The organism is Nocardia higoensis (assembly GCF_015477835.1).
GTDB classification, from domain to species: domain Bacteria; phylum Actinomycetota; class Actinomycetes; order Mycobacteriales; family Mycobacteriaceae; genus Nocardia; species Nocardia higoensis_A.
The window spans coordinates 1895850-1952440 of sequence record NZ_JADLQN010000001.1; the positions used below are offsets into that span (position 1 = coordinate 1895850).

The following is a 56591-nucleotide window of genomic DNA, read 5'->3' on the forward strand; positions in this document are numbered from 1 at the left end:
GCGCTCGTCATGATCGCGCTCAACAGCACGCTGACCTTCGTCGCGACCGCGGTGGAGCGGCGGTTGCGTTCAGGGAAGCGGGCCAAGGGCGGCGCGGTGCTGGCCGCCGATTCCGTCATCACCGACGCCGCACCCGGGATGGACTTGGAGAAGAGATGAACGTGGCGACCGCCGCCGGGCGGCCCATCGTCCGGCGGCGTCACGGCTGGTACTTGTAGAAGCCCTCGCCGGTGGCGATGCCGAGCTTGCCCTTGTCGATGTAGTTCGCCTTCAACCAGGCGGCGAGTTGCTGGGCGTCCTCGCCGCCGTTCACCAGAATGTTGTAGGGGGTGGTGAGCCCGATGACATCGAGGATCTGGAACGGGCCCATCGGCGCGCCGGTGCCGATGCGCCAGGTCTTGTCGATCGCCTCGGGCTCGGCGTATCCACCCGCGGCGAGCGCCAACCCCGCATCGAGGAGCGGCACGAGCAGCGAGTTGAGCACGTATCCCGCCTTCTCCTTGTGCATTTCGATCGGCACCATCCCGATGGCCTCGGCGAACGCGGCCACCGCCCGGAACACCGCCGGGTCGGTATCGGTCGTGCCCATGACCTCGGCGGTGTTCATCTTCCACACCCGGTTGGCGAAGTGCAGCGCGAGGAACCGATCGGGGCGTCCGGTGAAATCCTTGATGTCGCTGGGCAGCAGCGTCGAGGAGTTGGTGGCGAAGATCGTCCGCTCGGGCGCGAGTTCACCCAGCCGCTGGTAGATGTCGCGTTTGATGTCGAGTACCTCGGGGACCGCTTCGATCACCAGGTCGGCCTCGGCAACGGCCGCAGCCAAATCGGTGGTCAGCGTGATCGCGGAGCGAGCCTGCTCGGTCGTGTCGCCGGTGGCGCCGGGCACTTCCTCTCGATAGGTGGCGGCCAGCGTCGCCAGGCGCTCCCGCGCCGTCGCCAGCGCCTCCTCACCGATGTCGTAGGCGATGACGTCGAACCCTCGGAACGAGGTCTGGAACGCGATCTGCGAGCCGAGCACACCGGTCCCCAGAACGGTCACCTTCTCGATCTCGAAGTCCATCGTGTTCTCTCCCTTCCCGCGAGACGACCCTCGCCTCGCGACACCACCGACCATCATGGTCCCGCCGGAGGAGCACTGCCCGCAGACCGTCGTCGACGATCCGCCGACTACCCGTTCCGGCGGAGACGACACCGCGGACGCGTGGCGACTCCGGCCCGGGCGCGCACACCCGGACCCGGCCTCGACCGCATCGCAGCGGAACGTGTCGACGTTCCGCTGCGCCGCCGCGGTGCGACCGACCCGGTGCTCAGGGAATTCGGTCCGGCGGCGAATCAGCGGCGTCGAGCGCCCCCAACTCCGCCTTCACCACGGTGTACGCCGTGGATTGGCTGTAGCCGCGCCGGGCCAGCATGCCGACGAGACGGCGAAGAGCCTTGTCGCGCTCCAGATCTCGCGGCATGGTGCGCAGCTTGCGCCGGACCAGGTCGGCGGCGCGGACCCGTTCGTCGTCGTCGCTGACCGCGGCGAGCGCGGCGGCCGCGTCCGAGGGGGCGACGCCCTTGCGACGAAGTTCCCGGGCCAGGGCCTGCCTGCCCTTGCCGGAGTAGGTGTGCCGCGCGTTCACCCACTGCTCGGCGAAGGCGGCGTCGTCCACGAGCCCGACCTCGGCGAGACGGTGCAGCGCGCTCTCGGCGATCTCCGGGGCGAACCCCTTCGCGGCGAGGCGCTGGCAGAGCTCGGCACGGCTGCGGGCGCGGACGGCGAGCAGGCGAAGACACGCGTCCTTCGCCTGCTCGACCGTCCCACCGTGCGGGGTGCGCCCCGGCGTCGACCGGCTCTCGCCCGCCTCCGTCTCCCGCGCATCCCACTCGGATCCGGCCGCCACCGGATCCACCCGGCGGGCCGCGCGACCCGCGCGCGCCGACCGGGAACTCTTCGGCTTCCTGTCTCGCTCCGGCTCGCCGTAGCGATCTTCCCCATGAGCTGCTTCGCCTCGGGCCGCGTCGCCTCGGACCGCGTCATCGTCGGGAAGGATGCCGGACTCGTCGGACATGCTGTGGCCGCCGCCGGATCCGCGACCACCGAGACCGTTCCCACGGGTGGCGCCTGTGTCGAAGAGCCGGCGGGTGGACCCGGTCGAGCGTGCCCGCTGCGGATCGGACTCGCTCGACCGGGTTCCCTGGTTGTCCGCGTCGGCCGAACCACCTTCGGCCGACGGGACCGGTTCTTCCCTCGCACGCCGTCGTGCCACCGCGGTGTCGGTCCCGGAGCGGTTCGCGTCGGAGAGGAGTTCGTGCAGCCGGCGGCGCATGTCGTCGACCGGATCGGACCGCTGTGCGGCGGAACGATCGGGCGCTGTACGCCCACCGGCGATCGGCTCAGAAATCGGCGGGCACCTCGGCCGCGGCCTCGGCCGTCAGGTCGGCGCCGATACCGAGCTTCTCCTTGATCTTCTTCTCGATCTCGTCGCGGACGTCGGTGTTCTCCAGCAGGAACTTGCGGGCGTTCTCCTTGCCCTGACCGAGCTGGTCGCCCTCGTAGGTGTACCAGGAGCCGGACTTGCGGATGAAGCCGTGCTCGACGCCCATGTCGATGAGCGAGCCCTCTTTGGAGATGCCGTGTCCGTAGAGAATGTCGAACTCGGCCTGCTTGAACGGCGGGGAGACCTTGTTCTTGACGACCTTGACGCGAGTCCGGTTGCCGACCGCGTCGCTGCCGTCCTTGAGGGTCTCGATGCGGCGCACGTCCAGACGCACGGAGGCGTAGAACTTCAGCGCCTTACCGCCGGTGGTGGTCTCGGGCGAGCCGAACATGACGCCGATCTTCTCGCGCAACTGGTTGATGAAGATGGCGGTGGTGCCGGAGTTGTTGAGCGCGCTGGTCATCTTGCGCAGCGCCTGGCTCATCAGGCGGGCCTGCAGGCCGACGTGACTGTCGCCCATCTCGCCCTCGATCTCGGCGCGCGGCACCAGGGCGGCCACCGAGTCGATGACGATGATGTCGATGGCGCCGGAGCGGACCAGCATGTCGGCGATCTCGAGCGCCTGCTCACCGGTATCGGGCTGGGAGACCAGCAGGGCGTCGGTATCCACGCCCAGCTTGCGGGCGTAGTCCGGGTCCAGGGCGTGCTCGGCGTCGATGAACGCCGCGACACCGCCCGCGGCCTGCGCGTTGGCCACCGCGTGCAGGGCGACAGTGGTCTTACCCGAGGACTCCGGGCCGTAGATCTCGACGACGCGACCGCGTGGCAGGCCGCCGATGCCCAGCGCCACGTCCAGCGCGATGGAACCCGTGGGGATCACCGAGATGGGCTGGCGCGCCTCCTCGCCGAGGCGCATCACCGCGCCCTTGCCGAAGCTCTTCTCGACCTGGGCGAGTGCGAGCTCGAGGGCCTTGTCGCGGTCGTAGGCCTGTGGTGCCATGTCCTGTCCCCTTTTCGACGGGTAGGTCTTGTTGTCCTGGTTGGCGCCCACAGTAGAGGGCGGCACCGACAAGTTCCGACCCCGAGCCTAGCCGAACAGATGTTCGACTCCAAGTGACTCGCCGGACCGATCGGATCACCCCCGCCGGTCCGGCGATCACCGCCTCATCGAGCCGAGACACACACCATCGAGCCAGGCAACGCAGCCCGCCCAGGCCGATCTACCACTGCGGCAATGGCGCGTCGTCCTCACCGGGGCCGCGCGAGCCGAAGATCCGCCGGTCGGCCTCGGTGATGGCGACGTCGTTGATGCTCGCCTCCCGGCGCGACATGAGACCGTCCGGTGCGAACTCCCACTGCTCGTTGCCATAGCTGCGCCACCAGCCGCCCGCCTCGTCGTGCCATTCGTACTGGAAGCGCACGGCGATGCGGTTGCCGTCGAAGGCCCACAGCTCTTTGCGCAACGCGTAGCCGTTCTCCTTCTCCCACTTTCTGGTGAGGAAGTCGACGACGGCCGCCCGGCCGACGAAATACTCGTCACGGTTTCGCCACACCGAATCCTCGGTGTAGGCGGCGGCGACCCGTTCGGGATCGCGGGTGTTCCACGCGCGCTCGGCGGCACGCACCTTCTCCGCCGCGGTCACGCGGTCGAACGGGGGCAGCGGTGGTCGCATGAGGAAGTCCTCTCGGTGGGGGTCGTGGATGCGTCGTGCGCCGGGCAGGCCCACGGGTCAGGGATTGACCGGGGACAGTTCGGCAGCGCCCCAGCGCAGCGGGCCGTCCGGCCACTCGAGCACCTCCTCGACGGTGAAATCGATCGAGCACTGCGCACCCGGCGCGAATGTCGCCGGGTCCCAGTTGAATTCGGCGGTTCCGGTCAGCTGCAACGCGCCGCCGGTGGTCCAGTCCGGGATCAGCAATCCGCAGCGCGGGTGGGCGAGGAGATTGCCGAGTGTCATGAACATCGAGTTGCCCCGGTAGTCCGGCCAACGCAGCCGGGTCGGCGACAGCACGCGCAGGAACCCGGGATTTCCGCCGCGATGCGAGGCATCGGCGTCCCCGGCGGCATCCGCGGTGGCGACGAAGAAGGTGTCCGCCGCCGCCACCGCAGCCCGCTGGGCCGGGTCGAGTTCCGCGCTCCTGCGAGGCTCGCCGGCGAGGTGATCCGCCGAATGGGCGACCACCTCACGGCGCGCGATGTACTTCGGGCAATTCGAATAGACCTGTTCGGTGGTGATCGCGAGACCTCCCTCGCGCGGCACGGACCTGCCGTTCACCCGCATCCGCCTGCGCTTGGCCGGCTGCAGCGCGATCATGCCGATGTGGGCCGGCGCGGACAGCGCCGCGGCGAGCGGATCACCGGCGGCAGGGCGGGCCGCGAGGTCGATCGAGGAGCTGTCGTCAGCCCGGCTCGGCGGGGCCACCCGAAGGAAGCCCGGCGCTCCGGTCAGCGGGCTCGCCCACAGCCTGCCGGCGCTGTCGGCGGCGGACACCACGACCATCGGCTGGGCGGCCAGGAATTCGGCGGCCACGGGTGGGACGCCGGTGCGGATGGTCCGACCGACCTTGGCCGCGACCGCGTCCTGTCCCATTCGTCGCTGGACGGCGAGTTCGCCGGGATGAAAGGGTCCCACGATCGCCACCCTCAGAAGAAGCCGCAGGTAGGTGCGGTGCCGTGGGGCGCGGGGGCGGCTTCGGCGCCCGCGGGCGCGTACACCTCCAGCCGGATGCCGTCGGGGTCGGTGAAGAAGATGCCGCCCGAGGACACCCCTTCGCCGTGCGCCACCACGCCGTCGTGCACCAGGTCGACGCCCAGTTCCCGCAGCTTCGCCTCGACCGAGCGCACCTGTTCCATGTCGTCCACCTGGAACGACAGGTGATGCAGGCCCGGCGTACTCGTGGAGAACTCACCGTCGGACTGCGCCCAGAGCGCGAGCATCAGCCTGCCCTCCAGGCCGAGGAACACGAAGCGGGTCCGGCCCTCTCCACCGCTGGTGAGCTGTTCGAAACCGAGCGCACGCCGATAGAACTCGGCGGAGCGATCGATGTCCGAGACGTTCATCCCGACATGTCCGGTCGTGAGCACGGGGGCGGCCACCGTTGTCGTCGAGCCTGTCATGACGTCCTCCTGAAATTTCTGAAATTTCCAACCGCCGTTTGCGGTTTCAACGGTTAGAACCGTATGACCGGCGAGCACACAATGTCAACCCCATAAAGTCGATTAAGTGGTTAGAAAGGTGGTGACCATGCCGCGGACAGACAACGACTCGATACCCTCGGGCATGCCCGATCCGCGCCCACACCTCGGTGAACCGCTGGCACTGGACCTGCTCAACACCCGTTGGGTGGACAACGGTCCGCGGGATCTGCTCACCGACGTGACCGGTCTGGACATATGGCTGACCTCGGCCGGGCTCACCGAACAGGCCACGGCCGACGAGCCGACGCTGGCGGCTGTCCTGGAAGCACGCGCGGCCATCTACGACGTGGTCATCTCGGGTATGCGCGAGGCACGCACCCACGCCGCACTCAACGCGGTCCTCGACCACGGGCGGATCCGGCGGGCTCTGCGGGCATCCGGCCCCGTCGCCGAACCCGACGTCGCGACGGCGGCCTGGCTGCCCGGCTGGCTGGCCGCGGAGAACCTGCTCGAGCTACTCGCCGAGGCGCCGGACCGCATCCGGCAGTGCGCCCACGACCAGTGCGTCCTGTTCTTCTACGACACCTCGAAGAACGGCACCCGGCGGTGGCATTCGATGTCCACCTGCGGCAATCGCGCCAAAGCCGCCCGGCACTACTCCAAGAAGTCCTGATCCGCCGAGAAGTACCGGCCGGGCCAGGACGCGCGAGGTCGCGGGGAAAGACTGGATCAGCAGCTCACCAGCGCGACTTGGGAACGTCGAACTCGGCGCACAGCGCCCGCCACACCTCGCGCGGATCGACGCCCGCTTCGATCGCCTGTGCTCCGGTGCGGCCGCCGAGGGCCAGAATGGTGTGGTCGGCGAGCAGGGCGTCGCCCCGCACACTGCCGAACTCGGTGTGCAACAGTTCTTGGAACTCCGTCAACCGCATCGTCCCGAAGATACTCGCGCCGGCCCGCCACCCACATCGTGCCCGGTACTCGCGGTCCGAACGACCTCGATCCTCAGCGGGCGCGCACGCGATCGAGCACCCGGCGGCACAGTTCCACCGGATCGCCGACCTCGGCAGCGCCCATCGACGCCTCCTCGGCGGCGGCGGTGTAGCGCGGATGGTCGAGCATCTCCCGCACGGCGGCGCGCACCGATTCGACGGTCGGCGGCCGGACGACGATCGAACTGCCTTGCCGCGCCGCACGATTGGCCAGTTCCCACTGATCCCCGCCGCCGGGCACGGTGATGATGGGGACTCCGGCGAGCAGGGTCTTGGCCAGCAGGCCGTGCCCGCCGCCACCGACAACCACCGCCGCGTGCCGCAACAGTTCGTCCTGCCTGCCCAAGCCGGCGGTGGCCCAGGACGGCAGCTCGGACGGCGGGGCGTCGAGCATCGAGATCGCCACCCGCACGCCCGCTCCGTCGAGCGCGCGCAGCACGGTGTCGACCATCCCCGCTACACCGGTGTGCGCGGTGGACGGTGCGACCATCACCAGTGGATCGTCGCCCGGCGGCAGCTCGAGCACATCGTCGGTCGGCTCCCACAGCAACGGCCCGACCAGATGCGCGTTGTCCGGCCAGTCCGGACGCGGCACCTCCAGCGCGGGCAACGTCGCGAGCAGACGTGCCGCCGGCCCCGGATCGGTGGCGGACAGGCCGACACTCTGTCTGGCGCGGGATCGCTGCTGCTCGCCCTTGCGTACGGCTCGGTCGGTCAAGGCGCGCAGTACAGAATCCCGCAACCGGCCGCGCACGCCCTCGCCCACCGCGAGCCCGCTCCCGATGGGCGGCAAGCCTTTCGACGGCAGATACAGCGGATGCGGCGAGAGTTCCACCCACGGCACACCGAGCCGTTCGGCAGCCATTCCCCCACCGGCGGTGAGCACATCGGAAACCACCAGCTCCGGCAGCATGGCGCCGAGATCGGGCAGGATCTCGGTGGAGATGTGGGCGGCGCGCTCGTGTATGCGCTGCCCGGCGTCGGCGTCGTCGTCGATCGTTCTGGGCGCCAAGCCTTTCAGCCTGCGCACCGGAATGCCCGCGCTCTTGGCGGTATCGAACCAGCGTGGTCCGGTGAACAGCACCGGTTCGTCGCCCGCGGCGAGGAACCGCTCGCACAGCGCGAGCGCAGGGAACGCATGGCCGGGGTCCGGACCGGCGACGACCGCAACACGCATCGGTTCAGCCTGCCACACCCCCGTCTCGACCCCAGCACACCCCTGGAGCTCCCGTGGGATTCTCACGAGAAGAGATACAGCCGAACTCCCACCGCCCGCTCGGCCGGGAAACCCTCGATCGGGGCGGTGGCCATGTCGACGACGGCGCGCGCCTGCTGCTCCACCGGTTCGGGGCTCAGCGCCTCCAGGTAGCGGCGATGCGCGGACAGCGAGATCACCGCCTGATCGACGGTCTCGGTGACATCGACCGCGTGCGTGGGGCCCGGCCCGGACACCGCCGCCCAGCGCGCACGCCACGGTTCCAGGTCGGCGATCTCGGGGAAGATCCACTCGTTGCCCGCGTCGGACACCGCGTCCAGGCCCGCGCGCCCGACCGCGCGGTGGTCGGCGCTGTTGACGTAGCCCGAGGCCCAGGTGTCGCCGAAGTTCACCAGGATCACCATCTCGGGGCGGTGCCTGCGAATGGCGGCGGCCAGATCCTGCCGCAGTGCCGGACTCGCCTCGAGGCGCCCGTCCGGATAGCCGAGGAACTCGACCTCGTTCACCCCGACGGCGGCCGCGGAGGCCAGCTGCTCGCGTTCGCGCAGCGGCCCGGATTCCGCGGGCGGCAGGCCCGCGATACCTGCCTCACCGCTGGTCACCAACACGTACCTGATGTCCTTGCCCTGCGCTGTCCAGCGGGCGACCGCGGCGGCGAGGCCGTACTCGATGTCATCGGGGTGAGCCACGATCACCAGGCCGCGCTGCCAGTCCTCGGGTAACTGCTCCATGCGCCCATTCAACACCGGCCATCGGGATTCCTTCGAAGCTTCTCGCCTGCCCGATGGACCGCCCCGGTGAGCAACTGCACAGCTCATGATGTAGACACATGCGCATGATGAAGCTCACACGTGCCGTGGCGGTCCTCGCACTGGCGCTGTTCACCGTCTTCGCGCCGGGCCCGCTGACCGCGCCGCACGCGCACGCCGACGCCTTGCCCCGGGTCTATCTCGACCTGGCCATCGGCAATGCGCCCGTCGGGCGGTTGGTGATCGAACTGCGCTCGGACGTGGCGCCGCGCACCGCCGAGAACTTCCGCGCGCTGGCCACCGGCGAGCTGGGGTTCGGCTACCGCGGCTCGTCGCTGCACCGGGTGATCCCGGGATTCATGGCCCAGGGCGGGGATTTCACCAACGGTGACGGCACCGGCGGCGCCAGTGTCTACGGCCCGTCCTTCCCGGACGAGAACTTCGAGCTGAACCACGACGGACCCGGAGTGCTCAGCATGGCCAACCGTGGCCCCGACACCAACAGCTCCCAGTTCTTCATCACCCTCGACGCCACCCCGTGGCTCGACGGCAAGCACGTGGTCTTCGGTTCGGTGGTCGAGGGCCTCGAGGTGGTCCGGACCGTCGAGCAGGTCGGCACCGAGGACGGCACGACCTTCCTGCCGGTGACGATCAGCGACAGCGGTCAGCTCTGAGCCGGAGCTCGAGGCCGAGCCGTTTCGACGACGACACGGGCCGTTCACCTTTCGCGAGGTGAACGGCCCGTGTTGTCGACGGCAGAGAGGGGATCACGGCTTTCCGACCGGCCTTCGGTCGTTACCCGACACCGCCTTGAACAGCAGATACGCGCCGAAGACGAGGACTCCGACCACCACGACCGGGAACAGCCCTTCGATCAGCGCGCCGATGATCGCCAGCGCGATCCAGACGATCGCTACGACACCGATGATCTTCCACAGCATTGCCAGCCTCCCGGAGGTCTTCTCCGATCGCCGTCCGGCGATCCGATCCCTTTCAGGCTGGCACTTCGGTCAGCGAAAATCAGCAGGTCAGGATGGATATCCGGGTGGAAATCAGGGTTCACCCCCAGTGGCGCAGGGTGGGCTGGTCGGCCATCTCGGTCAGGGCCTGCGCCCAGCCGTCGAGCCGATCCGCGGCGTCGCGCAATTCGCCGACGATGCCCGCGAACTGGTAATCGACGACGGAGTTCTCCGGGACGGCCAGCACGTGGCTCGCCGCGGCGAGAACGTGCTCGTATTCGCCGACGCCGTGGTCGAGCCGGGCCAGGGCCGCGCGTACCGTCTCGGCCAGCGACGAGGAAGCCCGCGGATTCGCCTGCCCGACGATCTCCAGCGCCTGCTCCATCTGCACGATGTCGGCGGCGAGCGCGTGCAGGGCGGCGGCGCCGGCGGCGGCGGTCTCGGCCAGTTCGGCGAGTTCGGCGGGTGGGAGCCTGCGACCGGCGGCGATCTGCGCGGTGACGCCGTGCATCACGCGCTCGGCCCGGACCAGCCGGGCGATCGACGTACGGGCCGCCGAGCGCAACGGCGGCTGCCGCCGTGGCTGGAAGCGCGGCGGCGGCAACGGAAGATCGCGCATCTGCAGGTAACGGCGGGTGTTGTACGCGGCGCCGGTGACCGCGGCCACCGCGCCGCCGCCGAGGACGACGACCGCCCAGGCGGGCGCCGAGATGATGACCAGACCGACCAGGCCGACGGAGGTGATCCCGGAGACCGTGCCCAGGCGGACACTGCGCCTGCGGGCCCGGCGGCGCTTGCGCAGTTCGCGTTCCCGCGGATCGGCCCAGCGACGCACCGCGACCAGGGCCTGCTCTCCCACGTCACGCAGGGCGTCGGGCAAAGCCACCGGCGCCGGTGCGCCGTACGGTGCGTGCGCGTTGTCGGCCGGGGTGTACCCGGCGGGAATTCGCTTGCGGCTCATGTACTTCCTCACACCTGCCACGAACTGAGCACCGTCGGCTCACCTGATCGCGGTTCTACTGCTGAGCGGTCTGCCCCTTGTTCAACTGCGGCTGGGCCTGGGCCGGATCGGTCTGGGCCGGGCTCAGCGCGGCCTCGGCGCCACCGGCGGGCAGCGCGTCGCCGCGCATGGAGGCGCGAATCTGCTCGAGCCTGCTGTGTCCGGCCATCTGCACGCTGGCCTGCTGTACTTCCATCATGCGGCCCTGCACCGAGTTCTGGGCCAGTTCGGAGGCGCCGAGCGCGTTCGCGTAGCGGCGCTCGATCTTCTCGCGCACGGCGTCCAGGCTCGGGGTGCTGCCCGGCGCGGAGAGCGTGGAGTCCATCTGCTGCAGGGAGGCCGAGACCTGCTCCTGCATCTTGGCCTGCTCGAGCTGGCTGAGCAGCTTGGTGCGCTCGGCGACCTTCTGCTGCAACAACATCGCGTTCTGCTCGACCGCCTTCTTGGCCTGAGCGGCGGCCTGCAGCGACTGGTCGTGCAGCACCTTGAGATCCTCGACGGCCTGCTCGGCGGTGACGAGCTGGGCGGCGAAGGCCTCGGCAGCATTGGTGTACTGGATGGACTTCTCGGTGTCGCCCGCCGCGGCCGCCTGGTCGGCGAGCAGGACGGCCTGCCGGGCGTTGGCGTTGAGCTTCTCGACCTCGTCGAGCTGGCGGTTGAGCTTCATCTCCAGCTGTCGCTGGTTGCCGATGACCGACGCGGCCTGCTGCGAGAGAGCCTGGTGTTGACGCTGAGCTTCCTCGATAGCCTGCTGGATCTGCACCTTGGGGTCCGCGTGCTCCTCGATCTTGGCATCGAAGAGGGCCATCAGGTATTTCCAGGCCTTGACGAACGGATTAGCCATCGATTGATCCCGCCTCCATCTGATGTACCGCTTGCTGCGGCCCGGGTGCGCGACCCTCGCGCACCCGGTTGTGCTTGTCCTCCACGACGCGGCACCTGGACCGGACCGACCCGGCCCAACCGACGCTTACTACAGAATCTAGCCGCTTTCGGCATCCTCCCCCAGCGTCGCCGGATCGTTCACCGCCGCGGCGATCGTCAGTTGCTCTTGACCAGCACCAGCATGTCCGCGGTCGGGGCGGGGATGACGATGCGGGTGTCCTCGTCGATCTGCGGGCGAACCGCCGTGGCCGACATCGCCGCGCCCGCCGGTTCGCCGTCGGGAGCCTCGCGCCCGGCGGGGGCGGGAAGAGCCGGGCCGCCGGGGTGGGGCACGGCCGCAGCGGGCGCGGGTTCGGCGTCACCGCCCGCCATCACCGCGCTGACATCCCACAGCACCCGCGACAGCGGCACATCCAACGCGTGACAGATGGCGGCGAGCAACTCACTCGACGCCTCCTTGCGGCCCCGTTCCACCTCGGACAGATAGCCCAGGCTCACGCGTGCCGAGGTGGAGACTTCACGCAGGGTTCGGTGCTGGGCGAGACGTGCACGCCGCAGACTGTCGCCGATGGCCTCTCGCAGCAGCGTCATCTCGATCTCCTTCGCTCCGATCACTGTGCGCCGCGTCGGCGACTGGCCTGGCGCGCACCGCTGTTTCTGGCACAACGTCCGGAGACGCCCGGCGGTTCCCGGGAGGTGGATTCGTCGTGCGGCGAGTCAGCCGCCCTGGACGCACCGGAGCAGTTCCCGTACCGCGGACTGTGCCGCGGTGAGTCTGATGGTCCACCTGTCGCCGGAGAGCCGCAACCGCATCACCTCGGTATGCCATGGTCCGGACAGGCCGAGGAACACTGTTCCGACCGGGTGGCCGTCCTGGACATCGGGCCCGGCGACACCGGTCAGGCCGACGCCCCAGTCCGCCACGCAGCGCGTGCGGGCACCGACCGCCAACTGTTCGGCGGCGCCGGCGGAGACCGGTCCCACCGTGGCCAACAGGTCCTCGCCGACGTCGGCGAGGGTGTGCTTGAGATCGGTGGCGTAGACCACCAGCCCGCCGCGCAGCACCGCGCTCGCGCCGGGCACCCCGGCCAGGGTGGCAGACAGCAGGCCCGCGGTGAGCGATTCCGCGGTCGCGACGGTCTGCCCGGCGACTCGCAGCGCGCGCACGAGTTCGGCGACCGGCGCCCCGGCGGTCAGCGGGTCGCTCATGCGCCGCGCAACCGGGACGAGCCGGCGAACCACACCCGCGCGGCCTGCCCCACATAGTCGAGGCCGGTGACGACGGTGAGTACCAGCGCCAGGTACATCAGAACCATGCCGAAGGTCTCGAACGCGCCCGACAGCGGCAGCAGCAGCACCGCGATCGCCACCGACTGCACCAGCGTCTTGAGTTTGCCGCCGCGACCGGCCGGGATGACGCCACGGCGGACCACGATCAGACGCAACACGGTGACACCGATCTCCCTGCCGATGATCACCAGGGTGATCCACCACGGCAGATCGCCGAGGGCGGACAGACCGATCAGCGAGGCCCCGATCAGCGCCTTGTCGGCGATCGGGTCGGCGAGCTTGCCGAAATCGGTCACCAGGCCGTATTTGCGGGCCAGCTGCCCGTCGAACCGGTCGGTGACGGCGGCGAGCCCGAACAGCGCGGCCGCACCGATCCGCCAGCCGGTCTCGTGACCGTCACCGGCGAACAACGCGAGCAGGAACAGCGGGACGATCGCGATCCGCAGCATCGTCAGCACGTTGGCGATGTTCAGCAGCGGCGCGGGCGCGTCCGAGGAGGCGGCCACGAAGTGCGGGCGTTCCGGGGCAGGCGCGGGCGCGGGTCGCGACCTCGCCGTCTCCGTGGGCGCGAGATCGCCACCATGACTGTCGATCACGCGCGGACCTCGCTCCCGCGTGGCGTCCTCACCGAGCCGTGGACCTGCGGTTGCGCTGCCCCGACGTGATGCGGTGGGCGGAACGACAGGATGTGCGGCACACGATCAGACTATCGGTAGCCCGGCCGACTACTGTGCACCCCATGACCTCTCGGGGACCGATCAGTGGTCCGACCAGCGATGCGCAGCCCGGCGCGACATCCCCCGCCCCGGGCGCCGAACCGGTCGTTCGCCGTGCCCGAACCTCCGATGTCGCCGAGATCAAACGCCTGGTCGACGTGTACGCCGGTCGCATTCTGCTGGAGAAGAGCCTGGTCACCCTCTACGAGGCGGTGCAGGAATTCTGGGTCGCCGAGCTGGACGGCCGGGTGGTCGGCTGTGGCGCATTACACGTGCTCTGGGCCGATCTCGGCGAGGTGCGCACGGTGGCCGTGGATCCGGTGGTGAAAGGCCGCGGCGTCGGCGGACTGATCGTGCGCACGCTGATCGCGGTGGCCAGGGAACTGGAATTGCGCAGGCTGTTCGTACTGACTTTCGAAGTGGAGTTCTTCGGCAGGCACGGCTTCGCCGAGATCGACGGCACGCCCGTCACCGCCGAGGTGTACGCCGAGATGTGCCGCTCCTACGACACCGGCGTCGCGGAATTCCTCGACCTCAGCTACGTGAAACCGAACACCCTCGGCAACACCAGGATGTTGCTGAATCTGTGAGCCGCGCGTCCATCCGAGCGTGCTCGGGTCCCGTTCCGATCGACCAGGAGTGACTTCCGTGCCGACCTTCGCCGTCCACTACACCTACTCCGAGGCCACCGTCCCCGCGCGTGACACCCACCGCCCCCGGCACCGCGCCTGGCTGACCGACCAGCTCGCGTGCGGGGCGCTGTTGACCAGCGGTCCCTACACCGACGGCTCGGGCGCGCTGCTGCTGTTCCGCGCCGAGGACGAGGCGAGCCTGCGCGAGCTGCTCGCGCAGGACCCCTTCGCACAGGAGCGGCTGATCGACGCGGTGCGCGTCGACGAATGGCATCCGGTGCTCGGCGCCTTCTCGGCCTGACCGGCGACCGTTCGGATTCGAGGCGTCACGAGCCCGGGCAGAGGAAGACCGCCGGGCTCGTCACGCCGGTGGGGACTGGTCGCCACCGGTGTCCGAGGTTCCCGGCGCCGCCTGCGCCATGCTCCTGCCGCGGGTCTTCACCAGACTGGCGACCGTGGCCACGGCGAGCACACCGAGGATCACGGCCAGCGAGAACGGTGTGGAGATCTCCGGCACGCTGACGTGCTCACCGCCGTTGACGAACGGCAGCGTGTTCTCGTGCAGCGCGTGCAGCACCAGCTTCACGCCGATGAAGGCCAGGATCGCGGCCAGGCCGTAGGACAGGTAGACCAGGCGGTCGAGCAGACCACCGATGAGGAAGTACAGCTGGCGCAGCCCCATCAACGCGAAGGCGTTCGCCGCGAACACCAGGTACGGCTCTTCGGTGAGGCCGTAGATCGCCGGGATCGAGTCGAGGGCGAAGAGCAGATCGGTGAAGCCGATCGCCACCAGCGCGAGCAGCAGCGGGGTGACCACGCGCTTACCGTCGATCCTGGTGATCAGCCGGTCGCCGTCGTACTCGTCGGTGGTGGGCAGGACCTTCTTGGCCAGCGCGACGATCCTGCTGTCACGTTTCTCCTCGGCCTCCACCTCGTGCCCGCTCTCCCGCAGCAGATTGACCGCGGTGTAGATCAGGAACAGGCCGAACAGGTAGAACACCCAGCTGAAGGCGTTGATCGCGGCCGCGCCGACGGCGATGAAGGCGCCGCGCATCACCAGCGCGAGCACGATACCGATCAGCAGGACCTTCTGCTGATAGATGCGCGGCACGGCGAAAGTGCTCATGATGATGAGGAAGACGAACAGGTTGTCGACCGACAGCGCCTTCTCGGTGACGAAGCCCGCGTAGTACTCCCCCGCGTAGGTGGAGCCCCATTTCCACGCGACATAGCCGCCGAAGAGCAGCGCCAGTCCGATGTAGACCGCCGACCAGAATCCGGATTCCCGGAAGCTGGGTTCGTGCGGGGTCCGGACATGGGCGAAGAAGTCGAATACGAACAGCCCGAGAACCACCGCGACGGTGATCACCCACTCGAGCGCACTCACCTGCATGCTGAACTCCGATCGCCGATCATGACCGCCATAATGCCGGATTTGTCCGTTATCGCCGATACCCGTTCCTCGCCCCCATCCTTCCATACCCCATCGTTTTCACTGGTGACAGCCCTGGCAGGGCGGAACGGACGACGGAGTCGGTCCTCGCCACGGTGAGCATGATCACCCCGAGACGGCGACGAACAGGGCCCGCGTATCTTCGGAACCGCCATGCTGACTCTGTTGCCCGCGCTCGCCGGTTTCGCCTTCCTCGATTCCCTGGATCTGTTACTGGTGGGCGTCACCGCCGCGGTGATCTACGACAGCAGACTGCGCAGGCGTTCGCCGGTGCCCGCCGGCTTGGGGTTTCTGGCGGGCGTGTTCGCCGCGACGGTGGCATTCGGCGTCTGCACCGTCCTCGGTATCGGGTGGCTCACCGACCTGTTCGATTTCCATCTCACGCCCGCGATCAGATTCCGGGGTGAACTGCTCGCCGGAACGGTGCTGCTCGTGCTGGCCGCGCTGCCCGCGACGGGTGAGCGCAGCACACCGCCCGCCTGGGCCGTCGAGTTGCGCGGCAGACCCCTCGTGCTGGCGCTGGCCGGTCTGGCGATCGGCGTCATCCAATCGAGCACCTCGGTGCCTTATCTGGCCGGTCTGGCGATGCTGTCGGCCTACCACGCGGCCGCGACGGTGTGGCCGGCGATCCTGGTCGGCTACGGCGTGATCGCGCTGCTGCCACCGATACTGCTGCTGGTGCTGGCGACCCGGCGAACGGTGAGCGCGCGGCGGGCGTACCGGCGCATCACCACAGCCGTCACCCGATTCGGACCGCCCTCGGTGCGCGTCCTGTTCGCCCTGGCGGGCATAGCGCTCGTCGGCGACGCGATCGCCCATCCGGCCGAGCTGTGGTGAGCGTGTCCCGCCCGGTCACCCCACATCCGCGCGCCGAGAGGTCCGCTATTCGGCGGACCCCTCGCCGTCTTCGGGACCGCCCCCGCGGATCGAGAACAGCAGGCCATCGAGTTCGTCGGGTTTGACCAGCACGTCGCGCGCCTTGGAGCCCTCGCTCGGACCGACGACCCCCCTGGTCTCCATGAGGTCCATCAGCCGCCCCGCCTTGGCGAAGCCGACCCGCAGTTTGCGCTGCAACATCGAGGTCGAGCCGAACTGTGAGGTCACCACCAGCTCGACCGCCTGCAACAGCAGGTCCAGATCGTCTCCGATATCCGGGTCGACATCCTTCTTCTCGCCGGCCTTGGCCGCGGTGACGCCTTCCTGATAGTCGGGTTCGGCCTGGTTCTTGGTGAAGTCGACGACGGCGTGGATCTCCTCGTCGCTGATGAACGCGCCCTGCAGGCGGGTCGGCTTACCCGCGCCCATCGGCAGGAACAGCCCGTCACCCATGCCGATCAGCTTCTCCGCGCCCGGCTGGTCGAGGATGACCCGGGAGTCGGTGAGCGAGGAGGTCGCGAACGCCAGGCGTGAAGGCACGTTCGTCTTGATCAGGCCGGTGACGACGTCGACCGAAGGTCGCTGGGTGGCCAGCACCAGGTGGATGCCAGCGGCGCGCGCCTTCTGGGTGATGCGCACGATCGCGTCCTCGACGTCGCGGGGCGCGGTCATCATCAGATCGGCGAGCTCGTCGACGATGGCGAGGATGTACGGGTAGGGCCGGTAGACCCGTTCACTGCCCAGCGGTGCGGCGATCACACCCGACTTCACCTTCTTGTTGAAGTCGTCGATGTGGCGGACCTTGTTGGCCTGCATGTCCTGGTACCGCTGCTCCATCTCCTCCACCAGCCAAGCCAGCGCGGCGGCGGCCTTCTTGGGCTGGGTGATGATGGGCGTGATCAGGTGTGGGATGCCCTCGTACGGGGTCAGCTCGACCATCTTCGGGTCGATGAGGATCATCCGCACCTCTTCGGGGGTGGCCCGCTGCAACAGCGAGACCAGCATCGAGTTCACGAAACTCGATTTGCCCGAACCGGTAGAGCCCGCGACCAGCAGGTGCGGCATCTTCGCCAGGTTGGCCGAGACGAACTCGCCCTCGATGTTCTTGCCCAGGCCGATCACCAGCGGATGGTGGTCGTTGCGGGTCGAGGGCGCCTTGAGCACATCGGCCAGGCGCACCAGTTCGCGATCGGCGTTGGGCACCTCGATGCCCACCGCGGACTTTCCGGGGATCGGGGCGAGCAGTCGCACGTTCTCGGTCGCCACCGCATAGGCGATGTTCCGGGTCAGCGCGGTGATCTTCTCGACCTTCACGCCGGGACCGAGTTCCACCTCATAGCGGGTGACCGTCGGGCCGCGCACGAATCCGGTGACCGCGGCATCGATCTTGAACTGCACCAGCACCTCGGTGATCGCCTCGATCATCGATTCGTTGGCGGCACTGCGCTTCTTGGGCGGATCACCGTCGGTGAGCAGATTCATCGGCGGCAGCGTGTAATCACCCTCGATCACCCGGTCGGCGACGAATTCCGGCTCGGGCGGCGGCGGTGGGGTCTGGTCGGCGGCTCTGGGCGCGGCCCGCTTGCGCGGTGCCGGCACCGCCTCGGCCTGCGGGGCGGCGGCGATCTGCTTGGCCTCGCGCAGCGGGGGTTCACCGGGCACGACATCGCCGAGCATCTCGGTGACGGCGTCGGATCCGGTGAACTCGTCGGTCGGGTAGTTCTCCTGCGGAGTGCGACCGCGCCGGCGGGAACGGCCGCGCGACCCGAATCCCTCGGTGTCGTAGCCGACCGGTTCGAAGTCCTCGCCGTATCCATCGGCGCCATATCGGTCCCGACCGTACTCGTCGCCGGCCGCGGCGGCGCCGAACAGCTCACGCAGCCGGTGCGGCACCTCGCGCAGGGTGGTTCCGGTGATCAGCAGCACGCCGAAGATCATGGCCAGCAACAGGATCGGCACCGCCAGCCAGGCGGTCAGGCCGTCGGCGAGCGGTCCGCCGAACACGTAGCCCACGAATCCCGCGGCGTGCGCGCGCTCGTGCGCGTCGGTCGGGGCGCCCGCGGCGAGATGCCAGATTCCCAGGGCAGGCAGCCCGACCAGCACTCCGCCGAGCACCAGTCGCGGCCGGACCTCCGGACGCGCCTCGGTGCGCATCAGCACCACCGCGATACCGGTGGCGACGAACGGCAGTGCGGCCGAGGCGGAGCCGGAGATCCAGCGGATGACGCCTTCGACCCAGCCGCCGATCGGACCGCCCGCCGAGAGCCAGACCGCGGCGGCGACGACAGCGCTGACCGCCAGCAATGCCAAAGCGATGCCGTCGCGGCGGTGTCCGTGCTCGATCTCGCCCGCCCGGCTCAGGGTCCGGGTGGTGGCGCCGACACCGCGCGCGAGCATGGTCCAGCCGCCGCTGACGCCCCGGCTGAGCACGGCGAGCGGGGCGGTGTCGGAACGGGCGCGCACGGGCTTGCGGGCAGGCGCGGTGCGGGCGCGAGGGGTTCTGTTCGTGCGCGGCGTGCTCGCACGCGCGGTGCCCGAACGCCCGGTGCTCGCGCGGGGCGCCGCCGCCTCGCGCTGCGCGCGGGTACCCGCCGCCGTGGTCCTCCCCCGGGCCGATCCCGCCCGCGCCCGACTGGTCGTGGTGCTGCGGGACTTACCTGCCATGCCCCCAGGCTAGCCGCAAACGCCCCATCCGGACCATCCGCAACACCAGCACCGGGCGTCAGCGGCGCCGATACCCCGCCCGGAAGCGCCGGGACTCAGATGGAGCGGTCGAGCGCAAGCACCGTCCGGACCGCCTCGTCCGCACCGGTCGCCGTGATCCGCACCTCGTCGCGCCCGAAGGCGTGCAGCAACAGTTCGGAGGGCGTGCCGGTGAGTGTCACCGCCGGTCCGTCGCCGGAGACGACCGCTACACTTCGACCGTCCGGGGTCGCCAGCATGATCGGCACCGGAGACTTCCGGTAGGCCATCCGGCCCATCCGGCGCAGGAGCTTCCACAGCCGGTCCTCGTCCTCGGCGGCCAGCTCGCGCGGTTCCCAGCCGGACTCGGCGCGACGCACGTCCTCGTGATGGACGAACATCTCGCTCAGATTGGCCAGCGCGTCCACCGGCTTGAGCGGCGACCACCAGGGCGGACCGGTGCGCACCAGGTCGAGCAGATGCTCGAACGGCTGAACGGACACCTTCGCCTGCACCGATTCCAGCCGCCCGGCCAGCGGGCGCAACAGGATGCCGGGCGCGGCGTCGGGCCTGCGTTCGCGAACGATCAAGTGTGCGGCCAGATCTCGCACCGTCCAGGTACCACACAACGTCGGCGCGTCCGGCCCCGCCGCCTCCATCGCTTCGACCAGTGCTCGCCGTTCCCGCTGTGCCATGCTCACATGCCGAACCTATCCGATGAACTTCCCGGGCAACATCCCCGCGGCGTGCACCCGAGCACGTGTTGGCTTTTCGTGACCACTGCCGGTTAGCTTGTCAGGGCGTCCATCGGGTCATGGACCATTCATCGAAGGGGAATCGTTGTGAAGAAGTTCTTCGCCGCCGCGGCGGTGATGGTTGCGACCGTCGCGTCGATGCTGGGGGCCGCAGCGCCCGCGCAGGCCGACTACGGCTACTACGGCGCGATCGCGACCTCGCGCGACGGCGCGTACGGCATCGCGAACAACTACGGCAGCTATGACGACGCCGAGCAAGCCGCGGTGGACGCCTGCGGCGGCGGAGGCTGCCGCGTCATGGTCTCGTGGTCGAACGGCTGCGGCGTGCTCGCCAGTTCCGCCAACATGTGGAGCGCCGCCGCGCGGTCCAACTACACCGCCGCGCGTGAGGCCGCCCTGAGCCGGCTGGCCGACGGCTGGATCGTCGACTGGCGTTGCACCGCGGGCTACTCGCTGTAAGCGGGCCACACCACCGTCCGCCCTGCCGACGGGCGGACCATTCCGGCGCGCGCCGCACCGGCGGCGCGCGAGAGACTTCCATTCAGGGGAAAACGTGAAGAACCGTACGTTCCGGACGATGATGGCCGTCGCCACGACCACCGCCGCCTTCGCCCTCGGCGCCTGCAGCTCCGACAGCGAGAGCGCCTCCGACTCGTCGGGCGCCGCGGCGACCAGCTCGCCCGCCGGGCAGTTCGAGGCAGGTGTCGAAGAGGACGCCGCCGTGGAAGGCACGGCTCCGACCTCCACCACGCCGCCGAACCTGCCCAAGCCCACCGCCGCCGAGCTCAACGACCGGCTCACCCGCGCGTTCGACTCCTCGGTCCCCGCCGAGGAGAAGACCTCCTGGATCCAGGACGCCGAGCGGGATCCGCAGCTGGTGGACAAGCTGGTGAACGCGGCCGAGACCAACAACGTGAAGGTGGAGATCACCGACGTCGGCGAGCCGGTGGACGGCACGCTGAAGGCCGACGCGAACGTGACCATCGACGGTCGCCCGGTGGAAGGCGCCTACGTGGAGTTCGTCGCCGAGGGCGACACCTGGAAGGTCTCCCACGATTTCACCTGTGACATCGTGCGCTCGGCGAAGCTCGATTCGGCCGCCTGCCAGGCCCAGTGAGCCCGCGCGGATGACCACGCGCGCGCAGTGAGAGCCGAAGGGCCGGGAGGAAAGCGATTCCTCCCGGCCCTTCGTAGTCGCCGCGGCCCGATGTCGTGCCGGGCACGTGACTGTTCCAGACGACTCAGACGCCGATGACGGTGGGCACGATCATCGGGCGACGGCGATAGGTGTCGGCCACCCAGCGACCCACCACACGCCGCACGGCTTGTGCGATGCGATGGGTCTCGGTGACGCCCTCGCTCGCCAGCCGCTGCAGCTCCGATTCCACCAGTTCGGCGGCGTCGGCCAGCGCGGTCGGGTCGTCGGAGAACCCGCGCCCGCTCAATTCCGGTGCGCTGACGGCTTTTCCGGTGGTCTCGTCGATCGCGATGGTGATCGAGATGAAGCCGCCTTCGCCCAGCACCAACCGATCCGACAGCGTCGACTCGCCGACATCGCCGACCGAAAGGCCGTCGACGTAGACGTGGCCGACCGGGACGCGCCCGACGATCTCGGCGATGCCGTCCACCAGATCGACCACCACGCCGTCCTCGGCCAGCACCACCCGCTCCTCGGGCACGCCGGTGGCCACCGCGAGCGCGGCATTGGCGCGCAGGTGCCGCCATTCGCCGTGCACCGGCATGGCGTTGGTGGGCCGCACCGCGTTGTAGAGGTAGAGCAGTTCGCCCGCGGAGGCGTGCCCGGAGACGTGCACCTTCGCGTTCTGCTGGGTGATGACCGAGGCGCCGAGTCGGGCCAGGCCGTTGACGACGGCGAAGACCGAGTTCTCGTTGCCGGGGATCAGCGAGGACGCCAGCACGACGAGATCGTCGGGGCGGATGTGGATCTGACGGTGATCGCCGCGTGCCATGCGCGAGAGCGCCGAGAGCGGCTCCCCCTGGGAACCGGTGGAGATCAGCACCAACCGGTCGCTGGGCAGGGTGGCGGCCACGTCCAGGTCGACCACCACGCTCTCGGGCACGGTCAGGTACCCGAGATCCTGGGCGATCTGCATATTGCGGACCATCGAGCGGCCGACGAAACATACTCGGCGCCCGTACTTCTGGGCGACGTCGACGACCTGCTGGATGCGGTGCACGTGACTGGCGAAGGAGGCCACGATGACCCGGCCGCGCGCCTTGCCGATGACGGTGTCGAGCACACCGCCGATCTCGCGTTCGGGGGTGACGAATCCGGGCACCTCGGCGTTGGTGGAGTCGACCAGGAAGAGGTCGACGCCTTCGTCGCCGAGCCGGGAGAACCCGGCCAGGTCGGTGAGCCTGCCGTCCAGCGGCAGCTGGTCGAGCTTGATGTCACCGGTGTGCAGGGCCACGCCGGCCGGAGTGCGGATGGCCACAGCCAGCGCGTCCGGGATGGAGTGGTTGACCGCGAAGTATTCGCACTCGAACGGGCCGTGGACGGTGGTCTCGCCCTCGGCGACCTCGATGAGCTTGGGCTGCAGCCGGTGTTCGCGGCACTTGGCGGCCACCAGCGCCAGGGTGAACTTGGCACCGAGCACCGGTATGTCGGATCTGTTCCGCAGCAGGAACGGGACCGCGCCGATGTGGTCTTCGTGACCGTGGGTGAGCACGATGGCGACGATGTCGGCCATCCGGTCCTCGATGGGCCGGAAGTCGGGCAGGATCAGGTCGACGCCGGGCTGCTGGTCCTCGGGGAACAGCACGCCGCAGTCGACGATCAGCAGCTTGCCGCCGTATTCGAAAACGGTCATGTTGCGGCCGATTTCGCCGATGCCGCCGAGCGCGAACACCCGCAGGCCGTTCTTGGGCGCCTTCGGCGGGGTGCCGAGCCGGTCCTGGGCGGCCACCACCGGGGTAGGCGCCTGCTGCTCGCGACCACGGCCCTGTCTGCGGCCGGAGCGCCTGCCGCCGCCGTCGCCGCCGCGCTTGGCGTCACCGGTGCTCTTGGCGGGTTCGGACACGCTCTTTCCGGTCGCACCGGCATTCCTGCCCGCGTCGCCCGCGGACTTCGTGCCGCCTTCACGACGTGCCTGCGGGGCGCGAGCTTCCCCGGATGCGCTTGCCTGGGTGGACTTCTCGGCCGGGGCGCCGCCACCGGACGTGTCGGCATCGACGCTCGCGGCGGGCGGCTGCGAGACGACTTCCTCCGCCGGAGCGACCCGCTCCTCGGGGGCGGCGGGTTGCGCCTGCACCGGTGCGGGCGCGCCCGCCGGACGGCTTGCGGTGCGACGAGGACGGCGCGGTGATGTCATACGAGTACCCCCGCTGTCCGCAGGTCGGCGGACAGCTGATCGAGTTGCGCGGAATTGGGCATGAGCTGCGGCAGCCTGGGCTCGCCGACATCGATGCCCAGCAGGCGAAGGCCCGCCTTGGTCATCGAGACGCCGCCCAGACGTGCCATCGCGGCATTGAGCGGTACCAGGCTCGCGTTGATGTCGCGAGCGCGCACCACATCGCCGGATGTGAAGGCCTCATACATCTCGCGCAGCCGCTCGGGCACGAGATGACCGATGACACTGATGAATCCGACCGCGCCGATGGACAGCCACGGCAGGTTCAGGCAATCGTCGCCGGAGTAGTAGTCCAGTGAGGTATGGGCGATGATGTCGGCGCCGGAGTTCAGGTCACCCTTGGCGTCCTTGACCGCGACGATGCGCGGGTGTTCGGCGAGAACACGCAGGGCGTCGGGACCGATCGGAATGATCGATCTGGGTGGAATGTCGTAGAGCGTGACCGGCAGATCGGTCGCGTCGGCCACCGCGGTGAAGTGCGCGATGAGCCCCTCCTGGCTGGGCCGGGAGTAGTACGGGGTGACGACGAGCAGGCCGTGCGCGCCCGCGCGCTGGGCATTGCGCGCCAGTTCGATCGAGTGCGCGGTGTCGTAGGTGCCCGCGCCCGCGATCACGGTGGCCCGGTCGCCGACCGCGTCGACGACGGCGTGGAGCAGATCGAACTTCTCCGACTCGGTGGTGGTCGGCGATTCACCGGTGGTGCCGGAGATGGCGAGCAGGTCGACCCCCCGGTCGACGAGGTGAGCGGCCAGGCTGACCCCGGCATCGACATCCAGCTTGCCGTCAGCGCTGAAGGGGGTCACCATCGCGACACCTACCGTGCCGGATGCACGCAGCTCCGTGGGCGTCGATTCACCGTTCGTCATGGTCAGAAAGGCTACCCGGTGCCCGTCCGGGCCTCGACATCGTGACCACCCTACGCGCCGCGCGGCGAACCGGCAGCACTTTTCGACGACAGCTTCATGATGTCATGATTTTCCTTGCATGATGTCATTCATGACATCACACTGATGTCATGAATCTGGAGAAATACACTGCCCAACTGCGTGAGAATCTGATCTCCGCCGCCGCGCTGGGCGACGAGAAGACCCAGTCGACCGCGGCCGCCCTGGCCTCGGCCACCGAGAACGCCGCACGGCTGGTGCTGCTGGAGGCGCTGTGGGATCTCGCCGCCGACATCGGCGCCGCGCTGCCCGACCGGACCGTGCATCTGTCGACCAACGGCGCCGAGGTCACCGTCGACGTGCGCAAGGACACCGGTGCCGAGCCACCCACCTTCGAGGAGATGACCGGCGACATCAGTCGGGTCACCCTGCGCCTGGTGGAACAGATGAAGGCCAAGGCCGAGGAAGCCGCGGCGGCCAACGGGGTGTCGCTGAACTCCTGGCTCTCCCGGGCAGTCGACGGCGCGCTGCGCGAGCAGATGCGCGGCTACGGTCACGGCCACAAGCGCGACGCCGGCCGCACAGCCTCCACCGAGCGCAAGGGCGACGACTACACCGAACGCGACGGCACCGCCGGCGACAGCTGAGCCGCCAGCTCCGCGGCGAGATCGCCACGATCCCCGATCACGACGTCGTCGAGTTCGAGCCAGTCGGCCATCTCCCGCAGTGCGCCTGCCAGTGACCGAGCGACCTGCCTCCGGTCGTGGCCGGGTTCGGCGAACGCGCCGGGAACCAGCAGCCGCCCCTTCGCTCGTTCGGCGCGCAGATCGACGCGTCCGGCCAGCCGGTCGCCCAGCAGGAAGGCGAAGACGTAGTAGCCGTGCACCCGCTGTTCGGCGGGGGTGTAGATCTCGATGCGATAGTGGAAGTCGAAGACCCGCCGAGCGCGCGGGCGGAAGAAGATCACCGGGTCGAACGGGCACAGCAGCGCGACGGCCGACATCCGCCTGGGCACCGCCGCGCCCGAGCGCAGGTAGGCGGGGGCGTCCCAACCTTCGACCGACACCGGCTCCAGCTCTCCCGCGTCCACGAGATCGGCGACGGCGGAGACGGTCTGGGAGCGATGCAGCCGGTAGTAGTCGCGCAGGTCGGCCTCGGTGGCGACGCCGAGAGCCGTCGATGCCCGACGCACCAGTTCGCGCACCGCCTCGTCCTCGGGCACGGCGCGGGCCAGCAGATCCGGCGCCATCACCCGCTCGGTGAGGTCGTAGTAGCGGGTGAACCCGACCCGGCGGTCGATGGCCAGTTCGCCGGCGGCGAAGAGCTGCTCGCAGACCATCTTGGTGTCGCTGAGATTCCACCAGCTGCCCTTCGGGCGCGGCATGTCCAACTCCAGATGCCGTTCCACCTCGCTCGCGGTGCACGCCCCCTGCTCCCGGACGACGGCCAGGATGTCCTCCCCCAGGCGCGGATTGCGCTCGAGTACCCGGCGCATCCCGGCCCAGCGCCCGTACCGGTACTTCTCCATGCGCCAGCGCATCAGCGGCCAATCCTCGACCGGCATCAGCGCTGCTTCGTGCGCCCAGTACTCGACCAGCCTGCGGGGCCGGCGAGCGCTGTGGCTCCAGGCCGCCTCGTCGAGCAGCGCGCGATCGTAGGGACCGATGCGGCTGAACACCGGCGCATAATGCGCGCGGACCACCGCCGAAACCGAATCCAATTGCAGTAGTTGCGTTCTGGCTACCACATCCAGGACAGATCGCCGGGTGGGCGGCGACGACCGCGTCCCGCGCCTGCCGAATCCCTGGGCCGCCAGCGCCGTGCGCCGAGCGGCGGCCGCGCTCATGCTCCGCATGGGGCGAACTCTGCCACGCCCCACCGACATTCCCGGTCCGGCTCAGGCGCTGACCGTCGACCGGCCCGCCCGGTCGATGTCCGTGCGCCGGTCGACGGATCCGCCGTCGACGAGGACGGTGGCCAGCAGCCTGCGGCCGGGAGGCAGCACCCGGATGGTGACGGTCCCGCATTCGGCGTCGGTGAGTTCCCTGACGGCCAGCTCGACGACCTCCTCGCGGGCAGTGCGCGCGACACCGGCGAAACCGCCGTCGTCGAGCAGCACCACCTCGACCCCGCGGGCGCGGGCGACGCGGGCGGCGCGGCTGATCTCCTCGGTCGCCAGTTGCGGCGCGCGCAACCGGTCCCGCAGTTCGGCTTCCAGCAACCGGCATTCCTCCCGCTCGCCCGGGTCCAGGTCGGCGCCGTCGGCGATGCGCTCGAGCATCGGGCGCGCGACCTTGTCCAGCTCGGCCAGTTGCCGATCACGTTCGGCGTTCTCGGCGGCCATGGTGGCCTCGGCGGCCGCCCGCACGGTCGCCTCGATGCGCAGCACCCGCAGCGAGCGCTGGGTCGGCCCCATGATCGCGACCGCCACCGAGACCGCCGCGATGGTCATCATCGGCACATCCGTGGCGGTGAACGGGCTGTCGGTCCCGGCCAGGTCGGTCAGCAGCACCACGAGCATCACCCCGGCGACACCACCCCAGGCCACCCAGAACCGGCCGCACAACACCATGATGGCCAGCACATAGGTCGCGGCGAAGATCGTGGCCGGAGTGACCTCCGCGCCCTCGCGGGGAAAACTCCGGCTCAGCGTGGTCGCGATCAGGACTGCCACGATGACGAACAGCGTCGCCCGCCACGGCAGGGGCTCCTGTTCGACCAGCACCACGATCGCGCCCGCCACGGCGATCAGCACCAGTGCCACTGTCGCCGGGATCGGCCGGAGGTTACCGAAATTGTGCAGCGTGTACAGGGCCAGGGTCGCCTGCAACAGCACCAGGAACTGCCACGAGCCCTGCCCGCGCAGATGGAGCAGTTCGCGCAGGCTCCCGTCCACCGCCGATTCGCTCCTCACACTCCCTCCCGTGGCATGCTCGGCTCGCACAGCGCGAGCGCCTCGTGCCCATCTCGCGCCCGGCCACCCTGCCGGGCCGAATCGCCCACCGAGACCGACCCGCCCGCGTCCGGCCGGTCGGCGGAGCGCGGCAGGCCGATCAGCGCCGCTGGATCGTCCCCTTCCGGTGGAACGGTCCAACTCAACGTGACCGTGGTGCCCTGCCCGGGACGCGAGACGATCTCGGCGTCGCCACCGGGGACACTGCGCATCCGGCCGAGGATGCTCACGCTCAGGCCGAGGCGGTCGACCGGCACCTTGTGCGGGTCGAATCCGGCGCCGTCGTCGTCCACCCGCACCCGGACCCCGGTCCGGTCCATCATGAGGGCGACCCCGCGCCGGACGACACGATCACCGGCCGACGCGTGCCGCAGGCTGTTGCGTACCGCCTCGACAGCGGCCGCGGCCACGGTACCCGCCACGTCGACCGGCATCCGCAGTGCTTCGCCGCCGGGACCGCAGCTCACCCCGATGGCGAGATCCGGATCCGCCTCGCGCACAGCCGCGGTCAGGAACATGCTCACCGCGTGGGCGTCGAACCGTTCGGAGCAGCCGGCACCCCGGCGCAGGGCGTCCAACTGTTCGAGAGTGCGGGCCGCCTGATCCCGGAGCACCGGCGACTCGGTGCCCGCGCGGGAGGCGTCGAGCAGCGTCGAGAGCACGGCGTCGTGGATCAGCGCGGCGAAGCGGGCCCGCTCCCGGTCGCGCGCCGCCGCTCCGGCTACCCGGGCGGCGCGGACTCCCGCCGCGGTCGCCTCCTCGTCCACGGCGGCGGCGCCCGCCTGCGCGTAGATGGAACACCACAGGAACAACGCGCACAACCCGATGGAACGGAAGAGCACCCCGAAATACCACGACACGGAAGGGTCGGCGACGACGAACAGGTTCCCGAACGCGAGCACCACATTGGCGGCCAGCATGTAGGCGATGGCCGGACCGGGGCGCCAGGCCAGCGAGGCCGCGATCACGGCGACCGAGAACACCCGGAACATCCAGGTCGCCATCGATTCCGGCACCATCTCGTCGAGACTGAACGACACCAGCGTCGCGGCCGCGAGATAACTCACCGCTGTCGCGCCCGCCATCGCCCGCACGAGCCGCACCGAACCGGCCACCGCCACCGCGGCCAACACGGGGAACAGGGCGAAAGCCGCGATCGTTGCCGCCGTCGCCCAGCCACCGAGCGCCGAGCGGTGCTGCAGCATCTTGGGCAAGTCGAGCACCGCCGCGATCATGCCCGCACAACCGACCGTCAGAGCGAGCCGCCGCACCATCCGGTCCGCGGCCGGCTCGGAGCGCATGCCCAGCAACGGACGCGATTCCCACTGCCGCGACAGCCACTCCGACAGCGCCGCCCAGCGCCCGGCACGGTGGCGCGCGGGCGCAGTCATCCGCGCGGCGCGCGCTCGGGTACCGGCAGCCATCCGTCCTCGACGGCGCGCTTGTAGAGATCGGTCTTGGTGGGCGCGGGCCGTCCGGCGTCGGCGTACTTCTGGCGGATGCGGCCGAGGTAATCGTTGACGGTCTGTTCGGACAGCCCCGTCATCCGCGCCACCCGCGACGCCTTCTCCCCCGAGGCGTACAGGGTGAGCACTTCCTCCTGCCGCGGGCTGAGTCCGACGTCGGAGAGTTGCGGATCGCCGTCGATGGCGGCCGCCCAGTCGGTGGTCACGACTTGTTCCCCGGAAGCGGCCCGGCGCACCGCCGCCACGACCGTCTCCGCGCTCTCGGACTTGCGCAGCACCCCCAGTACCCCGGCCTTGGCGGCCGACCGCACCAGGAACGGGTTCTCCGCGCCGGTGAACACCAGTACCTCGACCCCGCGTTCACGGAGCGTACGCACGTTGTCCTCGGGGGCGGAGCCGTCGGCCAACCGCAGATCGAGGATGACCAGATCCAGATCGAGGTCACCGCCGGTTCGCTCGAGCAGCCCGGCGACCGTGCGCGCCGAATGCACCACCTCGAGATCCGGTTCACCGGCGAGCATCGCGGACAGTCCGATCGCGACCGACTCGTGATCCTCGACCAACGCGATCCGATAACGCGTTCCCACACCGGAACTCACCACGCACTCCCATCGTCGACATGCCTTGGCGACAGCGTACGAAACGATGCCGACTTGCAGTATGACGGTTCACGAACAGGAATGTTCGGTCAGCTCCGGGAGAACCGGGAAAGATTATGCCATCAGCGTCGCGGCGACGGTCGCGCCGAGATTCCAGCACGCCTGCACCGCCGCCTTGTCCGGCTTCCCTGACACCACGACGGTGTCCACGGCCTGTTCCCAGCCCAGACCGGTGGTGATGGACCTCAGCGCGCGCTGCGCTCCCTCGGTGCCCTCGTTGCCGTGCAGCCAGACTCCGAACGGCCTGCCCCGCGTCGAATCGAGGATCTGGTAGTAGGCGCTGTCGAAGGCGTGCTTCAGAGCCCCCGAGATGTACCCCAGGTTGACCGGGGTGCCGAGCAGATAGCCATCGGCTTCCAGGAAATCGGTGGGCGAGCAGGTCAGTGCCGGTCGCCGGACGACCTGCACCCCTTCGATCTCGGGATCGGTGGCACCGGCCAGCACCGCCTCGAACATCTCCTGGCAGTGCGGAGACGGGGTGTGGTGGACGATCAGCAGCCTCGCCATCGGCTCAGCCATCCTGTTCCGGGCCCTCCTGTGCCGGGCCCTTCCGTTCGCGGCCTTCGTGCTCACGTTCCAGCCGTTCGAGAGCGACGGCGCGGCGCATGGTCTCGCGGGCACGGGAGCGGTCTCCCGCGTAGTCGTAGGCGCGCGCCAGCCGATAGGAGACCCGCCAGTTGTCGGGGTCGGCCTCCCACTCCCGTTGGACCTGAGCGAACAATCGGTCGGCCGACTCGCGCTCGATGCGTCCGGACGGCCTGCGCGGCAGTGCGGAGACATCCAGTTCCAGGCCCTCGTCGTGCATGCGCCGGGCCAGGTGCTGGTGGGCGAGTGCGGCGCGGATCGAGCCCACCACCATCCACACCCCCAGGATCGGCAGCAGCAGTACGCCGACGCCGATGGCGATACCGGCGACCTCGCCGGAGGTGATCAGCGCGAACGCCATCCGGCCGAGCAGCAGGAAGTAGAACGCGAGCGCCAGGACCAGCATCGCGATGAACGCGACGGTCTTGGCGATGCGGCGGCCGTCGCCGGAATCCTCCGCCGCGCTCACCTGCTCACCTCCGCGAAGACTCGGGCAGAGTGCGGACCCGGCGTTTTCCGGGGACTCACAGATCGAGGAACGGGTCGAGGCCCACCGTGAGCCCGGGGCGCTCGGCGATCCCGCGCACGCCGAGCAGTACGCCGGGAGCGAACGAGGACCGGTCGATCGAGTCGTGGCGGATGGTCAGGGTCTCGCCCTGGGTGCCGAACAGCACCTCCTGGTGGGCCACGAGCCCGGCCAGGCGCACCGAGTGCACCCGGACGCCGTCCACGTCGGCGCCGCGCGCACCCTCGAGTTCGGTGGTGGTGGCGTCGGGACTACGACCGACACCGGCGCGCTGCCTGGCCTCGGCGATCAGCCCGGCGGTGCGGTAGGCCGTGCCGGAGGGCGCGTCGGCCTTGTTGGGGTGATGCAACTCGATGACCTCGACCGAATCGAAGAACCGGGCCGCCTGCTCGGCGAAGCGCATCGACAGCACCGCGCCGATGGCGAAGTTCGGCGCGATCAGCACGCCGGTGCTCGGGCTCTCCGACAGCCAGCCGCGCACCTCGTCCAGGCGGTCGGCGTCGAAGCCGGTGGTGCCGACGACGGCATGGATGCCGTTCTCGACCAGGAACTTCAGGTTGCCCATCACCACGTCGGGATGGGTGAAATCGACCACCACCTGGGCGCCCGACTCGGTGAAGCTGTCCAGCGCGTCGTCCTTGTCGACCTCGGCGACCAGTTCCAGGTCGTCCGCCGCCTGAACCGCCGCGCAGATCGCCTGTCCGACTTTCCCGCGTGCTCCCAGCACTCCGACCCGAATGGTCACCGCACCTCCTCGTATCGCTGGTGTCGCCGCAAAGCCTATCGAGCGCCTGTCGAAGGCGAACGCGGCCCCGCTCCCGATCGGGGCGAGCAGTCTCGAGTCAGTCGAAGACGATCACCTGACGCAGGGCGTGCCCGGCCGCGAGTTCGTCCATCGCCTGGTTGATCTGGTCCAGTCCGATGTGCGCCGACACCAGGCGTTCGACCGGCAGCCCGCCCGCGCGCCACCGACGGACGTACTCGGGGATGTCGCGCGAGGGCACCGCCGAACCCAGATAGCTGCCGACGATGGACCTGCCCTGCGCGACCAGAGCGAGCGGCGAGATGCTCGCCCGCGCGTCCGGGGCGGGCAGGCCGACGGTGACGGTGGTGCCGCCCGCGGCGGTCGCGGCGACGGCGGTCTCGAAGGCGCGCACATTGCCCGCTGCCTCCACGACGACCTCGGCCTGCACACCCCCCTCGGCGACCTCGGCCGGGGTGTGCGCGGCGGTGGCACCCCATTCCCTTGCCAAGGCCAGCTTTTCGGGCACGGTGTCGACCGCGATCACCTCGGGCGCGCCGAGGGACACCGCGACCAGTACCGCCGCCATGCCGACGCCCCCGAGACCGACCACCATGACCCGGTCGCCCGGCCCCGGTTTCGCCGAATTGAGCAGCGCGCCGCCGCCGGTGAGCACCGCGCAGCCGAGCACGGCGGCCACCTCCGGCGGCACGTCGTCGTCGACGGGTACCACCGAGCGGCGGTCGACCACCGCGTGCGTGGCGAACGCGGAGACCCCGAGATGGTGATGCACCTGCTCACCGTCGCGACGCAACCGTCTGCCGCCGCCGAGCAGCACCCCCTCGTTGTTGGCGACGCTGCCCGGTACGCAGGGCATCCGCCCCTCGCTGCCGCAGCCCGCGCAGTCCCCGCAGCGCGGCAGGAATGTCATGACGACCCGCTGCCCGACGGCGATGTCGCTGTCGCCGGAGCCGACGGCCTCGACCCGGCCCGCCGCCTCGTGCCCGAGCAACATCGGCACCGGCCGCACCCGGTTGCCGTCGACGACCGACAGATCCGAATGGCAGAGCCCGGCCGCCTCGATACGCACCAGCAACTCCCCCGGCCCCGGATCCGCCAGTTCCAGTTCGCACACGCTGATCGGCCGTGATTCGGCGAAGGGGGCGTGCGCCCCGATCCGTTCCAGCACCGCGCCTCGAATCCTCATACCGCGCACGCTACCGCCGCGGTGGCCGGTCCACGAGGCCCGTGCTCCCTGTCGCGCTCCGCCCCCGGAACTCCGCCCGACGATCGTGCCGAAGGTGAGCGCGGCCGGCCGGGCCGGTCAGCGCACGACCGCGGCGATCCGGTTGCGGCGCAGACCGAGCCCGGCCGCGCCCAGGCAGGCCAGCGCGACCGATGTGACGAACCACGGGAACACCTGCTCGATGCCCCAGGTGGTGGCGGCCCAGCCCGCCGCCACCGTCGGCAGCGCCATGGCCGAGTAGGCGAGCAGGTAGTAGGCCGACATGGTTTCCCCGCGCTTGTGCGGGGGCACCACCTCCGACAGATGCCGCAGCGAGCCGCCGAAACCGAGGCCGAAGGTGGCACCGAGCGCGATGCCCGCGCCGAGGACCGCGATCCAGCTGTGGGTGGCCAGCGCGGGCACGGTGAGCAGCAACGCGGCGGCCATGCCGGTGTCGCCGACGATGGCGGCACGGCGGGCGCGGACGCGGTGCGCCACCAACTGCACGGCGGCGCCGGACAATGCCGTCGAGGCGACCACGGCACCGCCGAAGACGAGATTGTGGATGCCGGTCTGCTGGGCGGCCAGCGACGGGTACAGCGACAGCAAGACGCCGAGCACCGACCAGGCCGCCATCACGCCGATCGCCGAGAACCAGAAGTCGGCGCGGATCTCCTGCGGCACAGCTGGTTTCGCGATACGGATGACGCCGGGAACGCGCGCGCCGTGCGGTTCGCGCAGCAGCAGCACGCCTGCGCCGACGGCCAGGCAGAGCACGGTGATCACGACGTACGGCGTGCGCAGCGGGTGTGGCGCGTACTGGGCCAGCAGCGCCGAGCCCAGGATCGCCACGGCCATACCGACATTGAACGCGACGCCGCTGAGCTGCCCGGACCGAGCGCCGTGCCGCGGGCGCAGATCCAGCAGCGCCGCGGCTCCGGCCACCACCGTCGAGCCGACCGCGAGACCGTGTAATGCTCTGGCCAGCAACAGCATCGGCACCGAGTCGGCGAGCAGGAACACCGCGAGTCCGGCGATCAGCACGACGAAGGCGCCGACCAGCACCGGCTTGCGGCCGACGACGTCGGAGATCCGTCCCGACACCAGAACCGCCGCCAGCGCCGCGACCGCGTACACCGCGAACACCAACGTCGTGGTGAACGGCGACAGTTGCCATTGCTGTTCGTAGAGGCCGTACAGCGGCGCGGGCGCGCCGGAGACGCCGAGGGCGACGCCGGTGGCCGCCAGCACCAGGCCGTAGGCCCATCGCTGCGTGGCGGGCCGCTCGTCGACCACTGTCGTCAACGCTGCCATCGACGCTCCCCATCCGGTAGGTTTGATGTTGATCAAACCCAACACTACATTCGGTTCGATGATCGTCAAACCACCGGGGAGAATCGCATGACCGACGCGCAACCCGAACCCCCGCCGCCTGTCGCCGCGCTACCGACCGTGCTGGGCGCGCTTCAGGACCCGGTTCGCCTCGAGATGGTGCGCAGATTGAGCAACGCGGGTGACGCGGTGCGCTGCAGCGCCCTCTACGACGCGATCAACAAATCGACCGCGACCCATCACTTCAAGATCCTGCACAAGGCCGGGCTGGTGGAGCGGGTCGTCATCGAGGGCAATACCTACCAACGTCTGCGCACCGAGGACCTGGAAACCGCGCTGCCCGGACTACTGGCCTCCGTGGTCGGCGCGGCCAACCACGCGGCCCAGCACTGACGCGCCCCACTCAGCAGGTGTCGTATCGCCAGGTGCCGTCGACGTACTTCCACGTGGCCGTCTCGACGCCGCCCTCGACCGCCGGCCCGTCGGTGAACCGGACGGTGACCTGCCCGGTGTCGCCGGTGACCGCGACAGTGATGTCGGGTTCGGCGGCGCCGAGGTCGCGGTCGGCGTACCGCTGCGACATCTCTTCGACGTAGGCGTCCTGACCGAGGGTGAGACGGCAACGCGCCGAGCGGAATTGGTAGGCCGCCCGATAGTCGCCCGCCGCGACGGCCTGTGACCACTGCTGCGCGGCGGTGCGCAAGGCGCCTTCGCTCGTTCCCGCCGAGTCGGCGGCGTCGTCGGCGGAGCTGCTACCGCACGCCCCTGCCACCGCCGTCACGACCGCGAGCGTCGCGGCCGCGCGCACGACTCGTCCGATGCGGATCATCCGATCTCCTCGTCTCCCGATGAGGGGCCTGCCCCCACGCGGGGACAGGCCCGGAACCGCTCGCCACGGTATCGCGGCAGTGCGGAAAGGCCCGCGGACGGTAGCGATCCGCGGTCTCAGGCGACCAGGCGACGCACCGCGGCGGGCAGGTCACGTGTCCGCCGGTACGGTCCGGTGACCGAGGCCGCGAACGGGCGCGACAGCAATGTCGAGGCGATAGCGGCGACCTCGTCGGTGGTCACGGCATCGATGCGCGAGAGCGTCTCGGAGACACTGCGGTGATTGCCGTAGCTGAGTTCGCTGCGCCCGATCCGGTTCATCCGCGACCCGGAATCCTCCAGGCCGAGCACGAGCCCGCCACGCAGCGACCCCTTCGCGCGGGCGCATTCGGCATCGGTGACGCCGTGTTCGGCGATCTCCTCGAGCACCCCACGCGCCAGCTCCGCCACCTGCCCGAGGTTCTCCGGCTGGCAACCCAGGTACACCGAGAACGCCCCGGTGTCGGCGAAGGTGTCCACACTCGAATACACCGAGTAGGCCAGCCCGCGCTCCTCCCGGATGCACTGGAACAGCCGCGAACTGAGTCCGCCGCCGACGACGGTGTTGAGCACCGACAGCGGCCAGCGCCGTTCGGCCTCGTGACGCCCGAAGGCGCGCACCCCGAACACCAGGTGCGCCTGCTCGCTGTCGCGGAAGTTGCGCCGCAGTTCCGGAACGGCCCGCCCGCGAAAGGTCCCCTCCCGGCGCGGCGCCGGCTCGGCCGACAGGTCGAGGCGACCGGCGAAAGCCCGGTGCACCAGTTCGACGGTGTGCTCGTGCTCGACATTGCCCGCCACCGCGACGACCATCCGGTCCGGACGGTAGCGGCGCAGATGGAACCCGCGCAGCTGGGCGGCGGTCATCGACTCGACGGACTCCACCGACCCGATCACCGGCCGCCCGATCGGATGATCGCCGAACAGGGCGGTCAGGAAGGAGTCGCCGACCAGATCCTCGGGATCGTCGTCGCGCATGGCGATCTCCTCGAGCACCACCTGCCGCTCCACGTCCACATCGACCGGTCGGCACAGGCCGTTGAGTACCACGTCGGAGACCATGTCCACCGCCAGCGGCAGATCCTCGTCGAGCACGTGGGCGTAATAGCAGGTCTGCTCCTTGGCGGTGAAGGCGTTGAGCTCACCACCGACCGCGTCCATCGCCTGCGCGATGTCCAGCGCCGAGCGCGTGGGCGTCGCCTTGAACAGCAGATGCTCGAGGAAGTGCGCCGCACCGGCGACGGTGCGGCCCTCGTCGCGCGAACCCACGCCGACCCACACCCCGACGGATGCCGACCGCACGCCCGGCACGTGCTCGGTCACGACCCGCAGGCCGCCGGGCAGCACCGTGCGCCGCACGCCGGTGTCCACGGCTTCGCCGACCTCCCGTTGCGCTGACGAACCCCCCTGCGCGAGCAGGGGGGTCGTCGTCTTCTCGTCGCTCACAGATTCGTCTTGCTCGGCTTCGTCTTGCTCGGGTTCGTCGCGCTCGGATTCATCATGCTCGAGGACAAGGGCTACTCGGCTCCGGCATCCACGGCATCCGCGGCGGCGGGCTCCTCGGCGGCCTCCTCGACCGGCACGAGGGAGATCTTGCCGCGGTTGTCGATGTCGGCGATCTCCACACGCAGCTTGTCGCCGACGTTCACCACGTCCTCGACCTTGGCCACGCGCTTGCCCTGCCCCAGCTTGGAGATGTGCACCAGACCGTCGCGGCCCGGCAGCAGCGAGACGAACGCGCCGAAGGCGGTGGTCTTGACGACCGTGCCCAGGAAGCGCTCGCCGACCTTCGGCAGCTGCGGGTTGGCGATGGCGTTGATCGCGTCGATCGCGGCCTGCGCCGACGGGCCGTCGGTCGCGCCGACGAACACGGTGCCGTCGTCCTCGATGGAGATGTTGGCGCCGGTGTCCTCGGTGATCTGGTTGATGACCTTGCCCTTCGGGCCGATCACCTCGCCGATCTTGTCGACCGGGATCTTGATCGCGGTGACGCGCGGCGCGTAGGGGCTCATCTCGTCCGGGGTGGCGATGGCCTCGGCCATCACGTCCAGGATCGTGGTGCGCGCGTCGTGCGCCTGGCTCAGCGCACCGGCGAGCACCTGCGAGGGGATGCCGTCGAGCTTGGTGTCCAGCTGCAGCGCGGTGACGAAGTCACGGGTGCCCGCGACCTTGAAGTCCATGTCGCCGAAGGCATCCTCGGCGCCGAGGATGTCGGTCAGCGCGACGTAGCGGATCTCGGACTCGCCCTTGTCGTTGGTGACGGTGTCCGACACCAGGCCCATCGCGATACCGGCGACCGGCGCCTTGAGCGGCACACCGGCGTTGAGCAGCGACAGCGTCGAGGCGCAGACCGAGCCCATCGAGGTGGAGCCGTTGGAGCCCAGCGCCTCGGAGACCTGACGGATGGCGTAAGGGAACTCCTCCTGGCTGGGCAGCACCGGGATCAGCGCGCGCTCGGCCAGCGCACCGTGGCCGATCTCGCGCCGCTTGGGCGAGCCCACGCGACCGGTCTCACCGGTGGAGAACGGCGGGAAGTTGTAGTGGTGCATGTAGCGCTTGCTGGTCTCCGGGCCGAGCGAGTCGACCTGCTGGGCCATCTTGACCATGTCCAGGGTGGTGACGCCCATGATCTGGGTCTCGCCACGCTCGAACAGCGCCGAACCGTGCGCACGCGGAATCACGGCCACCTCGGCCGAGAGCGCGCGGATGTCGGCCAGACCGCGGCCGTCGATGCGGAAACCGTCGGTCAGGATGCGCTTGCGCACCAGCTTCTTGGTGACCGAACGGAACGCCGCGCCCAGTTCCTTCTCGCGACCGGCGAACTTCTCGGCCAGCTCGTCGAGCACGGCGAGCTTGATCTCGTCGGTGCGGGCCTCACGGGCCTGCTTGTCGGCGATGCTCAGCGCCTGGTCCAGGTCGGCCTTCGCCGCGGCCTCGACCGCCTCGAACACATCGCTCTCGTAGGGCGGGAACAGCGGGAACTCGCCGGTCGGCTTGGCGGCCAGCTCGGCCAGATCCGCCTGCGCGCGGCACAGCCGGGCGATGAACGGCTTGGCGGCCTCGAGGCCCTCGGCGACGACGGCCTCGGTGGGCGCCTGCGCGCCACCCTCGATCAGCTCGATGACCTTGTCGGTGGCCTCGGCCTCGACCATCATGATCGCGACGTCACCGGATTCGACGACCCGGCCCGCGACGACCATGTCGAAGACCGCGCCCTCGAGCTGCTCGACGGTCGGGAACGCGACCCACTGGCCGCTGCCGTCGTGGTCGGGGATCAGCGCGACGCGCACGCCGCCGACCGGGCCGGAGAACGGCAGGCCGGCGATCTGGGTGGAGGCGGAGGCGGCGTTGATGGCCACCACGTCGTACAGATCGTTCGGATCCAGGCTCAGCACGGTGACCACGACCTGGATCTCGTTGCGCAGGCCGTCGACGAACGACGGGCGCAGCGGACGGTCGATCAGGCGGCAGGTCAGGATCGCGTCGGTGGAGGGACGGCCCTCACGACGGAAGAACGAACCGGGGATGCGCCCCGCGGCGTACATCCGCTCCTCGACATCCACCGTCAGCGGGAAGAAGTCGAACTGCTCCTTGGGGGACTTACCCGCGGTGGTGGCCGACAGCAGCATGTTCTCGTCGTCCAGGTAGGCCACGACCGAACCCGCGGCCTGACGGGCCAGGCGGCCGGTCTCGAAACGCACGGTGCGGGTGCCGTAGCTGCCGTTGTCGATCAGCGCGACCGACTCGAAGACACCCGGCTCGACCTCGACGGCCGAAGACTTGCGTTCAGTTGTCTGCGTCATCTTTTCTTCTCTCAACCTCTCGTCTCGCCGGATCGCGGTGGGCGGCCCAGGAGTTCCCGGGACGCCGGACGATCCGGCTGTTGTCAGCCGTATCCGGCACGGTCGCGCGGTGACCCCCGTGGCCACGACGCGCGCACCCGGCCGGTTCCCCCTTGGGAACGGCGACGCGGAGGCGGTCATCGATCGAAGCCCGCCGGGCGGAGAGATCCGCTCGAAAGGCCACTACCGAAGACCGACGCCACGCGACGGGTGCTTACGGCTGTGCACATGTTGTTACTGCCGGAAGAGTGCTTACCCATCCAACACGAATAGCCAACGGGGAAGAGTGTACGTCTCCCCGTTGGCTATCGACCTACCGGCTCGCACAGAGCAGGTTCAGCGGCGCAGACCCAGGCGCTCGATCAGGGCGCGGTAGCGCTCGATGTCGTTGTCGGCCAGGTACTTCGACAGCCGCTTGCGCCGACCGATCAGCGCCATCAGGCCGTGGCGGGTGTGGTGGTCGTGCTTGTGCTGCTTCAGGTGCTCGGTGATGTCGGCGATCCGCTTGGACAGCAGCGCGATCTGCGCCTCCGGGGAGCCGGTGTCCTTCTCGTGCAGGCCGTACTCGGCCAGGATGGCCGACTTCTGTTCGGTGGTCAGCGCCATGGGGCATCCACTCCTGTTTCTCAGTTCCGCGCTCGGATGGTCTCGGGAAAGATGGTGCGACATCCCGGCCGGGCAGCCACCGCGGACCGCAGCGAACCCGAGGAGCCACCTTACCGGAGCCGGTCCGCTGGCACCGATGCGGCCCCCGGCGGGCTGATCACTCGGCGAGGATGCGGCGCGCGTTGTCCACGTCGCGGCCCATCGCCTCGATCAACTGGTCGAGCCCGTCGAACTTCTCCATACCGCGCAGGTGCTCGACGAAATCGACCGCCACATGCTGGCCGTACAGGTCGGCCTTGCCGTCGATGACGTAGGCCTCGACGGTGCGGGCCCGGCCGGAGAAGGTGGGGTTGGTGCCCACGGAGATGGCGGCCATCGCCCGCTCGCCCGGGGTGACGGTGCCGATGGTGGGGCCGGGACCGAGCACGGTGAACCAGCCCGCGTAGACCCCGTCGGCGGGGATGGCCGCGAACATCGGCGGCGCGACATTGGCGGTGGGGAAACCGAGCTCACGGCCACGTCCGTCGCCGCGCACGACGACGCCCTCGACGCGATGCGGGCGGCCCAGCGCCTCGGCGGCCGACCGCATGTCCCCCGCGTCGACACAGGCGCGGATGTAGGTCGAGGAGAAGGTGACCGCGTGCTCACCGACGAGCGTGACCTCGTCGACCTCGAAACCGAAGCGCTGCCCCAGCTCTTTCATGGTCGCCACGGTGCCCGCCGCCTTCTTGCCGAAGGTGAAGTTGTCGCCCACCACCACCTCGGCGACGTGCAGCCGTTCGACCAGCAGATCGTGCACGTAGCGGCCCGGCGTGAGCTTCATGAACTCGGGGGTGAAGGGCATCACGCAGAACACATCGATGCCGAGTTCCTCGACCAGCTCGGCGCGACGGGTCAGCGTGGTCAGCTGGGCCGGATGGGAACCGGGTCGCACCACTTCCATCGGGTGCGGATCGAAGGTCATCAGCACCGCTGGAACACCGCGCGCGGCGGCCGATTTCACCGCTCTGCTGATCAGTTGCGCGTGGCCACGGTGCACTCCGTCGAAAACGCCGATCGTGAGCACGCAGCGACCCCAGTCCGCGGGCACGTCCTCGAGACTTCGCCATCTCTGCACACGCGAAGCCTACGCAAACCAGGGCGTGAACAGTATTCCGGCCAGCCGATGTCACACGCCGGGTCACATGTCGCTTCCGGTGTCGTATACGGCCGGTGAACTCGCCACGGGGATGTGTGCAACGACGACAGAATGCCTAAGCTCGCAGATGTGCCCGGTAAACGAGATGTCGCCACCCGCCGCGAGCTGAACGACGCCTCCGTGAACGCTACGGTCGCGACGGACGCCGCGGTCGAGGGTGTCACGACGGTCGCGCCGGATCTGACCTCGGTCGCGCAGGATTATCTGAAGGTCATCTGGACCGCTCGTGAGTGGTCCCAGGAAGAGAAGGTGACCACCAAGCTGCTCGCCGAACGCATCGGCGTCTCGGCGTCCACCGTCTCCGAGGCGGTGCGCAAGCTCGCCGATCAAGGTCTGGTGGAGCACGCCCGCTACGGCTCGATCACGCTGACCGAGCACGGCAGGCGGGCGGCGGTGGCGATGGTGCGCAGGCACCGGCTGCTGGAGACGTTCCTGGTCAACGAACTCGGCTACGGCTGGGACGAGGTGCACGACGAGGCCGAGGTGCTCGAGCACGCCGTCTCCGAGTTGCTGATGGCCCGTATCGACGCCAAGCTCGGCTACCCCGACCGGGACCCGCACGGCGACCCGATCCCCTCCGTCGACGGTGACGTGCCCACTCCGCCCGCCCGCCGGCTCAGCGAGTTCACGGCGGGCCAGCACGGCCGGGTCGCCCGGATCTCCGATTTCGATCCGGACATGCTGCGCTACTTCGACTCGGTCGGCATCGCGCTGGACACCGTCATCGAGGTGGTCGAGCGCCGCGACTACGCCGGGACGATCGCGGTGCTGATCGGCGGCGCGGACACCGCGGTCGATCTGGGCAAGCCCGCGGCCGAGGCCATCTGGCTCACCAGCTGAGCGGTCGCGGCCACCGCCCGCGTGGGGCGGTCAGTCGACCAGGCCGCGCGGACGCACCACGAAGACCGGCGCGGCGCGCTTGCCCTTCTCCTCGAGCAGCGCGATCGCGGTCCCGTCGGCGGTCAGTGCGGCGTACACGCCCTTCATCCCGATCGGGTCCAGCCATCGGCCGTCCCGCAACGACCGCGCCTGTTCGTCGTCGATCGTCCGGTGCGGAAAGGCGATGCGCACAGCCTCGTCCATGTCCACGTTCAGGACGGGATCGTCGGCGAGATCGGCGAGCGTGCGGGCATGCTCCAAGGTGAACGGACCGACCCGGGTACGCCGCAGGGCGGTCAGGTGCCCGCCGACCCCCAGAGCAGCGCCGAGATCGCGGGCCAGCGCGCGCACATAGGTGCCCGAGGAGCATTCGACGGTCACGTCCAGATCGACGAAACCGCCTGCGGCGATGTCGCGGCGGGCGAGGACGTCGAAGCGCGACACTGTGACCGGCCGCGCCGCCAGCGTCACCTCTTCGCCCGCGCGGTGGCGGGCGTAGGCGCGTTCCCCGTCGATCTTGATGGCGCTCACCGTGGCGGGCACCTGCTGGATGTCGCCGGTCAACGCGGCCACCCCGGCCGCGATCTCGGCGGCGGCGAGATGGGTCGCCGGGGTCGCGCTCAGCACGTCGCCTTCGGCGTCGTCGGTGGTGGTGGCACTGCCCAGCCGGATGGTGGCGGTGTAGGCCTTGGTGGTCAGGGTGAGCAGGCCGAGCAGCTTGGTGGCGCGTTCCACGCCGAGCACCAGCACGCCGGTGGCCATCGGGTCGAGGGTGCCCGCGTGCCCGATCTTGCGGGTGCCGAGGATCTTGCGGCAGCGCGCGACCACGTCGTGGCTGGTCAGCCCCCCGTCTTTGTCGACGATGAGCAGTCCGCCGAGCACGTCGACGCGACGGACCGGAGCATTCGCCGCCGCCATCAGTCGTGCACGATCGCGGTCAGGATCAGCCCGTCGGTGATCAGCCAACGGCCCTCGAAGGAGGTCAGCGGAGTGCCGCCGTCGTTGACCTGCCCCGGCACCAGAAGCTCGGAGCGGAAGGTGCCCGCTCCCGAGATCGCGCCCGTCTCGTCCGCCGTGCCCGTCTCCTCGACGGTGAAGCCGATGCGCGCGTCCTCGAACCCGAGCCACCGCGTCGTCAGCGGAAACCACGCCTTGTAGGTCGCTTCCTTGGCGCAGAACAGCAGACGATCCAGGTGCAGCCCGGAATCGTTGCCGCGCAGCCACTCCCGCTCCTGCGGCAGACTCACCGAATCGAGGACGCCGGGGGGCAGCGCGTCGTGCGGTTCGGCGTCGATACCGATCGACCGGAAGCGCAGCTTGTGCCCGAGCGCCGCGGCCCGGTAACCGTCGCAATGGGTGAGACTGCCGACGATCCCGCGCGGCCACACCGGCGCGCCACGCTCGCCACGGCCGATCGCCACCGGCTTCTCGCCGAGCGCTTCCATGGCCTGGCGCGCGCAGTGCCTGGCCCCGATGAAATCGCGACGGCGCTTCTCCACCGCATTGGCGATGAGGTGCTCCTCGGCCGGATGCGCGCGCAGGTCGTCGGGGAAGTCAAGCAACTCGGCGGCGGCGACCCCGCTGGGCAGAATGTTCTCGATCATCGCCGACGAGCCTAGTCCAGCGGATCGCGCACCGCCCCGGCCGCACTCACACGCCTCGGCGACGCTGGGCCTTGGACCGCATCTCGGCCGCCGCGGCCTCCATCTCGGGAGTCAGCCGGAAATGCCCACCCCACTTGTTGAGCGCGCCCGGCGGGTACTCGGGCGTGGGCAGGATCTGGCGAAGAAGCCGGTCCGGCAGGCCGCGGCGCTGCCATTCCCGCGGATAGCCGAGCGAGACCTCTTCGAAGCGGACGCCGTCGTAGTAGGAAGTGCGCGGAATGTGTAGATGGCCGTACACCGAGCAGACCACGTTGTAGCGGGTATGCCAGTCGGCGGTCCGCACCGTGCCGCACCACAGCGCGAACTCGGGGTAGAACAGCACATCGGTGGGCTCGCGCACGAGCGGGAAGTGGTTGATGAGCACCACAGGCGTGCCCTCGGGGAGCCCGTCGAGCTTGCGCTCGGTCACCTGCACGCGGTCGTGGCACCAGGCGTCACGGGTGAGATACGGGTCCGGCGAGAGCAGGAACTCGTCGGTGGCCACCACATTGCGCGAGCGAGCGATGGCCAGGCCGTCAGCCTTACCCGTCGCGCCCTCGGGCAGGAACGAGTAGTCGTAGAGCAGGAACATCGGCACCAGCGTCACCGCGCCGCCGTACTCCTCGCTGCCCGCGCCACGCCAGACCGGGAACGGGTCCTCCGGCGTCACCACGTCGAGGTCGCGGCAGATCGAGACCAGGTAGTCGTAGCGCGCCACCCCGTGCATCTGCACCGGATCCTTGGCCGTGGTCCACAGCTCGTGGTTGCCCGGTACCCAGATCACCTTCGCGAACCGCTCCCGCAGCAGCCCCAGGGCCCAGCGGATCTCTTCGGTCTTCTCGCCCACGTCCCCGGCCACGATCAGCCAGTCCTCGGGCGAATCGGGCCGGATCTGTTCGACGACCGGCCGATTGCCCTGGTGGCCGACGTGAATGTCGCTCACCGCCATCAACTTGGGTATCACCCGCTCCACCTTGTCACATCGGCGGCGCCCGCTCATCCGCCCCACCGCGCAGCTCCTTGTCGAGGCGGCCGATCCGACCGCGGTCCGCACGCAGGTGGTACCGGGCGCTGGTCGCGCAGACACTTCGGCGCAGTGGCGTGACCATGGACGACGAGGGCCTGGAAGCGGTCTAGGCCGGGTGTGACCAGTGCATGCGCGCGGTCGGCGCGACACCGGGCGCCACCCGCAGCCTGCCGTCGGGTTCGCGCCTGCACGAGGCCACCGCGACGTGACAGGGCCGGGGCAGGTCCTCCGGGATGCTGACGCCGCCGTCGATCTCGTACCGCATGTTCGTGACCTTCCAGGCGCGCGCGCCCGGTTCGTCGTGGGTCAGCGGCGGCCGGTCGGCGCGCACGACGACCATCACCTCGGTGATGCCGACCGGCCAGTCGAAGACGAGCAGTCCGCCGCTCTCGGCGAGCTGCGCGACGACCGGAATACCGCCCGGCATCGGATCATCGGGCACATGACCCGCCCGCGCCGGATCGCCCGCCGCGGCGGCACCGACGTCCCGCGCGGCCCACGCCGGGCCGGAGAGCGGTTCCACTGTCGGCCCCGCAGTCGCCCTGGGGTCGGAGCGAGACGCGGGCGCGGAGGCAGCGTCGGATGTCCAGCCGACGGGCGGGATCTGCTCCCGGGCGGAAGACTGCGCCGGGGTGGAGGCGCTCGCCCCGCCGGGGAGCTCGGCCGAGGCACGGACGGACTCGGAGGCTGCGGGCTTCGAGGGAACGGCATCCCGCTCTTCGACCGGCGGCGCCACCGGCACGGGTGGAACTTCCCGGTGCGGAGTTCGCTCCTCGCCGGACGGGCCCGACGCGGCAGCCGATGCGGATTGCCCGGTGAGAGGTGGTGCCGGGCTCGGCATCTGCGACGACGCCGTCGTCGCTGCGGTTGTAGGCGTGACCTGGCCCGAATACGACGGGCTCGAGCGGCGGCTGTAGTCGATGCGACCGGTGGACGCCGAGGAGGACGCCATGGGGGTCCGCGTGCCGGAGCCGGGTGCGGCGTCGGATCGGGCCGGTTCGGAGTAGCGGCCGCCGATCGCCGTGGCGACCGCGTAGACGGGAATGTCGTCGGCAGGGGCGCCGCCGTCTTCGATCTCGGTACCGTGTGTGCGGCCGACGACGCGCCAGGAACCGTCCGGCCGCAGGCAGGTGACGCGGTAGTCGGCGCGTTCGGCGGTCGGCGCCGACCAGGTCACCAGCACCGAGCCGTTGGGCAGCCGTCTGGTCGCCACGCCGGTCGGGGCGGGCACGGGGGTGGCGGCCAGCTGGCGTGTAGCCGATTCGTGGTCGGCGCAGCGGGTCAGCGCCCGGGTCAGCAGCCGGGCGCGTTCGAGCGGAGAAGCGGCCGCGGCGGTGCCGACGAGCCGGTCGGCTTCGGCGACCGCGGCTTTCGCCTCCGCGCCCAACGCTTCCAGGCCGACGTCGTAGCCGGTGGGCGGGGGCACGTCCAGGGCGGTGCGGCGCAAGCGGTCGACCAGGTCGAGCACTTCGGCGTACCGGTTGGCCGCGCGGGCGGCCGTCGCGGCCCGCCACCAGCTCGCCGCTTCGGCGAGCACCCGCTCGACATCGTCGGCCACGGAACGGATCTGGGTGGTGCCGTCGCGACGGGTGTCGAGCATGCGCGCGTCGGCGATGTGGCGGGCCGCCTGCTGCGGACGGCCCGCGCGCAGGGCGGCGCGAGCGGCCTTCAGCGGCTCCATCCATTCGTGGCGAGCCGGAGCGGGGCCGGCGGCCGGGATCGGCGCGGGGCCGGGCGCAACCGGCGGCGGCGTGCCCGCACGCACCCGCGCTCCCAGTTCACGCGCCAGTTCCTCGAGGACCATAGCCGCACCCGACGGGTCGAGACCGAGCTCGACGGCCTCCTCGAGCAGGAAATCGTAGTCCTCGCCCGCCAATTCGTCCTCGACGAGCACGGCGGCCCTGACCTTCGGCCGCAACCGTTCGGCCACGTCGGACACCACCGAGACCACGTACTCCTCGGCCGCGTCCGCGCCGGGCTCCAACAGATCCCCCACGTGCACGAGCAGTTCGTCGAGCACCACCCGCATCCGCCCCGGCGGGAGCTCCCTGGCCCGCGCGCGCAGAGCGTCGGCGCGTAACCGGATCTCCTCGGTGTGTCCGGCGCGGGTCGGGTCGAGGCCGATCAGCGCGAGCAGGGTCGGGGTCGGGGGCCCGTCGACGAGCTTGGCCCATTCCGCCAGCAGACGGCGGATCTGGGTGCGGCGTTGTTCGGTGAGCAGGCGGGGCGCGGGCTCGGCGGTGGCCGAGGCGTCCTCGACGATCCGATGCCTGCGCAACCGGCCCGCCACTTCGTCCGGACCGAGCCCGCTCATCGCGCCGATCTCCTCGAGACCGGCGACCTTGCCCGCGGGCACACCACCGTGGCGCTCCACCAGCCGGGCGATCGCCGCGTCGAGCATCTCGAATCGCTCGGCGTCGCGCTCCTCGCGCTCGCGCCGGATGCGCAGTGCTTCGGCCCGGCGCGCGGAGACATCCAGCAGCAGATACGACAGCCGTTCGTGGTTGTCCACGAGCAAACCGACGAGCACCCGGTACTTGGGATGGTCGCGCTGGCGCTGCCAGAACCCCCACACCTCGCTCACCCGGGCGGCCACGTCGGCGTCGGTGAGGGTTTCGGCCAGCTCGAGGGGAATGTCGTAGAGCTCGAAGGCGTCGGAGTGTTCGATGCCGCCGCGGCGCTCGACCGCGGCCAGCACCCGTTTGCGGTAGTCGTTCGGATCGAAGGGATGCATGTCGATCAGGTGTCACGCCGCCGGGAGCGCTGCAACTGCTCGAGCTCGCGAGCGACATCCGCCTGGGACAAGGTCGCGCCGGTCTGCGCCGACAGGATCAGCGGCATGTCGGCGTCCACGTGGTGCGCGGTGACGTGCAGGACACCGTCGAAACCCATCTCGAAGGTCACCCGCACCTCGCTGCCCGCCGGGTAGCCGGGCGGGATGCCTCGAATACGACCCTCTATCAACACTTTCGTGTCCTCCGGCCGGATCGATTCGGCTTGGCCTTGCTGCTCGACGATGGTGAGCTCGATCTGGTCCTGGTCCGCGCGCACCGTGCCGAACGAGCGGCGCACCCGCACCGGCAACGTCTGATTGCGATGCACCAGCCACGCCGCCGCCAGGCCGTAGTGCGAATCCAGCGCCAGCACACCGAAACCGCGCGAGACCACGGTGTCGACCTGGATCTCGAGCATGCGCCGGACCACGCTCACCGGCTGACCGAACGAGGCGGCCACCCGGGCCACGGCCTGTTCGAGATCGGCGGGTGCGGCCTCGGTGACAGCACCACCATCGCGCAGTCGGCCCCTGGTCACCAGATCGGCCAGAACGAGTCGCTCCATCTCGAGTTTCTCGCCGTAGAGCGCCGCACCTCGGGCCACCGACAGATCCGGATCACGCAGCTCGCCGTCGAGCCCGAATTCTTCGCGCAGCTGACGTGCCACCATCGGCATCCGCGAGGAACCGCCCACCAGCAGCAGCCGGTCGACCCGGGCGACACCGCGTTCGGCGGCCTCGGCCAGGCAGTCGCGGGTGAGGTCGATGGTGCGACGCATGAGCGAGGCGGTCATGGCCTCGACTTCGGCGCGCGTCAACGTGATCACCGAGCGGGCTCCGTCGTGCGCGACGACGACCTCGGTGTTCTCGGCGTCGGTGAGCTCGTGCTTGGCCCGTTCGGCGGCCAGTACCAGCATCTGCGAACCGGCCGAATCGTCGAGCGGGTCCTCCGCGTCGGGATGCTCCGCGCAGAAACGCTGCGACAGGTGCAGTGCGATGCGTTCGTCCCAGTCGGCGCCGCCGAGCTGGTGATCACCTTCCACAGCGAGCACCGAGATGCGCCGGTCGGCGAGTTCGATGACGGTGGCGTCGAAGGTGCCGCCGCCGAGGTCGTAGACGAGCACCGTCTCTCTGGCGCCGGACTTGCCGATGTCGATGCTGCCGTCGAGCTTGCCGAAGCCGTAGGCGAAGGCCGCGGCGATCGGCTCGGAGAGCACGCCCGCGACATCGAAGCCGGCATAGGTGCCCGCCTGGATGGTCGCCTTGCGTTCCTCGTCGCCGAAGTAGGCGGGCACGGTGATCACCACGCGCCGCACCGGCTCACCACCGGAGAACTCCGCGTCGGCGGCCAGACTCTTGAGGATCAGAGCCGAGACCGCGGGCGCGGACCACATCTGGCCGTGCGCGGTGAACCGCCAGTCCGCGTCGCCCATGCGACGTTTGACCAACGCGCACACGTGTTCGGGGTCCAGCCGGGCCTGGCGCCGGGCGCCCTCACCGACGAGGTGATCGAATGCGGATGCGAACAGTACGACGGAAGGAACCGTCGGTTCCCCATTCATGCCGATCAGTACGTCGGGCCGACCGTCGGCGTCGATCCGCGCGATAGCCGAGTTCGTTGTGCCCAGGTCGATGCCGTAGACCCCCATGCACGGGGATGCTAGCAGGCGGGGGCGACAATCCCGCCTTTCCCGTCTCCCCCTCCTCCGCAGCGGTTCTCGTGTCGGCGCGAGGGGTTGCCCGGCACGATCTCCAACGATCTCCGGCGAGCACCGCTGCCGCTCCCGACCGCGCCGAACCGGGCTGCCGAACCGGGCTGCCGAACCGGGCTATCGTGCCTGTGACCGACAATGCGCGGCGCGCCGCGCGACAGCACTCGATGTCAGGGGGAGATCGTCATCACCGAACAGCGTGACGCGCAGACCACATCCGCTGCGGCCACCGAATCCGCGTCGGCACTCCGCGCACCGGCGCTCGCCGACTCCGCGACCTCCTCCGACCCGGCCGCCACCGCGGGCGATCCCCCCGCCACGCCGGTGTCATCGTCCGGTGACACACCGACAGCACCGTCCGCTGTGGCTCCGGCATCCCGGGCCGGGGCCGAGAGCGCTGACGCCGCAAAGGGGTCGGCGGCACTCATCGAGCGCATCGATGATCTCACCCGGATCGTGGCCAGGCAGGCCGCCATGATCGAGCGGCTGGCCGACGAGGCCAAGGCCAGGGATCGCCGGGATCGCGCGGGCGCGGACCTGCCGTTGGTTGTCGACCTGTTCGCCCTGTACGGCGACACGGTCGCCTGCGCGGAGACCGCGGCCTCCGACGACGACCGTGCCGCGTTCACCGCGCTGGCCGTCCGGCTGGAGCGGCTGCTGACCGGCCGCGGGGCGACATTGGTGACGCCCGTGCCGGATTCGGTCTTCGATTCCCGGACGATGGAGGCAACCGACGTCGTCGACACCGATGACCCGGACGCCGACCGAACGGTGGCGGCGCTGCTCGCCCCCGGCCTGCAGGCCGGGGATCGCTCCGTGCGTCCGGCGAGTGTGGTCGTGCGTCGGCATCGGCCCGTGCCAGGGCGCTAGTCACCCGCTGCACACCCCGCCGACGCACGCGGATGCGTCGGCGGGGTGCGGCGACGACTCAGCCGCACCGGTTGTCGCGCAGGCAGTTCAGCAGCAGTCGCGTGACATCGGCACGAGGGGGCGCGGTGGCGCGTGGCCTGTCAGCCAGCCGGTCGGCGCAACGATCACGCGGACCGTTTCCCGCGCCCGGTCAGTCCCGCCACGATGCGCAACAGTCCGCGCGCCGCCATCGGGAAGAACGCCGCGCGCATGAACTCGAAGTAGTTCGGGTTGTACCGCGCCACATACGAGATCGAGGCGTCCAGCGATTCGACCTGATGCCACCAGAACATCGGGATGTAGAGCACGTCGCCGGAGTCGAGGACGACATCGTAGGACTCGGCCTCGCGCAGGCGCGGCAGCGCAGCGGTATCCGGGTCGAACTCGTCGGGCAGACCGGTGTAGGGGTCGTCGACCTTGCGCGGCACCCGGCCGTAGACATTGCGGTACTCGTCCGGCGGGAAGAGCCGGACGCGCTTGCGGCCGTGCAACTGGATGAGCAGACCGTGCCAGGGATCGTTGTGCAGCGGAGTGAGATTGCCCGCCTGCCCCATCCAGACGCTGCTGGCAGCGGTGCTCTGGGTACGGCGGCCGACGGTGGCGGGCAACTGCTCGGCCAGCGGACGCGGGTTGGCGGCGGCGCGCGAGTAATACTTCTTGTCCTGTCGCGGGGTGTCGAAGACCGCATCGATCACGGCGCCGTACTCGAGCAGTTCCACCGGGGAGGTCTCCTGGGTGAACACGTTGGTGGTGCTGGTCAGCGCGTACACCTTCTCGGCGCGGTACTTTTCGCGCAACCGCTGCGGCTGGTAATCCTCGAAGACCGGCCACGCGGAAGCCACGTCGCGGATGACGACCGGGATCTTGCGGTCGAAAACCTCGGTCAGTTCCAGATCCGGATGCGCGGGTACCGGCTTGCCCACCACTCCACCGGTGCGCGGTCGCACCCTGTCCCGCACCGAACGCGCCACCCACAGCGCGAAACTGGCGCCCAGAATCGGCGCCAATGTCAGCGGCCGTTCGTCGTACCCCTTGTCCGTCATCCTCACCACTCCCCGTAGACGCGTAGCACCGCACCCGAGCGGACGCGGCTCTCACCGACGCTATCGCTGCCGATGCCCTCGATCGATACAACAGAAATGGTGTCTGTACAGCGAGAATCGCCGATCTTCCGCTATCGCCGCGCGAGAGGCGTACGCGGTGCGCGGGTTTCAGGAACGACTGCCCGTGGCCGCGGGCACGTCTGCGCCGACCCGCGCCCACCGTCCGGACAGCGTGCGCAGGCCGACCGCGAGCAGTCGCAGCGACATGAAAACACCCAGACCCGACCAGATTCCGGCGATGCCCCAGTCGAATGCCAGCGAGAGCCAGATGATCGGCAGGAAACCGATCACCGCCGCCGCGAGGGTGGCGGTTCGAAGGAACGCGGCATCACCCGCACCCAGCAGCACGCCGTCGAGCGCGAACACGACACCGGCGATCGGTATGAGGGCGACGAAGAACCACCAGGCCACCCCCGTGCGGTCGAGGACATCGGCGTCGGTGGTGAACAGCGTGGGGATCACCGCGTAGCCTGCCGCGAACACCGCGGCCAGCACCAGCGCGAATACCTCCGACCAGCGGGTGACCCGACCCGCCAACCGTTTCGCCCCGGCCGCGTCGCCGCCGCCGAGCGCGGCGCCGACGAGTGTCTGCGCGGCGATGGCCAGCGCGTCCAGCGCGAGTGCGAGGAAGGTCCACAGTTGCAGCACCAGTTGATGCGCCGCCACCGAGGCCGCGCCGAACCGTGCCGCCACCGCGGCCGCCGAGACGAAACAGGCCTGAAAAGACAAGCTGCGCAGAATCAGGTCACGCCCGAGCACCAGTTGCGCACGCATCACCGCCCAGTGCGGCGTCAGCGGCATCCGTTCGCGCATCAGCGCGGCCACGAACAGCCCTGCGGTCACCACCTGCCCCGCGACATTGGCCACCGCCGAACCCACCAACTCCATGCGCGGCGCGCCGAGCAGTCCGTGCACCAGTACCGGGCACAGCATCGCCGAGAGCGCCAGGCCGGTCACCACGAAGACCAGCGGACGGCGCGTCTGCTGCACACCGCGCATCCATCCGTTTCCCGCCATCGCGATCAAGATCAGCGGCACTCCGCACAGCGCGATCCGCAACCAGGGCAAGGCCGCGGCCGCAACCTCCCCGCCGCCGGCGATCACATCGGTCACCGGCCGAGCCGCCGCCTGCATCACCGCCAGGATCGCCAGGCCCGCTCCGATCGCCAGCCAGGTCGCCTGAACGCCCTCGCCCACCGCACCGTTCCGGTCGCCCGCCCCGTGCCTACGCGCCGACCGGGCGGTGGTGCCGTAGGACAGGAACGTCAGCTGGGTACTCACCTGCGCGAGAACCAGTCCGCCGACCGCGAGCCCCGCCAGTGCGAGTGCACCGAGCCTGCCGACCACGGCCAGATCGAACAGCAGGTAGAGCGGCTCGGCCACGAGTACACCGAGGGTCGGCACCGCCAAGCCGAGAATCCGGCGTGGACCCGCCTGCGCGGCGTCGTCGACGCCGGACGGCTCCGGTGAAGCGGCGGTCTGCTCAGCGGTCATGGTCGAACGCGGTCCAGCTCAGCCGATCGCCCGCAGCAACGCCGCGACGACGTCCTGCGGAGGCCCTTCGGTGGTGTACCCGGCCGCGAAGCGGTGCCCGCCACCACCGAGCGCGGTCGCCACCTCGGCGACATCCACGCCGTCGTCGGCGCCGGGCCCGGAATTGCGGGAACGCAACGAGACCGTCCAGCGGTTCTCGTCAGTGCGCGATTCCTTGAACACCGCCGCGATCCCGGCCTCGGCAGCCGTGCGCACGATGTCGACGACGCTCTCGACCTCCTCCGAACGAACCCCCAGCACGTCGTCTCGGCCGATCACCACGTACGCCAGCCCGGCGCCGCCACGTACCTCGGGTTCGAGCCGTGCGGTCGCCAGCACCCGCGAGAGCATGGGCAGCCAGGCGAAAGGGTGGGTGTCGAGCAATCCGCGAGTGATCTCCGCGCCGTCGATCCCGGTGGCCAGCAGTCGCTCGGCCAGCGCGTGCGTGCCCGGCCGCACCCAGCGGAACGATCCGGTGTCGGTGACCAACCCCGCGTACAGGCAGTGCGCCACCTCCGCGTCGATGGGCTCGTTCCAGGCGTCGAGCACCCGGGCGACCAACCCAGCGGTGGACTCGGCTCCCGGATCGACCACATTGATCGCGCCGAAGCAGGTATTGGACCGGTGGTGGTCGATCACGATCGAGGTCGGCGCCCGCGTCAACAGATCGGCCAGCATCCCCATCCGGCTCGCGCTCGCGCAGTCGACGGCGACCACGAGGTCCACCTCGCCGGGTACCTCGGTCGGCGGCACCAGCAGATCCACGCCGGGCAGTGTGCGCATGGACGCAGGAACATCCACGGGGTCGGCGAACGAGACCCATACGTTCACTCCGCGCCTGCGCAACACCAGTCCCAGTGCGAGCCCGCTGCCGATGGTGTCGGCATCTGGCTGCACGTGGCTGACCACGGCGACCCTCTGCGCGGCATCCAGTGCCGCGACCGCGGCGTGAAGTTCGGCGTCGGGGGAACCGTCGGCGCTTGTCGTCATGCGGGCAACGTCACTCGTCCTCGTCGCGGTCGACCTTGTAGGGGTCGGGGTCGCCCGCGGGTTTCGCGTTGGCGGCGGCCCGGGCCGCGGCCTCGTCGGAAGCGCGCGCCCTCGCGAGCAACTCTTCCATTTCTCGCGCGACATCGGGCACCCGGTCGAGCACGAAAGCCAAGGTGGGAGTGAACTTCACGCCGGTACCCGCGCCCACCTTCGAGCGCAGCACCCCCTTGGCCTTCTCCAGACCGGCGGCCGCGGCCGAGTAGTCCGGTTCGGCATCGATGGTCTCGCCCATCACCGTGTAGTACACCGTGGCTTCGCGCAGATCACCGGTGACCTTCGCGTCGGTGATCGTCACGAAACGCAGCCGCGGGTCCTTGACTTCGTACTCGATCGCGGTCGCCACGATCGAGGAGATCCGCTTCGCGAGTCGGCGTGCCCTGGCTTGATCCACCATGGCTTTTCCTCCTCACTGTCGATGAACTCACAGTGCCGGCTAGTCCTCCGGGCCGAAGACCCGGCGGCGTACTGCCAGCAACTCTAACTCCGGGCGGGCGGCGACATGCCGCTCGCACTTGTCGAGTACCGCGCTCAGGTGACTCATGTCAGGACTGACCATCGCCACAGCGAGCAGCGTGCGCCGGTACCTGTCGTGGTCCCCGGCCTCGGCCGTACTCACGCCGAATCGTTGCAGCTCGGCAAGCACCGGCCGGATGACCGAACGCTTCTCCTTCAAGGAGTGCACGTCGCCGAGCAGAATGTCGAACTCGAGTGCACCCAGGTACACCTGTACACCTTCCAGTGCCGGCGACCGCACCGCGCGGTGCGCACCCTGTCTCCGGGCGCGCACCGCGCGGCGTGGTCGGTCGAGGCGTCAGTCGCGCGGCTTCTCGCGCAGCTCGTAGGCCTCGACGATGTCGCCTTCCTTGATGTCGTTGTAGGTCAACGTCATACCGCACTCGTAGCCTTCGCGGACCTCGGTGGCGTCGTCCTTCTCGCGCTTGAGCGAGGAGATCGTCGTCGTCTCGGCCACCACCACGTTGTCGCGCAGCAGGCGGGCCTTGGCGTTGCGCTTGACCGAACCCGACAGCACCATGCAGCCGGCGATGTTGCCGACCTTCGAGGAGCGGAAGATGGCACGGATCTCGGCGCGGCCCAGCTCGACCTCTTCGTAGATCGGCTTGAGCATGCCCTTGAGGGCCTTCTCGATCTCGTCGATGGCCTGGTAGATCACCGAGTAGTACCGGATGTCCACGCCTTCGCGGTTGGCCAGCTCGGTCGCCTTGCCCTCGGCGCGCACGTTGAACCCGATGATGATCGCGTTCGACGCCGACGCCAGGTTGACGTTGGTCTCGGTGACGCCACCGACACCACGGTCGATGACCCGCAGACGCACCTCGTCACCCACCTCGATACCCATGAGGGCCTCTTCGAGGGCCTCGACGGTACCGGAGTTGTCGCCCTTGAGGATCAGGTTGAGTTCCGAAGTCTCCTTCAGGGCGGCATCCAGATCTTCCAGGCTGATCCGCTTGCGGCTGCGCGCGGCCAGGGCGTTGCGCTTGCGCGCGTTGCGCCGGTCGGCGATCTGGCGGGCGATGCGGTCCTCGTCGACGACCAGCAGGTTGTCACCCGCGCCGGGCACCGAGGTGAAGCCGACCACCTGGACGGGCCGCGACGGCAGCGCCGCCTCGACGTCGTCGCCGTGCTCGTCGACCATGCGGCGCACGCGACCGTAGGCGTCGCCCGCCACGATCGAGTCGCCGACCCGCAGGGTGCCGCGCTGGATGAGCACCGTCGCCACCGGACCTCGACCGCGGTCGAGGTGGGCTTCGATGGCCACGCCCTGCGCGTCCATGTTCGGGTTGGCGCGCAGGTCCAGCGCCGCGTCGGCGGTCAGCAGGACCGCTTCCAGCAGCGCGTCGATATTGGTGCCCTGCTTGGCGGAGATGTCGACGAACATGGTGTCGCCGCCGTATTCCTCGGCCACCAGCCCGTACTCGGTGAGCTGCTGGCGGATCTTCTCCGGGTTCGCGCCTTCCTTGTCGATCTTGTTGACCGCCACCACGATCGGCACGTCGGCCGCCTGCGCGTGGTTGATGGCCTCCACCGTCTGCGGCATGACGCCGTCGTCGGCGGCGACCACCAGGATCGCGATGTCGGTGGCCTTCGCGCCACGGGCACGCATGGCGGTGAACGCCTCGTGACCCGGGGTGTCGATGAAGGTGATCAGGCGATCGTCGTCACCGAGGTGGGTGAGTACCTGGTAGGCGCCGATGTGCTGGGTGATGCCACCGGCCTCGCCCTCGCGGACGTTGGCCTTGCGGATCGTGTCGAGCAGTCGGGTCTTGCCGTGGTCGACGTGACCCATGACGGTGACCACCGGCGGGCGGATCTGCAGATCCTCCTCGTCGCCCGCGTCCTCGCCGTAGGTGAGGTCGAAGCTCTCCAGCAGCTCGCGGTCCTCGTCCTCCGGGCTGACGACCTGGACGACGTAGTTCATCTCGCCGCCGAGCAGCTCGAGGGTCTCGTCGTTGACCGACTGGGTCGCGGTGACCATCTCGCCGAGGTTGAACAGCGCCTGCACGAGAGCGGCCGGGTTCGCGTCGATCTTCTCCGCGAAGTCCGACAGCGACGCGCCGCGGGCGAGGCGGATGACCTCGCCGTTGCCGCGCGGCAGCCGAACGCCGCCGACCGACGGAGCCTGCATCGAGTCGTATTCCTGGCGCTTCTGGCGCTTGGACTTGCGGCCACGGCGCGGAGCGCCACCGGGACGGCCGAACGCGCCCGCGGCACCGCCGCGACCACCCGGACCACCCGGGCGACCGCCGCCGCCACCACCGGGACGACCACGGAAACCACCGGCCGCGGGGGCGCCTGCACCGGCGCCGGGAGCGCCGCCGCCGCCACCACCGCGGTAACCACCACCGCCGCCACCACCGGGACGACCCGCACCGGGTGCGCCGCCGGGACGACCGGGACGACCACCCGCACTGGGGCCGGGACGCGCCGAACGAGCGGGCATCGCACCGGGATTCGGGCGCGGAGGCATCGAGCCGGGGCTGGGACGGGGACCACCGGGACGCGGCGCGCCACCCTGGGCTGCGGCCGGACGCGGACCCGGGCTCGCACCACCGGGACGCGGAGCACCCTGACCGGGGCCGGGACGCGGGCCACCCTGCGCGGGACCCGGACGAGGGCCACCGGCGCCGGGACGCGCGGCGGGACGCTCACGCTCACGGTCGGGAGCCGACGAGAAGGGGTTGTTGCCGACGCGCGGCGGCTTCGGGCCCGGCTTCGGGCCGGGACGCGGGCCGCCCTGCGCCGGGGCGCCCGGACGCTGCTGTTGCTGCTGCGGCTGACCGGGGCGCTGCTGTTGCTGCTGCGGCTGTTGGCCGGGGCGCTGCTGTTGCTGCGGCTGACCGGGACGCGGGCCACCAGGGGTGGGACGCGGGCCGACCGGGGCCGACGGAGCCGCGGGCGCGGCCTGGGCCGCGGGGGTCTCCGGCATCGCGGGCCGCGGGGCCGGAGCCGGACCTGGCTTGACGGCCGGGCCCGGACGGACCTCGGAAGGCCGCGCGACCTGTTCGGCGGGTGCCTGCTGCGCCGCGGCAGGAGCGCTCGCGGGGCCGGGGGTGCGCGGACCCGGGCGGGGGCCGCCGGGGACGGGCTTGGGGCCCGGACGGGCCGACGACGAAGGACCGGGCCTCGCACCGGTCTTGGCGCCGTTCGCGGGGGCCGATTTCGGCGCGAACGACTCACGCAGCCGACGCGCGACGGGTGCTTCCACCGTCGAGGACGCCGACTTCACAAACTCGCCTTGCTCCTTGAGCGTTGCGAGTAGTTCCTTGCTCGTGACACCGAGTTCTTTGGCCAACTCGTGCACGCGGGCCTTGCCTGCCACTGCTCTCCTCACTGAGAGGTCGAGCAGCGCCACCGATTCAGGGACGGCGGCCCGCACGACCTCGGGTTATCTCCGATGGACGTTCATCGTTGGTACTTCACGGT

57 protein-coding genes (1 of these 57 only partly in view) are annotated in these 56591 nt (G+C 70.0%); 12 read left to right on the top strand and 45 right to left on the bottom strand.

What is annotated here, in order from left to right:
• Window positions 1–159, top strand: partial view of an amino acid ABC transporter permease gene (locus IU449_RS08520; RefSeq protein ID WP_195001325.1) — the final stretch only. Its footprint begins 738 nt before the window's first position; 159 of the gene's 897 nt are visible here — the last part of the coding sequence; the start codon falls outside the window, past its left edge; the stop codon is at window positions 157–159.
• A 40-nt stretch (window positions 160–199) separates the two neighbouring features.
• Here the strand turns inward: IU449_RS08520 and IU449_RS08525 are convergent, their stop codons facing one another.
• The 6 genes from IU449_RS08525 to IU449_RS08550 form a co-directional block, all read right to left on the bottom strand.
• Entirely contained in the window at window positions 200–1060 is an 861-nt protein-coding gene (locus tag IU449_RS08525) for a 3-hydroxyacyl-CoA dehydrogenase (protein ID WP_195001326.1), read from the bottom strand.
• Window positions 1061–1307: 247 nt separating this feature from the next.
• Complete coding sequence (recX, locus tag IU449_RS08530; RefSeq protein WP_195002411.1) at window positions 1308–1886, bottom strand: recombination regulator RecX; 579 nt, start codon at window positions 1884–1886, stop codon at window positions 1308–1310.
• Between the two features lie 493 nt (window positions 1887–2379).
• Entirely contained in the window at window positions 2380–3423 is a 1044-nt protein-coding gene (gene recA, locus IU449_RS08535; protein WP_195001327.1) for a recombinase RecA, read from the bottom strand.
• A 220-nt stretch (window positions 3424–3643) separates the two neighbouring features.
• Window positions 3644–4096, bottom strand: a complete 453-nt coding sequence (locus IU449_RS08540) for a nuclear transport factor 2 family protein (RefSeq protein WP_195001328.1) — start codon at window positions 4094–4096, stop codon at window positions 3644–3646.
• A gap of 57 nt (window positions 4097–4153) precedes the next feature.
• The gene (locus IU449_RS08545) at window positions 4154–5014 is read right to left on the bottom strand and encodes a pyridoxamine 5'-phosphate oxidase family protein (protein WP_195002412.1); all 861 of its coding nucleotides are present in this window, start codon (window positions 5012–5014) and stop codon (window positions 4154–4156) included.
• Between the two features lie 53 nt (window positions 5015–5067).
• The gene (locus IU449_RS08550) at window positions 5068–5541 is read right to left on the bottom strand and encodes a VOC family protein (RefSeq protein WP_195001329.1); all 474 of its coding nucleotides are present in this window, start codon (window positions 5539–5541) and stop codon (window positions 5068–5070) included.
• Window positions 5542–5704: 163 nt separating this feature from the next.
• On the opposite strand from IU449_RS08550, the gene IU449_RS08555 reads away from it, so the two are divergent.
• Window positions 5705–6235 (top strand): CGNR zinc finger domain-containing protein, encoded by a 531-nt coding sequence (locus IU449_RS08555; protein WP_195002413.1) that lies wholly within the window; start codon window positions 5705–5707, stop codon window positions 6233–6235.
• 64 nt (window positions 6236–6299) lie between these two features.
• On the opposite strand, the gene IU449_RS08560 is transcribed toward IU449_RS08555, so the two are convergent.
• The 3 genes from IU449_RS08560 to IU449_RS08570 form a co-directional block, all read right to left on the bottom strand.
• Window positions 6300–6494, bottom strand: a complete 195-nt coding sequence (locus IU449_RS08560; protein ID WP_195001330.1) for a DUF3046 domain-containing protein — start codon at window positions 6492–6494, stop codon at window positions 6300–6302.
• Between the two features lie 73 nt (window positions 6495–6567).
• The gene (locus IU449_RS08565) at window positions 6568–7731 is read right to left on the bottom strand and encodes a glycosyltransferase (RefSeq protein ID WP_195001331.1); all 1164 of its coding nucleotides are present in this window, start codon (window positions 7729–7731) and stop codon (window positions 6568–6570) included.
• Between the two features lie 62 nt (window positions 7732–7793).
• The gene (locus tag IU449_RS08570; RefSeq protein WP_195001332.1) at window positions 7794–8501 is read right to left on the bottom strand and encodes a PIG-L deacetylase family protein; all 708 of its coding nucleotides are present in this window, start codon (window positions 8499–8501) and stop codon (window positions 7794–7796) included.
• 104 nt (window positions 8502–8605) lie between these two features.
• Between IU449_RS08570 and IU449_RS08575 the strand changes: the two genes are divergently transcribed.
• Window positions 8606–9193: a peptidylprolyl isomerase gene (locus tag IU449_RS08575; RefSeq protein ID WP_228803823.1), complete on the top strand. Its 588-nt coding sequence runs from the start codon at window positions 8606–8608 to the stop codon at window positions 9191–9193.
• Between the two features lie 93 nt (window positions 9194–9286).
• Here IU449_RS08575 and IU449_RS08580 read toward each other — a convergent pair whose 3' ends face one another.
• From IU449_RS08580 to pgsA, 6 genes are all read right to left on the bottom strand, one after another.
• On the bottom strand, window positions 9287–9460 hold the full coding sequence (locus tag IU449_RS08580; RefSeq protein ID WP_195001334.1) for a hypothetical protein: 174 nt from the start codon (window positions 9458–9460) through the stop codon (window positions 9287–9289).
• 118 nt (window positions 9461–9578) lie between these two features.
• Window positions 9579–10439 carry a phage shock envelope stress response protein PspM gene (gene pspM / locus IU449_RS08585; protein ID WP_195001335.1) on the bottom strand — a complete coding sequence of 287 codons (861 nt, stop codon included), beginning with the start codon at window positions 10437–10439 and terminating at the stop codon, window positions 9579–9581.
• Window positions 10440–10494: 55 nt separating this feature from the next.
• Window positions 10495–11322, bottom strand: coding sequence for a PspA/IM30 family protein (locus tag IU449_RS08590; protein WP_195001336.1), 828 nt, complete (start codon window positions 11320–11322; stop codon window positions 10495–10497).
• 197 nt (window positions 11323–11519) lie between these two features.
• Window positions 11520–11954, bottom strand: coding sequence for a helix-turn-helix domain-containing protein (locus tag IU449_RS08595; protein WP_195001337.1), 435 nt, complete (start codon window positions 11952–11954; stop codon window positions 11520–11522).
• A gap of 126 nt (window positions 11955–12080) precedes the next feature.
• The gene (locus IU449_RS08600) at window positions 12081–12572 is read right to left on the bottom strand and encodes a CinA family protein (RefSeq protein WP_195001338.1); all 492 of its coding nucleotides are present in this window, start codon (window positions 12570–12572) and stop codon (window positions 12081–12083) included.
• Window positions 12569–13249, bottom strand: a complete 681-nt coding sequence (gene pgsA, locus IU449_RS08605; protein ID WP_416382115.1) for a CDP-diacylglycerol--glycerol-3-phosphate 3-phosphatidyltransferase — start codon at window positions 13247–13249, stop codon at window positions 12569–12571. Before pgsA ends, IU449_RS08600 begins: the two co-directional genes overlap by 4 nt.
• Window positions 13250–13392: 143 nt before the next feature.
• On the opposite strand from pgsA, the gene IU449_RS08610 reads away from it, so the two are divergent.
• Together IU449_RS08610 and IU449_RS08615 are read left to right on the top strand one after the other, a co-directional pair.
• On the top strand, window positions 13393–13959 hold the full coding sequence (locus tag IU449_RS08610) for an amino-acid N-acetyltransferase (RefSeq protein WP_195001339.1): 567 nt from the start codon (window positions 13393–13395) through the stop codon (window positions 13957–13959).
• Window positions 13960–14017: 58 nt separating this feature from the next.
• A complete protein-coding gene (locus IU449_RS08615) occupies window positions 14018–14302 on the top strand; it encodes a YciI family protein (protein WP_195001340.1) in 285 nt (94 codons plus the stop codon).
• A gap of 60 nt (window positions 14303–14362) precedes the next feature.
• Here the strand turns inward: IU449_RS08615 and IU449_RS08620 are convergent, their stop codons facing one another.
• On the bottom strand, window positions 14363–15394 hold the full coding sequence (locus tag IU449_RS08620; protein WP_195001341.1) for a TerC family protein: 1032 nt from the start codon (window positions 15392–15394) through the stop codon (window positions 14363–14365).
• Window positions 15395–15607: 213 nt separating this feature from the next.
• Between IU449_RS08620 and IU449_RS08625 the strand changes: the two genes are divergently transcribed.
• The gene (locus IU449_RS08625) at window positions 15608–16291 is read left to right on the top strand and encodes a GAP family protein (RefSeq protein WP_195001342.1); all 684 of its coding nucleotides are present in this window, start codon (window positions 15608–15610) and stop codon (window positions 16289–16291) included.
• Between the two features lie 45 nt (window positions 16292–16336).
• Here IU449_RS08625 and IU449_RS08630 read toward each other — a convergent pair whose 3' ends face one another.
• Both IU449_RS08630 and IU449_RS08635 read right to left on the bottom strand, forming a co-directional pair.
• Window positions 16337–18994, bottom strand: a complete 2658-nt coding sequence (locus IU449_RS08630; protein ID WP_195001343.1) for a DNA translocase FtsK — start codon at window positions 18992–18994, stop codon at window positions 16337–16339.
• A 95-nt stretch (window positions 18995–19089) separates the two neighbouring features.
• On the bottom strand, window positions 19090–19713 hold the full coding sequence (locus tag IU449_RS08635; RefSeq protein ID WP_195001344.1) for a TIGR03085 family metal-binding protein: 624 nt from the start codon (window positions 19711–19713) through the stop codon (window positions 19090–19092).
• 141 nt (window positions 19714–19854) lie between these two features.
• On the opposite strand from IU449_RS08635, the gene IU449_RS08640 reads away from it, so the two are divergent.
• Together IU449_RS08640 and IU449_RS08645 are read left to right on the top strand one after the other, a co-directional pair.
• The gene (locus tag IU449_RS08640) at window positions 19855–20226 is read left to right on the top strand and encodes a DUF4189 domain-containing protein (RefSeq protein WP_195001345.1); all 372 of its coding nucleotides are present in this window, start codon (window positions 19855–19857) and stop codon (window positions 20224–20226) included.
• A 118-nt stretch (window positions 20227–20344) separates the two neighbouring features.
• Window positions 20345–20884 (top strand): hypothetical protein, encoded by a 540-nt coding sequence (locus tag IU449_RS08645; RefSeq protein WP_228803825.1) that lies wholly within the window; start codon window positions 20345–20347, stop codon window positions 20882–20884.
• Window positions 20885–21008: 124 nt separating this feature from the next.
• Here the strand turns inward: IU449_RS08645 and IU449_RS08650 are convergent, their stop codons facing one another.
• The gene (locus IU449_RS08650) at window positions 21009–23099 is read right to left on the bottom strand and encodes a ribonuclease J (protein ID WP_228803827.1); all 2091 of its coding nucleotides are present in this window, start codon (window positions 23097–23099) and stop codon (window positions 21009–21011) included.
• The gene (gene dapA, locus IU449_RS08655; protein WP_195001347.1) at window positions 23096–24004 is read right to left on the bottom strand and encodes a 4-hydroxy-tetrahydrodipicolinate synthase; all 909 of its coding nucleotides are present in this window, start codon (window positions 24002–24004) and stop codon (window positions 23096–23098) included. The genes IU449_RS08650 and dapA overlap by 4 nt, the downstream gene beginning before the upstream one ends.
• Before the next feature lie 149 nt (window positions 24005–24153).
• Between dapA and IU449_RS08660 the strand changes: the two genes are divergently transcribed.
• Complete coding sequence (locus IU449_RS08660; protein ID WP_195001348.1) at window positions 24154–24669, top strand: toxin-antitoxin system HicB family antitoxin; 516 nt, start codon at window positions 24154–24156, stop codon at window positions 24667–24669.
• On the opposite strand, the gene IU449_RS08665 is transcribed toward IU449_RS08660, so the two are convergent.
• From IU449_RS08665 to IU449_RS08705, 9 genes are all read right to left on the bottom strand, one after another.
• The gene (locus IU449_RS08665; RefSeq protein ID WP_195001349.1) at window positions 24633–25877 is read right to left on the bottom strand and encodes a winged helix-turn-helix domain-containing protein; all 1245 of its coding nucleotides are present in this window, start codon (window positions 25875–25877) and stop codon (window positions 24633–24635) included. The genes IU449_RS08660 and IU449_RS08665 overlap by 37 nt on opposite strands.
• 42 nt (window positions 25878–25919) lie before the next feature.
• On the bottom strand, window positions 25920–26936 hold the full coding sequence (locus IU449_RS08670) for a hypothetical protein (protein ID WP_324188136.1): 1017 nt from the start codon (window positions 26934–26936) through the stop codon (window positions 25920–25922).
• A complete protein-coding gene (locus IU449_RS08675; protein ID WP_195001350.1) occupies window positions 26933–28399 on the bottom strand; it encodes an ATP-binding protein in 1467 nt (488 codons plus the stop codon). The genes IU449_RS08670 and IU449_RS08675 overlap by 4 nt, the downstream gene beginning before the upstream one ends.
• Window positions 28363–29040 carry a response regulator transcription factor gene (locus tag IU449_RS08680; protein WP_324188137.1) on the bottom strand — a complete coding sequence of 226 codons (678 nt, stop codon included), beginning with the start codon at window positions 29038–29040 and terminating at the stop codon, window positions 28363–28365. Before IU449_RS08680 ends, IU449_RS08675 begins: the two co-directional genes overlap by 37 nt.
• A 114-nt stretch (window positions 29041–29154) precedes the next feature.
• Window positions 29155–29607, bottom strand: a complete 453-nt coding sequence (locus IU449_RS08685) for a flavodoxin family protein (RefSeq protein WP_195001351.1) — start codon at window positions 29605–29607, stop codon at window positions 29155–29157.
• 4 nt (window positions 29608–29611) lie between these two features.
• A complete protein-coding gene (locus IU449_RS08690) occupies window positions 29612–30091 on the bottom strand; it encodes a hypothetical protein (RefSeq protein ID WP_195002418.1) in 480 nt (159 codons plus the stop codon).
• A gap of 118 nt (window positions 30092–30209) precedes the next feature.
• Window positions 30210–30956: a 4-hydroxy-tetrahydrodipicolinate reductase gene (gene dapB, locus IU449_RS08695; RefSeq protein WP_195001352.1), complete on the bottom strand. Its 747-nt coding sequence runs from the start codon at window positions 30954–30956 to the stop codon at window positions 30210–30212.
• A gap of 97 nt (window positions 30957–31053) precedes the next feature.
• Window positions 31054–32160 (bottom strand): zinc-binding dehydrogenase, encoded by a 1107-nt coding sequence (locus tag IU449_RS08700; protein WP_195001353.1) that lies wholly within the window; start codon window positions 32158–32160, stop codon window positions 31054–31056.
• A gap of 117 nt (window positions 32161–32277) precedes the next feature.
• Complete coding sequence (locus tag IU449_RS08705) at window positions 32278–33492, bottom strand: MFS transporter (RefSeq protein ID WP_195001354.1); 1215 nt, start codon at window positions 33490–33492, stop codon at window positions 32278–32280.
• 87 nt (window positions 33493–33579) lie between these two features.
• Here IU449_RS08705 and IU449_RS08710 point away from each other — a divergent pair, with 87 nt between their 5' ends.
• Complete coding sequence (locus IU449_RS08710; protein WP_195001355.1) at window positions 33580–33903, top strand: ArsR/SmtB family transcription factor; 324 nt, start codon at window positions 33580–33582, stop codon at window positions 33901–33903.
• Window positions 33904–33913: 10 nt separating this feature from the next.
• Here the strand turns inward: IU449_RS08710 and IU449_RS08715 are convergent, their stop codons facing one another.
• From IU449_RS08715 to IU449_RS08735, 5 genes are all read right to left on the bottom strand, one after another.
• On the bottom strand, window positions 33914–34339 hold the full coding sequence (locus IU449_RS08715; RefSeq protein ID WP_195001356.1) for a hypothetical protein: 426 nt from the start codon (window positions 34337–34339) through the stop codon (window positions 33914–33916).
• A 116-nt stretch (window positions 34340–34455) separates the two neighbouring features.
• A complete protein-coding gene (locus IU449_RS08720) occupies window positions 34456–35793 on the bottom strand; it encodes a M16 family metallopeptidase (protein WP_195002419.1) in 1338 nt (445 codons plus the stop codon).
• A 98-nt stretch (window positions 35794–35891) separates the two neighbouring features.
• Complete coding sequence (locus IU449_RS08725) at window positions 35892–38177, bottom strand: polyribonucleotide nucleotidyltransferase (RefSeq protein WP_195001357.1); 2286 nt, start codon at window positions 38175–38177, stop codon at window positions 35892–35894.
• Between the two features lie 375 nt (window positions 38178–38552).
• Window positions 38553–38822 carry a 30S ribosomal protein S15 gene (rpsO, locus tag IU449_RS08730; RefSeq protein ID WP_067853890.1) on the bottom strand — a complete coding sequence of 90 codons (270 nt, stop codon included), beginning with the start codon at window positions 38820–38822 and terminating at the stop codon, window positions 38553–38555.
• A 157-nt stretch (window positions 38823–38979) separates the two neighbouring features.
• A complete protein-coding gene (locus IU449_RS08735; RefSeq protein ID WP_195001358.1) occupies window positions 38980–39939 on the bottom strand; it encodes a bifunctional riboflavin kinase/FAD synthetase in 960 nt (319 codons plus the stop codon).
• A 132-nt stretch (window positions 39940–40071) separates the two neighbouring features.
• Here IU449_RS08735 and IU449_RS08740 point away from each other — a divergent pair, with 132 nt between their 5' ends.
• Window positions 40072–40860, top strand: coding sequence for a metal-dependent transcriptional regulator (locus IU449_RS08740; protein ID WP_195001359.1), 789 nt, complete (start codon window positions 40072–40074; stop codon window positions 40858–40860).
• 30 nt (window positions 40861–40890) lie between these two features.
• Here the strand turns inward: IU449_RS08740 and truB are convergent, their stop codons facing one another.
• The 5 genes from truB to IU449_RS08765 all read right to left on the bottom strand — a co-directional run bounded on the left by truB (window position 40891) and on the right by IU449_RS08765 (window position 47991).
• Window positions 40891–41817 (bottom strand): tRNA pseudouridine(55) synthase TruB, encoded by a 927-nt coding sequence (gene truB, locus IU449_RS08745; protein WP_195001360.1) that lies wholly within the window; start codon window positions 41815–41817, stop codon window positions 40891–40893.
• On the bottom strand, window positions 41817–42503 hold the full coding sequence (npt, locus tag IU449_RS08750; protein WP_195001361.1) for a 4'-phosphopantetheinyl transferase Npt: 687 nt from the start codon (window positions 42501–42503) through the stop codon (window positions 41817–41819). Before npt ends, truB begins: the two co-directional genes overlap by 1 nt.
• Before the next feature lie 46 nt (window positions 42504–42549).
• Window positions 42550–43506, bottom strand: a complete 957-nt coding sequence (locus IU449_RS08755; RefSeq protein WP_195001362.1) for a metallophosphoesterase family protein — start codon at window positions 43504–43506, stop codon at window positions 42550–42552.
• A gap of 169 nt (window positions 43507–43675) precedes the next feature.
• Window positions 43676–46303 (bottom strand): hypothetical protein, encoded by a 2628-nt coding sequence (locus tag IU449_RS08760; protein WP_195001363.1) that lies wholly within the window; start codon window positions 46301–46303, stop codon window positions 43676–43678.
• A 5-nt stretch (window positions 46304–46308) separates the two neighbouring features.
• Complete coding sequence (locus IU449_RS08765) at window positions 46309–47991, bottom strand: Hsp70 family protein (protein ID WP_195001364.1); 1683 nt, start codon at window positions 47989–47991, stop codon at window positions 46309–46311.
• Window positions 47992–48192: 201 nt separating this feature from the next.
• On the opposite strand from IU449_RS08765, the gene grpE reads away from it, so the two are divergent.
• Window positions 48193–48924, top strand: coding sequence for a nucleotide exchange factor GrpE (gene grpE / locus IU449_RS08770; protein ID WP_195001365.1), 732 nt, complete (start codon window positions 48193–48195; stop codon window positions 48922–48924).
• Window positions 48925–49088: 164 nt separating this feature from the next.
• Here grpE and IU449_RS08775 read toward each other — a convergent pair whose 3' ends face one another.
• From IU449_RS08775 to infB, 6 genes are all read right to left on the bottom strand, one after another.
• On the bottom strand, window positions 49089–50006 hold the full coding sequence (locus IU449_RS08775) for a cupin-like domain-containing protein (RefSeq protein ID WP_195001366.1): 918 nt from the start codon (window positions 50004–50006) through the stop codon (window positions 49089–49091).
• Between the two features lie 168 nt (window positions 50007–50174).
• Window positions 50175–51560 carry an MATE family efflux transporter gene (locus tag IU449_RS08780; RefSeq protein ID WP_195001367.1) on the bottom strand — a complete coding sequence of 462 codons (1386 nt, stop codon included), beginning with the start codon at window positions 51558–51560 and terminating at the stop codon, window positions 50175–50177.
• Window positions 51561–51578: 18 nt separating this feature from the next.
• Window positions 51579–52589, bottom strand: coding sequence for a DHH family phosphoesterase (locus IU449_RS08785; protein WP_195001368.1), 1011 nt, complete (start codon window positions 52587–52589; stop codon window positions 51579–51581).
• Between the two features lie 10 nt (window positions 52590–52599).
• Complete coding sequence (rbfA, locus tag IU449_RS08790; RefSeq protein ID WP_195001369.1) at window positions 52600–53043, bottom strand: 30S ribosome-binding factor RbfA; 444 nt, start codon at window positions 53041–53043, stop codon at window positions 52600–52602.
• A gap of 39 nt (window positions 53044–53082) precedes the next feature.
• Window positions 53083–53373 (bottom strand): DUF503 domain-containing protein, encoded by a 291-nt coding sequence (locus tag IU449_RS08795; protein ID WP_195001370.1) that lies wholly within the window; start codon window positions 53371–53373, stop codon window positions 53083–53085.
• An 87-nt stretch (window positions 53374–53460) separates the two neighbouring features.
• Window positions 53461–56487: a translation initiation factor IF-2 gene (infB, locus tag IU449_RS08800; protein ID WP_195001371.1), complete on the bottom strand. Its 3027-nt coding sequence runs from the start codon at window positions 56485–56487 to the stop codon at window positions 53461–53463.
• Window positions 56488–56591: the final 104 nt, after the last annotated feature.

Bases quoted from the DNA above. Each gene is read 5' to 3' on its own strand.
- IU449_RS08775 (WP_195001366.1), bottom strand. From the start codon at position 50,006: ATGACGGACAAGGGGTACGACGAACGGCCGCTGACATTGGCGCCGATT.
- IU449_RS08595 (WP_195001337.1), bottom strand. From the start codon at position 11,954: ATGACGCTGCTGCGAGAGGCCATCGGCGACAGTCTGCGGCGTGCACGT.
- IU449_RS08620 (WP_195001341.1), bottom strand. From the start codon at position 15,394: ATGCAGGTGAGTGCGCTCGAGTGGGTGATCACCGTCGCGGTGGTTCTC.
- IU449_RS08625 (WP_195001342.1), top strand. From the start codon at position 15,608: ATGCTGACTCTGTTGCCCGCGCTCGCCGGTTTCGCCTTCCTCGATTCC.
- IU449_RS08715 (WP_195001356.1), bottom strand. From the start codon at position 34,339: ATGATCCGCATCGGACGAGTCGTGCGCGCGGCCGCGACGCTCGCGGTC.
- IU449_RS08765 (WP_195001364.1), bottom strand. From the start codon at position 47,991: ATGGGGGTCTACGGCATCGACCTGGGCACAACGAACTCGGCTATCGCG.
- IU449_RS08740 (WP_195001359.1), top strand. From the start codon at position 40,072: ATGCCTAAGCTCGCAGATGTGCCCGGTAAACGAGATGTCGCCACCCGC.
- rpsO (WP_067853890.1), bottom strand. From the start codon at position 38,822: ATGGCGCTGACCACCGAACAGAAGTCGGCCATCCTGGCCGAGTACGGC.
- IU449_RS08555 (WP_195002413.1), top strand. From the start codon at position 5,705: ATGCCCGATCCGCGCCCACACCTCGGTGAACCGCTGGCACTGGACCTG.
- IU449_RS08650 (WP_228803827.1), bottom strand. From the start codon at position 23,099: ATGACATCACCGCGCCGTCCTCGTCGCACCGCAAGCCGTCCGGCGGGC.
- IU449_RS08590 (WP_195001336.1), bottom strand. From the start codon at position 11,322: ATGGCTAATCCGTTCGTCAAGGCCTGGAAATACCTGATGGCCCTCTTC.
- IU449_RS08660 (WP_195001348.1), top strand. From the start codon at position 24,154: ATGAATCTGGAGAAATACACTGCCCAACTGCGTGAGAATCTGATCTCC.
- IU449_RS08575 (WP_228803823.1), top strand. From the start codon at position 8,606: ATGATGAAGCTCACACGTGCCGTGGCGGTCCTCGCACTGGCGCTGTTC.
- IU449_RS08580 (WP_195001334.1), bottom strand. From the start codon at position 9,460: ATGCTGTGGAAGATCATCGGTGTCGTAGCGATCGTCTGGATCGCGCTG.
- dapA (WP_195001347.1), bottom strand. From the start codon at position 24,004: ATGACGAACGGTGAATCGACGCCCACGGAGCTGCGTGCATCCGGCACG.
- IU449_RS08780 (WP_195001367.1), bottom strand. From the start codon at position 51,560: ATGACCGCTGAGCAGACCGCCGCTTCACCGGAGCCGTCCGGCGTCGAC.
- IU449_RS08525 (WP_195001326.1), bottom strand. From the start codon at position 1,060: ATGGACTTCGAGATCGAGAAGGTGACCGTTCTGGGGACCGGTGTGCTC.
- recA (WP_195001327.1), bottom strand. From the start codon at position 3,423: ATGGCACCACAGGCCTACGACCGCGACAAGGCCCTCGAGCTCGCACTC.
- IU449_RS08545 (WP_195002412.1), bottom strand. From the start codon at position 5,014: ATGGGACAGGACGCGGTCGCGGCCAAGGTCGGTCGGACCATCCGCACC.
- IU449_RS08540 (WP_195001328.1), bottom strand. From the start codon at position 4,096: ATGCGACCACCGCTGCCCCCGTTCGACCGCGTGACCGCGGCGGAGAAG.
- IU449_RS08690 (WP_195002418.1), bottom strand. From the start codon at position 30,091: ATGCTGGTCCTGGCGCTCGCGTTCTACTTCCTGCTGCTCGGCCGGATG.
- IU449_RS08710 (WP_195001355.1), top strand. From the start codon at position 33,580: ATGACCGACGCGCAACCCGAACCCCCGCCGCCTGTCGCCGCGCTACCG.
- IU449_RS08645 (WP_228803825.1), top strand. From the start codon at position 20,345: ATGATGGCCGTCGCCACGACCACCGCCGCCTTCGCCCTCGGCGCCTGC.
- IU449_RS08665 (WP_195001349.1), bottom strand. From the start codon at position 25,877: ATGCGGAGCATGAGCGCGGCCGCCGCTCGGCGCACGGCGCTGGCGGCC.
- IU449_RS08600 (WP_195001338.1), bottom strand. From the start codon at position 12,572: ATGAGCGACCCGCTGACCGCCGGGGCGCCGGTCGCCGAACTCGTGCGC.
- IU449_RS08705 (WP_195001354.1), bottom strand. From the start codon at position 33,492: ATGGCAGCGTTGACGACAGTGGTCGACGAGCGGCCCGCCACGCAGCGA.
- IU449_RS08760 (WP_195001363.1), bottom strand. From the start codon at position 46,303: ATGCATCCCTTCGATCCGAACGACTACCGCAAACGGGTGCTGGCCGCG.
- IU449_RS08570 (WP_195001332.1), bottom strand. From the start codon at position 8,501: ATGGAGCAGTTACCCGAGGACTGGCAGCGCGGCCTGGTGATCGTGGCT.
- rbfA (WP_195001369.1), bottom strand. From the start codon at position 53,043: ATGGTGGATCAAGCCAGGGCACGCCGACTCGCGAAGCGGATCTCCTCG.
- grpE (WP_195001365.1), top strand. From the start codon at position 48,193: ATGCGCGGCGCGCCGCGCGACAGCACTCGATGTCAGGGGGAGATCGTC.
- truB (WP_195001360.1), bottom strand. From the start codon at position 41,817: ATGGCGGCGGCGAATGCTCCGGTCCGTCGCGTCGACGTGCTCGGCGGA.
- IU449_RS08725 (WP_195001357.1), bottom strand. From the start codon at position 38,177: ATGACGCAGACAACTGAACGCAAGTCTTCGGCCGTCGAGGTCGAGCCG.
- npt (WP_195001361.1), bottom strand. From the start codon at position 42,503: ATGATCGAGAACATTCTGCCCAGCGGGGTCGCCGCCGCCGAGTTGCTT.
- IU449_RS08550 (WP_195001329.1), bottom strand. From the start codon at position 5,541: ATGACAGGCTCGACGACAACGGTGGCCGCCCCCGTGCTCACGACCGGA.
- IU449_RS08675 (WP_195001350.1), bottom strand. From the start codon at position 28,399: ATGGCTGCCGGTACCCGAGCGCGCGCCGCGCGGATGACTGCGCCCGCG.
- IU449_RS08565 (WP_195001331.1), bottom strand. From the start codon at position 7,731: ATGCGTGTTGCGGTCGTCGCCGGTCCGGACCCCGGCCATGCGTTCCCT.
- IU449_RS08785 (WP_195001368.1), bottom strand. From the start codon at position 52,589: ATGACGACAAGCGCCGACGGTTCCCCCGACGCCGAACTTCACGCCGCG.
- IU449_RS08685 (WP_195001351.1), bottom strand. From the start codon at position 29,607: ATGGCGAGGCTGCTGATCGTCCACCACACCCCGTCTCCGCACTGCCAG.
- IU449_RS08560 (WP_195001330.1), bottom strand. From the start codon at position 6,494: ATGCGGTTGACGGAGTTCCAAGAACTGTTGCACACCGAGTTCGGCAGT.
- IU449_RS08700 (WP_195001353.1), bottom strand. From the start codon at position 32,160: ATGAGGATTCGAGGCGCGGTGCTGGAACGGATCGGGGCGCACGCCCCC.
- IU449_RS08610 (WP_195001339.1), top strand. From the start codon at position 13,393: ATGACCTCTCGGGGACCGATCAGTGGTCCGACCAGCGATGCGCAGCCC.
- IU449_RS08630 (WP_195001343.1), bottom strand. From the start codon at position 18,994: ATGGCAGGTAAGTCCCGCAGCACCACGACCAGTCGGGCGCGGGCGGGA.
- pspM (WP_195001335.1), bottom strand. From the start codon at position 10,439: ATGAGCCGCAAGCGAATTCCCGCCGGGTACACCCCGGCCGACAACGCG.